Consider the following 57526-nt stretch of genomic DNA (forward strand, 5'->3'; position numbering starts at 1 on the left):
TAATGTGCTGGTGATCTTCATGGCGATTGAGTTGATGCTGAATGCCGTCAATCTCACCTTTGTGGCCTTCTCAAGGTTTCTCCACTCGATGGATGGACAGATCATTGTGTTGTTTGTGATGGCGGTGGCCGCAGCCGAGGTAGCAGTAGGGCTGGCCATCATCATTGCACTGCATAGAAATAAAGAGTCCTTAAATGTGGACGAGATCAATCTCCTTAAAGGCTAGTTGCGAGTTTCGAGCGTCGGGTTTTGAGCTTACAACCCGAAACCCGAAACTCGTAACCCGAAACCCGATATGATGATCTGGCTGATTCCCGTTGTTCCGCTGGTGGGAAGCCTCGTCGTCGGTCTGATGGGCCGCCGGATGCAGAGAGGGCTGGTGACGGGTATCGCCTGCGGCGCCACATCGCTTTCGTTGCTCCTTTCCCTGATGGCCTTTGTCCGTCTCCTTCAGATGCCGGCGGAAGGACGCCTGCTTCGCTCCTCCCTCGGCTCCTGGATCGCCTCCGGCGATTTCTCGGTCTCGTTCGGGTTCCTGTTCGATCCCCTCTCTGCCATCATGGCGCTGGTGGTGTGCGGCGTGGGCTTGCTGATACATATCTACTCGATCGGCTATATGCAGGAGGACCGCGACTATCACCGCTTCTTCTCGCTGCTCAACCTCTTCCTGGCTGAGATGCTGGTCCTGGTCCTGGCCGATAACTACCTCCTGCTCTTTGTGGGATGGGAGGGGGTGGGCCTCTGTTCGTACCTGTTGATCGGCTTCTGGTTCGAACGACCTGCTGCGGCATCCGCCGGGACCAAGGCCTTCCTGGTGAACCGGATCGGCGACGGCGCCGTGGTTGTGGGGCTGATCTGGATGATCCTGCTGTTCGGGTCACTGGACTTCCAGACCGTGTTTACAGAAGCGCCGACCGTGCTTGCGCACGGCTCTGTTACCGCAATGCTTCTCACCCTCCTTCTCTTCATCGGGGCGACCGGTAAGTCGGCGCAACTCCCACTGTATGTCTGGTTGCCTGATGCGATGGAGGGACCTACGCCGGTCTCGGCGCTTATCCATGCTGCTACCATGGTGACGGCAGGCGTCTACCTGGTCGCCCGTTCGGCTCCCCTGTTCCAGCTTGCGCCTGTGAGCCTGGAGATCGTGGCCTGGGTCGGTGGCCTCACGGCCCTCTATGCCGCAAGCATCGCCCTGGTTCAGACCGACATCAAACGGATTATCGCCTACTCGACCATCTCCCAGCTCGGCTACATGTTTTTAGGCCTGGGAGTCGGGGCATACGCCGCAGGGATCTTTCACCTGATGACGCATGCCTTCTTCAAGGCCCTTCTCTTCCTATCGGCCGGGTCGGTGATTCATGCGCTGGCCGGCGAGCAGGATATCAGGAAGATGGGGGGGCTGCGGAAGTCCCTCCGTGTCACTACCGGCAGCTTTCTCGTAGGCGCGCTGGCTAACGCCGGCATCGCTCCCTTCGCCGGCTTCTGGAGCAAGGACGAGATCCTCTTTGCCGCCTATACCTCGGGACATCGGCTGCTCTGGGTCATTGGGGTGCTGACCGCGGCGGGCACTGCCTTGTACATGTTTCGCCTCTATTTCCTTGCCTTCGAGGGGAAGTCGAGGCTTGACGCGCATACGCTTAAACACCTGCACGAGGCGCCGTGGAGCATGCGCCTGCCGCTGGTGCTGTTGGCGCTCGGGTCGGCGACCGTCGGGTTTGTCGGTTTCCCGCCAGAGTCAGGCCCGTTTCAGCGATTCCTGGGTTCGGTTTTCCCGGTCCCGGTGCATGAGGCCTCGGTCGAGCCGAGCTCCGGGGTCGTGCTTGCGGTTGCGACTCTTGTAATGGCCCTGCTGGGGATCGGCGTGGCCTTTTGGTGCTATCTTCGGGATCCTACCAGACCCGAGGCGCTTGTCGCGCGGTATCCTGCGCTGCATCGCACCCTCTTTCACAAATATTGGGTTGATGAGCTGTACGATAAGGTCGTAATCCACCCGATCGTTACCTCCGCTCGCGCCATATCGGAGTCGTTCGATGCGCGCATAGTCGACGGGTCAGTCAACGGCATCGCGACACTTGCAATACGGGCCGGCAGCATGCTGAGGCGACTTCAAACCGGCTATGTTCCAACCTATATCCTTTCGATCCTGGTGGGTGCCGTGGTCCTCTTGGGATACTTGGCGTTTTATGGATAGCGCACAGGTGAAGGCATGAGTCAGGCGGGAGGACCGATCTTATCGACGCTTATTGTGCTCCCTCTGCTTGGCGTCTTATTGCTTACGATTGTCGACGGAGCGCGTGAGGGGCTCATCAAGAGGCTCGCACTGGCCGTCTCCGGCCTAGACCTTCTGCTCTCTCTCATCGTATATGTGCGCTTTGATCCCGCTCAGGCCGGTATGCAGTTCGTTGAGCGGGCGTCGTGGATCCCTTCGATCGGGAGTAGCTATTTTCTCGGAGTTGATGGGATCAGCCTTCCACTGTTGCTCCTCACGACGTTTCTCACGCCTATCGCTATCCTCGCCTCTTTCTCCGGGATCGCGAGTCGGGTAAAAGCGTATATGATCTGCATGCTGCTGCTCCTAAGCGGCATGATTGGAGTGTTTGTTGCCCTGGATCTGGTGCTTTTCTACGTCTTCTGGGAGGGGATGCTGATCCCGATGTATTTTCTGATCGGCGTCTGGGGCGGCCCGAGGCGAATCTATGCCACCTTGAAGTTCGTCCTCTTTACGATGGCGGGAAGCGTCCTGATGCTGCTGGCGATGATCGCCCTCGCCTTCCTGCATCAGGAGAGTACAGGTCAGTTGACGTTTGACCTCCTGGAGCTGATCGGCGGGTCGATTTCATATGGGACGCAACTGTGGCTCTTCGCCGCCTTTGGCCTCGCCTTTGCCATCAAGGTGCCGATGTTCCCGTTTCACACATGGCTTCCGGATGCCCACGTAGAGGCGCCTACGGCGGGAAGCGTCCTATTGGCCGGGGTTCTCTTGAAGATGGGGACCTATGGTTTCCTCCGATTCGCGCTCCCGCTCTTTCCGGAAGCGGCCGTCGCCTTTACTCCTTTGATCTCTGCGCTTGCCGTGATCGGTATCCTGTACGGCGCGCTGGTTGCCATGGTTCAGGATGATCTCAAGCGGCTGATCGCCTATAGCTCAGTAAGTCACCTGGGGTTCGTGATGCTGGGCATCTTTGCCATGAACGTGCAGGCCGTGGAAGGGTCAATCCTCCAAATGGTCAATCATGGCCTCTCCACTGGCGCTCTCTTCCTGCTGATTGGGATGATCTATGAGAGGCGCCACACAAGGATGATAGAGGAGTTCGGTGGACTCTCCCGGACACTCCCTCGCTTTGCCCTCTGCTTCCTGGTTGTGACCATGTCGTCCATTGGCCTGCCAGGCCTGAATGGGTTTGTGGGCGAGTTCCTGATCCTGACGGGGACATTCCGCGTCCATAAAGGATTTGCGGTGATCGCTACCCTTGGGGTCATTCTGGCAGCGGTCTATATGCTCTGGATGTGGCAACGCGTGATGTGGGGGAAAAGCCGACGGGCTGAGAATCTCACGCTCAACGATATCGGCTGTCGTGAGATGGCGATACTGGTCCCGATCATCCTGCTCATTCTATGGATTGGCCTGAACCCAAATCCCCTCCTCAGAAGGATGGATGCGTCGGTCATTCATCTCCTGGATGGGATGCGGATCGCGGCAACGTCCGAGGTGCAAATCCCTCCGTCCCCCCCTTTCGTAAAGGGGGGTTGGGGGGATTTGGTGCGGAGCGCGAATTGATGGAGCTTGTACTGCCTCAGATTGACTGGGCTCCCTTTGCGCCGCTCATACCGGTGGCCATTGGCGGTCTCACAACGTTGGTGACAGATCTCTTTCTGCCGCCGGGACGGAAATATCTCATCGCCATCCTAAGCCTGATGGCGATCGCTGCATCGATCCTTATCTCGATCGGCTTATGGGGGCCCATCCTCGGCTCAGATCTGGAAATGGTTCGCTACGGGATTCATGACGCGGTCGTGTTGGACCGATTTTCGCTCTTCTTTTATCTTGTGCTTGGCCTGGTCTCGATGCTCACCATCCTGCTGTCGATGGGCCACCTTGACACAGCAGCCGCTGACCAGGGAGAGTATTACAGCCTGGTGCTCTTCTCGACGTTGGGGATGATGCTGATGGCTGCAGGCGGGGATTTGATCGTAATTTTTCTGGGGCTGGAAACCTTCTCGCTCGCCCTGTACACGCTCGCTGGATTTTGGAGGACAGATCTTCGCTCCAACGAGTCGGCGCTGAAGTACCTCCTGCTTGGCGCCTTTGCCAGCGCCTTTTTCCTCTATGGTATTGCCCTGATCTATGGGGCGACCGGCACGACCATGCTTCGGCAGATTGCGGCCTTTCTTGCCGATGGGCATCCTCCCGCACCCCTGTTCATGATCGGAGGAGGATTGCTTCTGGTTGGGTTCGGCTTCAAGATCGCCTCCGTCCCGTTCCATATGTGGGCCCCTGACGTGTATGAGGGGGCGCCCACCTCGGTCACAGCGTTCATGATCGCCGGGACCAAGGCTGCGGCTTTTGCCGCCTTCCTGCGGGTATTTCTTCTGGCTTTGCCTGCCCTTCACGTGCAGTGGTCGATGGCGATATGGGTTCTAGCGGTCCTCACCATGACCGTGGGGAATCTGGTTGCCCTGGTCCAAGACAACATCAAGCGGATGCTCGCCTATAGCTCGATCGCGCATGCCGGGTATCTGTTGGTAGCGTTGGTCGCTGGCGGATCATCCGGGGTCGCCAGCATCCTCTTCTACCTTGTCGCCTATGCCCTCATGAACCTTGGCGCCTTCGCCGTCATCATCGCGTTGCAAGGTAATGAGCAAGAGCGGCTCTTGCTCACCGACTACGCCGGTCTTGGTTGGCAGCGGCCGGTCCTGGCCGCCTGCATGGCTATCTTTATGTTCTCGCTAGCCGGGATCCCTCCCACAGCCGGTTTCATGGGCAAGCTGTACATCTTCAGCGCCGCCCTTGAAGGCCACTATCTTGGCCTGGCGGTGATCGGTGTTCTGAACAGCGTGATCTCGGTCTACTTTTATCTCCGCGTCATCGTCATCATGTACATGAGTGAGGCAGCGTCCCCGCGGCCGCTCGTTCCGGCATCCGTAGCGGCCGTCCTGGCCGTAGTAATGTCCGTACTGGGGACCCTTCACCTTGGCCTGTTCCCGGCAGGGTTGCTGGATCTGGCCCGGCAGTCGATCGCAGCCGTCGCAGGATGAGAGAGCCACTGTCCATGAAAGCGATTAAGATTCCCGAGAAGACCGTGACCCGGATTTCGATCTACCTGAGATGCTTAGAGGAGCTGGAGCACGAAGGGACGGCGAGCGTCTCGTCCACGCAACTGGCCGATCGTTTCGGCCTGAATTCCGCCCAGGTGCGAAAGGACTTGGCATGCTTTGGCCAGTTCGGCATCAGGGGTTTGGGGTACTACATTACCCCCCTTCGGCATAGCCTGGAGGAGATTCTCGGACTCAAGCGGGCTTGGGATGTAGCCTTGGTCGGGTTGGGGAACCTGGGCTCTGCGTTAATGACCTACAAGGGGTTCCATGAGAAAGGATTCAAGATCTCTGCCGTGTTCGATCGCGACCCGGCCAAGATCGATCGGAGGGTTGAAGGGGTCCAGGTGATGGATATCGGGGCGATCGTCCCGGTTATCCGCAAGCGGAAGATCAAGATGGGCATCCTGGCTGTTCGTGCCGCTGGTGCCCAGGCTGTCCTCGACGCTCTAGTAGAGGGCGGGGTCATCGCAGTCTTGAATTTCGCCCCCACCCAACTGACAGCCCCCGATTCGGTCAAGATCCAGAATGTTGACCTATCGGCTCTGCTGAAGACACTGAGCTATCATATCGCCCAGACGGAGCGGCCGAACTCCCGCACGCCTTGACACCCTTGCCTCTTACTTCCCTTTCTGATTGAGAAGGACATCGATAGACTTTTGAAACTCCTCCTCCGTCATTGCCCCGACCGAGCGTCCATATAAGCTCCCGTCTTTATTGACCATAATGGTGGTCGGCGTACCCTCGATTTGATAACGCCGGCCGATATCACCGGTGCTGTCGCGTCCTACGGGATAAGGAACCTTGTACTCTTCAACAAATTTCCGCGCGCTGGCTTCGTTATCCCAGGCGACGTTCACGCCCAGCATCACGAGGCCCTTGCCCTTATACTGCTGGTAGATCTTTGCCAGAACGGGAGCCTCCCGTTGACAGTGTGATCATGTGGAGTGGAAGAAATTGATCAGGACCGGCTTGCCGCGAAAGTCTTTTAGTGCGATGGACTTTCCATCCAGGAGCGGAAGCGTAAAGTCCGGGACAGGCGCAGCGTGGGCCGCCTGGGCAACTAATAGTGTGCCAATCAAGAGGGCTGCGTACATTGCTCGTCGTAGGGGATTGTTCATGTCTGATTCCTCCTAAATGTAGGGGCGCTGCTTGCTGCGCCCTCTTTGGGCAGGGCATACCCTGCCCCTACGCCAATAGCTGATCTCTGCCAGCTTCTCATCAACCCAACCCATACTCTTTCCATCGTTGGTCTACGAGGGCCTTGGTCTCGCGATCCATGACCTGTTCCTCCGGCCACTCGCGCGTGAATCCCTCCTCTTTCCACTTGCGTGTTCCGTCGATCCCCATCTTTGAGCCATACCGGGGCAGCCGACTGGCGTGATCCAGGGTTTCGACCGGGCCCATGACAAACTCGATATCGCGCTCCGGGTCGATATGGTTCAGGACCTTCCAGGTCACTTCGGCCGGATCGCGGACGTTCACATCCTTGTCCACGACGACGATCACCTTCGAAAACATCGCCTGGCCGAGGCCCCAGATCGCGTGCATGATCTTGCGCGCGTGGCCCGGGTAGGCTTTATCGATACTGACGATGACGAGGTTATGAAAGACCCCGGCGAACGGCATGTGAAAGTCCACGATTTCCGGTAACTGTTTTCTCAGGAGGGGGAGGGACATCCGTTCCACGGCAGTCCCCATGTGACAGTCTTCCATGGGTGGGCGGCCGACGATGGTGGTCTGATAAATCGGATCCCGGCGGTGGGTGACGGCCGTCAGGTGAAAGACGGGATAGTGGTCAGCAAGGGAGTAAAAGCCGGTGTGGTCGCCGAATGGCCCCTCCAGGCGCAGCTCATCCGGTTCGACGTACCCTTCCAGCACAATCTCGGCGTTGGCGGGAACCTCCAGATCGACGGTCTCGCACTGAACAAGCTCGACGGACCGCTTCCGCAGAAAGCCGGCGATGAGCATCTCATCAATCCCGTCGGGCGCCGGTATGACTGCCGACAGGGTGGTGGCCGGATCAGGCCCCAGGGCAACGGCGACCTCGGTACGGCGACCCAGCCGCCGGTTTTTCTCGTAGTGTCTGGCCCCGCCGTGATGGATGTGCCAGTGCATGCCTGCGGTCCGTTCGTCGAAGATCTGCATTCGATACATGCCGCAATTGCGCGTGCCGGTTTCGGGATCTTTGGTGAAGACCAAGGGCATTGTCACGAATCGGCCGCCATCCAGCGGCCAGCACTTGAGGGTCGGCAACGGGTCGAATGAGGGCTCTTTCGTGATGCGTACCTCCTTGCACGGGCCATCCTTCACCCGTTTGGGCAGGTAGCGGGCCATCTCCGCGAGCTTGGGCAACATCCGGAGCTTCTCAAAGAACCCTTCCGGGGGCTTGATCTCGGTGACGCTGTCCAGCTCACTGGCCAGATCGTCCAGCGAGGCGCGCTGCAACGCCAGGCACATCTGCTCCTCGGAGCCGAAGGCGTTGATCAGGACCGGCATCGATGAATCCTTGACCCGTTCGAAGAGCAGGGCCGGTCCGAACCGCTTGCTGACTCGATCAGTGATTTCGGTAATCTCGAGAATCGGATCGACCTGGGTCTTGATCCGCTTCAGCAGTCCCCGCTGCTCCAGCGCCGCGATAAAGGCCCGCAGATCCTCGTATGCCATCATAACTCCAAGCGGTGAGCTGTCAGCGCTCAGCAATTGGTGTAGGGGCAGGGCTTGCCCTGCCCAAAGAGGGCGCAGCAAGCAGCGCCCATACGCGGCTGATAGCTGCACTATTGAACGCTGCCACTATAGCGGAGGGAGGTGAGGTCGGCAAGCAAAAATGGGTCAACAGAAAAGGCAATCGCCGCAGACCGATGGCGCCTCCTCGCGCATCTTAGAATGGTGGGTACGGTATGGAGTCGAGGTGTGAGTAAATCTGTCCCTTTTTCGATAGATTCCACTTGACCGATCAGATTGTACTGTAGATGATGATGTATATTCGAGAAAGGCAGAGTCATGCCCCGTAAAGTGCGAAAACAAATCTATCTTGATCCCCACCATGCGCAGCTCTTGAAGCAGTTGGCGCGTGATCTCGGGGTGTCGGAAGCGGCGCTCATTCGGCAGGCCGTGGACCAACAGGCGGCCCACCTTACACCCCTCCGCCGCGACCCAGCCGCCTGGCAGCAAGAGCGGGCCTTTATTGAACGCCTCATCCAGGATGGCACCGTCCCTGGCAGACGGACCTGGAAACGGGATGATCTCCATGAGCGGTGAGGTCTTGGTCGATCGAACGTACTTGCCTACGCCTACGACCGACCCTCGGAGCGCGCCAAGCAGCGCCTAGCCCTAGCCGTGCTGGACCTCTTGGCGGGTACGCAGCGCGGGGTCCTGACGACTCAGGTCTTCGAAGGGGTGTGAGCAGTTAATCCGGCCGCGTTCCGTAAAGCGCTCACAACGCTTTTCTTCCTTGACACTTCCTGGCGCTTTCCGATACAAGACAACGGTCACACGTGAATGCAGAGTTCTGGGAGAAGCGCGATGAAGCTCATGATCAGTGTGCGGGACGAGCAAGAGGCGGTAGCCGCTTTGGCCGGTGGAGCCGATATCATCGATGTCAAGAATCCGGCCGAGGGATCGCTGGGCGCCGGGCGACCGGAGACCATCGCAGCGATCGTAAGGGCGGTCCAGGCCGCCGCCCCTGTCAGCGCATCGATCGGCGACGTCCCGAATCTTCCAGGAACCGTGGCGCTAGCCGGCCTGGGGGCGGCCACCTGCGGTGTTCGACTCGTCAAGGTGGGATTGCTGGGGACCAGGACAGGAGCAGAGGCGGCCAACCTGCTCGATGCCGTCAGTGGCGCATTGCGGATGGCGAACGGTACAGTGGGTCTGGTAGCTTGCGCCTACGCCGATGCCGCCCTTGTTGGTTCGCTCGATCCGCTTGAGCTTCCTGAGGCCGCCGCCCCCTTTGCCGAAGGGTGCCTCATCGATACCGCCATCAAAGATGGGCGAACCCTTTTCCAGTGCCTTCCGGAGGCGACCATCACCCGCTTCATTCAGCAGTGCCACGATCGGGGGCTCTTCTGCGCCCTGGCGGGCTCCCTGCAGCAGGCAGATATCCTCAGAGCCCTAGCGCTCGGCGCCGACATCGTCGGCGTACGAACCGCAGCCTGCGAGGGAGGACAGCGAAGCGGCTCTATTTCCACGAAGTTGGTGGAACGCCTGAAAGCGAGTCTCTCTTCGCACCTCAAATCCCCCTGTGTCCCCCTTTTGTAAAGGGGGGGTGGGGGGATTTCGTACCTCGCGTAACCACGCACGTTCCCACTGTCCTCCTGCATTCCAGCCACTCCTTGACACGAGTAGGTCGCGCCCCATTGATGATCCAGCAACAGCCAATCCCGTTCAGCCACCTGGCAAACTCGCGATCCACGCCGCTGTAACGCGGGAGGCGTGAGCGCGCGACGCGCGGAAGCAGGGGGGCGAACGGGTCGACCTTCGGATCCCGCGCAAAGATCCCATCCACATGCTTCAGCAGCAGCAAGGCATCCGCCCCAACACGTCCGGCGATATAGGCGGCGATCGAATCCGAGGTGACACCCCAAGAATGCGCAAAGGGATCGTGGCGAGCAAGGGATCGGGAGGGGAGGTAGACCGGAAGTTGGCCGCACCGGATCACCTCCATGACCTGGTTCAGGCTGGAGGCCGGAGCAGCCTGTGAGGCGAGGTCACAAAGCTCAAGACCATACTGATCCATCGCCAGGATAGCCATCCGGTGCGCGGCGCTTTCAGTGAGCCGTAATCGGCGATACTCTGCCCGCACCAGATCGGCAAATACCCCGCCACCCGGAATCACCAACACGTTGGTAGCGCCCTTCCACCGCGCAATGGAATCGAGCAGCTTCCCCAGACCGCGCGACCGGCCGAGACTCCCGCCCACCTTGATGACGACGTCGATCTTCATGATTCAGCTCTCAGCCCTTCAGCCGTGGCTGACCGCTGATGGTTGATGACCGTTAGGAGCACTCGGTCGAGGTGAGAATACCTGACATGCATCAGAAATCCAACGGGCGAGATATACCGGAGCCACTTCCTGTAATCGGCGCGGAGAGAGAAAGGACCCGCCTTTTTTCCAGGTCGGTGTCAAAGTGTTTTAAAATATTTGGCGGAATACTCAGCATATGACAGCGAACCAACAGTGACTAATCCGCGGACCGCATAGTAGGCGTTTCATATTGGATATTCCGTGCATTGCCTATTAATCATGTGCTAAATGTAATGAAACCTTATCGTTTACGTCAAGTTGTTGTTTCGTCTTGACCGTGTAGAATCATCTGTGCTGTACTTATCCGTCCATCTAATAATTGGTTCTCCCTTCGCGTCGCTCAGGGAGAACGCGGAGCTGAGCCGGTACCTCTTCCCGCCGCTCCGCTCCAGGAGAACCAGAGGCACGAAACCGACCACTACGCGGCGGCTCAGCCCCGCGTTAAATAATAGTCCGGCGTGGTGCAACATGGATGAGCTTCTTATTATACTTGGGTCTGGCGCTACTGCTGCCATAAGCGAGGGAACTTTGCCTGTCGGTAAAGATTTCTTTTCGTCTCGCAATTCTACTTGGTCTTCTAACAGTGCAGACTATCCTCACCTGGCTGCAGCTTGTCAAGAAGTCGCAGCCCTCAAGAGCTATTTTGGGGATCTGAATCCTGTATCCCTCACCGACGTATGGTTGTTCTTGGACACCGTGCTCAAGTATCACTCAGCAACAAGACAGAACAAGGACTATGACTATGACTTACTCAGGATCCGCTATGACAAAATGGGCAAGGATGTTCCCATCTATCTCCAACTGGGCCATCTCAATGCCGCCTATTCTAGGCTCAGTGCTGGCATGCATCCTCTATTCTCACCGTTGCGTAAGAGGATATACGACACGCTCCCACAGGATGACGCAGTTGTCTACTTCCTCGTCGTTGCTGGCTGGGAGTTGAAGCACTTACTCTACAGAACTTACGATCCAAGAGAAGCACCGTCAGGGATAGAACTGTATCGGCGCCTACTGGCGGAATTACAGGACTTGAAGGGTCACGCGGTTATCAGCTTCAACTACGATATATTCTTCGAAATGTCATGCAGTAAGCCATTGCATCTTCTCGCGGAGGATCAAACTGCGGAAGGCGAAGGTGCAATAGACTTCTGTAAACCTCACGGGGGCTGGAACATCCGACATGTCGACAACTGCATTATGCCCTTCTGTAGCTTAACCAGGTTCGTCGAGGACACATCTTTTGACAAGCTACCAGACCGTGAGGAGAGACCAGCTATGATACCCTATTTTTCTTATCCTGACGAGATCGAGATACAGCACCGTGACCAATATCCACAGGTTGGGCAGTTCTTTCGTGACCAGCATCACAAAATGAAGAAACTGTTTCAGAACGCGAAGAATGTGGTCTCCATAGGCTATTCATTCTCAAAAGATGACAGACACGTGAGAAGTATCGTGGAGAAAGATCTACCGAGTAGCTTTGGCCGAGGCAAGAGAATGTTCTGCGCATTGAGAGGGAGTTCCTATAGAAAAGATATCATGGATCTCTGGAAGTTTGACGAGGAGGACGGCAAGACATTCAGTTACTATGGAAGCGGTTTCGAAAATACATGCATTGATAAGATCAAGACCTTCCTCAAGTATTAGGATTTGCCGGAGTGCATATCTAGCCAGTCGTTCCAGACCGAATTTGACTCGCAGGCTCGCCAAATCGGCTGAACTTGGTCATTAGGCGGCAGTAGGCCGATGGGTATGTGATTCGGAGCGTTGCCCCCGTCAGGGAAGCAGGCCAGGATCCCGTTGAGTTCGGCGCCGAAGCGACCATCTGGAGGCTCCCTGGAAGCCGCACGTGAGGCGCCAGAGTGTAGGACGGTGGGTCTAGCCATGTATCCAGTACCGGGACATCATCGTGGGAGACATTATTAAAATGAAAGGCAATTCGCCTCTCCGCCTTTTGGTCTCTCTCGTAGTTCTGGTGATCGGCGGTTGCAGCACGGTTTCCGTTCAACCGCCGTTAGGATCATCTACCGAACAAAAGCAGCACAAAGAGCGGTCCAACAATTACGAGATTGGCCGCGAGCAAGTGGCAAGCATCGGTGAGGCAGTCATCAGAGTTAAGGAATTCGAAGTCTTTGAAACCAGAGCTATCGATAGTGATCGCGTTGCCCCCGACAGAAATTTCGATGGCGTGTGTGAGCTTCCCGGACCCGACCTCAGGTTTCGCGGTACCAAAGACAAGCCGTTTCCGATTGCCGGTACGACACAAGCTAACAATGCGACGTATCGAATTATTGTGGTTGCAAGGAACCTGTCAGGTGAGTCTATCGGGGTGGCGTTGAACGCTGATTCTGGCGTGGCAGCCGGTCCGTGTGCCCATCGAACTCTTCTCGGGTGGCGATTAGTAGGCACAGCAAAGTTTTTATCGGCTGGTGGCCCACCGATTTTCTCGACCCCTACAAGGATTACACGCATCGTCGGGCAAATGGCTGGGCCGGACAACTTTGAATTGGTTTACTTAGGCATTACGAGACAATCGATGTCCCTTCTGTATCGAGAGTATACCGATCAGGATTTCGCACGACCGGCGTTTTCGCAGACGCTAAACTATGACCTATCGGACTCTGATGTGATTGCGTTTCGTAAGCTTCGTATCCGAGTAATTAAAGCTGGCAATCAAGACATCCGGTATGTTGTTACAGCGAACTAGTGACCCTAAAACAGCGATAGGAATAACGCAAAAACCTTATGGGCCGCTCTGGGAGCGGATATAAAGGGGTGTGCTCGACACAGTCCCTTTAACCCACAAGGTGAGACCCATGATACGACAGACGGTGTTCCCTTTCAAGCTGCAACGGAGCGACGAGACCTTGACCGCCCACGGAGGTTTGGCCCTGCTGGCCGAGTATAACCACAGTCTGGGGCTGCGGACCCTGGCTGATCGGCATCTGCCCAGTCCTAGAGAAAAATAGGGACAGACACTATTTATCGTGGTGATTCGTGGCGTGTACGGTCATGATCGTGCATTCCACGGATTACTCGAATCGTTGTACCCGGCCACCCGTATCATGTGACGCGAAAATAGGGACAGACACTATTATCGTGACGATTCGTGGTGTTCGCGGTCATGATCGTGCAGGCCACGGATTGCTCGAATCGTTGCACATGGCCACCCGTATCATGTGACGCAACGAGGGAATTATCGCTAGGCGGCCTTTCGGCACGACAGCGATTCGAAAAATAGGGACAGACACTATTATCGTGACAATTCGTGGTGCTCGTGGTCATTATCGTACATGTCATGGATTGCTGGAATGGTTGCACCAAGCCACCCGTATCATGTGACGCAACGAGGGAATTATCACCAGACGGTTTTTCGGAACGACAGCGATTCGTAGGCACACGATGACAGAGCGACCACTGGGAAGAGATGGGTTCATCTGGGAGGTGCGCAGGAAACTGGGACGAGTAATACGCGTGTTGCAGAGGGGAAGGCCAAGACAGGACCTCAACGAATAGTGTCTGTCCTTATACCCTACCCATCCGGCGAGGTGTCAGACTGCGTGTCCGGCATCTGGGATGAACTCGCGGCTGGCGCGCCAGGAGAAGACGCTCCGGCCGGGGTGCGCCTACCACCCTGACTGAATCTGCCGAACCGCCGTATACGTGATCCGTATGTACGGTGGCGTGGGAGGGGGGAGGCCGTGAGGCCCCTCCCTATCCCGATTGGTTTTTACGCAGATTGACAACGATTGAAGATTCAGGCCATATTTGGTACCACTAATGGACTGGAGGTTATCATAATGAAAATTAAAGAAGACATTAAACCCATTTCTTATTTGAAGTCTCGGTCTGCTGATTTAATATCCCAAATTAACGAAACTCGTAGGCCAGTGATAATTACTCAGAATGGTGAACCTCGTGCAGTTATTCAGGACGCGGAGTCCTATGAAAAAACAATCAATTCTCTAAACTTAATGAGAATATTGGCGCATGGAGAGAAAGCCATCCAAAAAGGGGACACCATCAAACAAGAAGACCTTTTTAAGCGAATTGATGAAACCTTAATGAAAAGGAAGACACATCAATAGACCATGAAAAGATTCGGGGTTGAGTGGGCTCAGCCAGCGAGTAATATAGAAATAGGCAAGGGAAATAGGGACAGACACTATTATTGTGCATGAATCGGTGTTCCAGAGGGCCGTCAAAGAGGCAAGGCTCAGGGCTGGCATAGAAAATATGGACAGCGACTATTTGTTTGGATTTGCCTGCATCGGCTGATAACCAGGGCATCAACTCGGACACGGCTTCGCCGCGTCGGTTATGCCCGCCGTTCTCCCTTCGCTTCGCTCATGGAGAACGCGGGGCTGAGCCGGTGCCCCTTCCCTCCGCTCCGCTACGGGAGAACCAGGGGCACGAAACCGACCGCTTCGCGGCGGCTCAGCCCCGCGTTAGCTGACTTGTGCGATTGCTTCGCGATCACAGTTCGTTCTGGTTAGACAAAGTGATTCAGAAAATGGAATGTTTCATTCCACGCAGCCGTAGAGTTCAAGGACACAGGAAAGGGAGGCAAACATGAAAAGGAAGGTCAGAGACGAGAGCGCGGGCAAGTGCCCGTTCAACCACATCGCCGGCGTCGGCCGGACGAACCGCGACTGGTGGCCGAACCAGCTGCGGCTGGAGCTGCTGCACCAGCATTCCGCGAAGTCCGACCCGATGGGCAAGGGTCTCAACTACGCGAAGGAATTCAAGAGCCTCGACTACAAGGCGCTGAAGAAGGACTTGGTCAAGCTGATGACCGACTCGCAGGACTGGTGGCCGGCGGACTTCGGCCATTACGGTCCGCAATTCATCCGCATGTCCTGGCACGCCGCCGGGACTTACCGCATCACCGACGGCCGCGGCGGCGGCGGCCGGGGCCAACAGCGCTTCGCCCCGCTCAACAGCTGGCCCGACAACGTCAACATCGACAAGTCGCGCCGCCTGCTGTGGTCGATCAAGCAGAAGTACGGCAGGAAGATCTCCTGGGCCGACCTGATCATCCTCGCCGGCAATGTCGCGCTGGAGTCGATGGGCTTCAGGACCTTCGGCTTCGGCGGCGGCCGTGCGGACGTATGGGAGCCGGACGCGGACGTGAACTGGGGTGAGGAGATCGCGTGGCTGGGCGCCGACAAGCGCTTCAGCGGCGACCGCCAGCTGGATCAGCCGTTCGGCGCCACCCACATGGGCCTGATCTACGTCAACCCGGAAGGCCCGAACGCGAGCGGCGACTACATGGCCGCCGCCAAGGACATCCGCGCCACCTTCGGCCGCATGGCGATGAACGACGAGGAGACCGTCGCCCTGATCGCCGGCGGCCACACCTTCGGCAAGGCCCATGGCGCCGCCCCGGAATCCCATAAGGGTCCGGATCCGGAAGGCGCGCCGCTGGAAGCGCAGGGCCTGGGCTGGATGAGCGACTACTGCATGGGGCATGGCGCCGACACGATTTCGAGCGGCATCGAAGTGACCTGGACCAAGACCCCGGCGCTGTGGAGCAACAACTTCTTCGAGAACCTGTTCAAGTACGAATGGGAGCTGACCAAGTCGCCGGCCGGCGCCAAGCAGTGGGTGGCCAAGAACGCCCCGGAGATCATTCCCGACGCGCACATCCCGGGCAAGTTCCACAAGCCGACCATGCTGACCACGGACCTGACGCTGCGCTTCGATCCGGAATTCGGCGAGATCTCGCGCCGGTTCTACGAGGACCCGCAGGCCTTCGCCGATGCCTTCGCGCGCGCCTGGTTCAAGCTGACGCACCGCGACATGGGCTCGCGCGCCCGCTACCTCGGGCCGGAAGTGCCGAAGGAAGAGCTGATCTGGCAGGACCCGATCCCCGCGGTCAACCACAAGCTGATCGGCGAGAAGGAGATCGCCGACCTCAAGAAGAAGATCCTCGCCTCGAAGCTGTCGGTGTCGCAGCTCGTGTCGACGGCCTGGGCGTCGGCGTCCACCTTCCGCGGCTCCGACAAGCGCGGCGGCGCCAATGGCGCGCGCATCCGGCTCGCCCCGCAGAAGGACTGGGCCGTGAACCAGCCGGCGCAACTGGCGAAGGTGCTGAAGGCGCACGAGGGCATCCAGGCCGACTTCAACAAGAAGGCGAAGGGCGGCAAGAAAGTGTCGCTCGCCGACCTGATCGTGCTCGCGGGCTGCGCGGGCGTCGAGCAGGCCGCGAAGAAGGTCGGCGTCTCCGTGAAGGTGCCCTTCAAGCCCGGACGCATGGACGCGAGGCAGGACCAGACGGACGCCGAGTCCTTCGCCGTGCTCGAGCCGATCGCCGACGGCTTCCGCAACTACCTGAAGGGCAAGTTCGAGGTCTCCGCCGAGCAGCTGCTGGTCGACAGGGCGCAGCTCCTGACGCTCACGGCGCCCGAGATGACGGTCCTCGTCGGCGGCATGCGCATGCTGGGGACCAACGTCGGTGGCGCGAAGCACGGGGTTTTCACCTCCAAGCCCGAGACGCTGACCAACGACTTCTTCATCAACCTGCTCGACATGGGCACCGAATGGAAGCCGGTCTCTGGCGCCGAGGACGTGTTCGAAGGGCGCGACCGCAAGACGGGCAAGGTGAAGTGGACCGGCACGCGCATTGATCTCGTCTTCGGTTCGAACTCGCAGCTGCGGGCCCTCGCCGAGGTCTATGCAAGCGACGACGCGAAGGAGAAGTTCGTGCAGGACTTCGTGGCTGCGTGGACCAAGGTGATGAATCTGGACCGCTTAGACCTCGCGTGAGCGTGGTATGAGCGTTTTCGAGGGCTTCACAGGACGGCAGAAGCGGTCAGCTAACAGCCGGTTCCAGCGGACGGCGCTGCGCGCCGCCGCTGAACCGGAACGTTGGGCGGCGTGCGGGCATCTGCCTGAGCCGAATGGGAGAACCGTCATCCCGACACTCCACCTGATGTGTGGCCTTCCGTGCTCGGGGAAGACAACGCTTGCAAGGCAACTGGCGTCCACGCATCGTGCGGTCCGGCTAACGCCAGACGAGTGGCACACGCGCCTGTTTGGCCAAGATGCGGATTCACCCGAGCACGATGTTCGGCACAGCGTCGTAGAGTCGCTCCAGTGGGAGGTCGCCGTCCAGGTGCTTTACCAGAACGTAGACGTGATTCTGGACTTCGGATTCTGGAGCAAGAGCGAGAGGGAAGACTACCGATCGAGAGGGGATGAGATCGGAGCAGAGATGCGCATTCACTACCTGAATGTGCCCGAGAAAAATAGGGACAGACACTATTTATCGTGACAATTCGTGGTGTTGACGGTCATGATCGTGCATGCCACGGATTACCCGAACCGTTGCATCCGGCCACCCGTAGTCTGTGAGGCAACGGGTGAATGATCGCCAGGCGATCTTTCGAAACGATAGCGATTCGAATGCGTAAGATGACATAGCGGCCACTGCAAATAGACGGGGTCATCTGGGAGGTGCGCAGGAAACTGGATGAGTAATACACGTGTTGCAGAGGGGAGCACCAAGAAAGGATTTCAATAAATAGTGTCTGCCCCTATATCCGAACGGTGGCGTTGCCGCTCCGCTGCGGCGGAATGGCAACGCCGAGCGGATCAAGGATCCGCTGGCTGGCCTCCACTTCGCTACGGTCAACCAGCGGATCTAGTGGACTACAGCTCAGCCGAGCAAGCTCGGCTCCGCTTCCGCCGCTCATCCGCGCGGTATTAGGCCGATTTTTAGTTGAAAGGAGCGATCCATGAACCGTCAGTTCCCAATTCTTTCCGCCCTCTCGGTTGTTCCTCGAGCCCTTGGATGGCTCGTGCTCGCCGGTGGGGTTGAGTGGGGTTGGAAGTTCCTCTCTCCCCCTTGCCGGCGTCTCCGTAGTCATCGCCGCGGATGAAATCGCCTATGGTTAGAACCATCGAATGTTCGCGCCGATTCCTCTGGCACGGTGCCTGCTTCTTCTCGGGCATGGACCGAATCGCGCTCACCATCGCAATCGTCGTCGCTGCTCTCGGATCGGCGCACGCGACACCGCCCGTCGTCCCCGAGCCCGCGCCGATGTGCGTCGAGAACCCGCTCGAAGGCATGGAGCGGCCGCTCCGCGATACCTCCGAGTGCCCGAGCTTAGCGGCGACGGTCCGCACGATCCGCGCGGTCGCCGCCGAGTTCTTCAAGGACTGCTCGCTCGATCGCCCCGAGGTCGGGAGGAAATACTCGGAGATCGCCTCGCGCTACGTCGGCATGCCGCCGCAGACGGGTCTGCCAATGATGGTCGCCGAGTTCGCCTCCGAGGTCGGCAGTGACGGAACGCGCTGCGCGATCCGCGCCGTCGTCAAGGAGGGGTTGCCGGTCAGCAGCGAGACGCGGGAGCAGCTCGTATCGGTCGTCAACGGGTTCTTCGAGGCGCAGGACGTCAAGGATCTCTTCGAAGACATCGCCGAGAGCGCGCCGCTGACCGCGGCCGCCAACTTAAAGCGCGACGAGCTCTCCAGGAAGTTCGCCAACGAGCTGAACGACCGGGTCGCGGCGTCCGAGGAGCTCCGCGGGAACGCCAACGATTTTCAGTCGCTGAGAGCGAAGGTCATCTGGGCTATCACGGACGATTCGGCCCGGGCGCGTGCCGCACTCGGCGCGGTCGAGGAGTCGCTCGTTACGTGCAGGGTCGTGGAGGCGGCCAAGAGCCTCTCCGAAGCCGTAGCGGCCGGCCAGCGCGCCTTGCAAGGCGCGCGGCGCGAGATCCGTGCTTCCGAGAGGGCCGCGGAATGCGCGGAGATCAACCTTCGACTACAGTACGGCGAGGCCTGGAACCTACAACAAGCGGTCATCGCCGGACCGACGCTCGACCAGTATCGGAGCGTCGTGGCTGCGATCCAGAGGTTGAAGCAGGACGAAAAGGCGCTCGACGCGTTGCTGCGGCGAGCGGGCGAGAGCTGTCTGCGATTGAAGCAGCAGGTCGGGGTCCGCGACCGGCTGGTCGCCCACCATACCGCCGCGAAGGCCCGCGCCATGGCTGCGATCGACGGACGCGCCTGCGACGGCTCGGGGATCGAGGAGGCCGCCGCCACGTTGCGCACTCTGGAAGGCGCCACCTGCGGCAACCAGGCGAAGCCCGCGGCCAACGAGGTTCTGACCAGGCGCGCGGTGCTCCGCGACGAGCTGCGGCAGAGCGGCGAGTGCAGCGCGGCGGCGGGCGTGGGTGCGGGCGAGTTCCAGGGCCCGTGGCAATGCCCGCAGCGAGGCACGCTCATGCTCCAGGGAAGCGCAACCGGGGTCAGCGGGTCGGTGAGCGGCCGCCCAGGCGAGCACTGGGGGACGGGCCAACGTGAGGGAGGGCGGATCGGCGGAACCGTGGAGGGCCGCACGCTTCGCTTGACGATGGAATCTGGCGACGGGACCACGAGCCGCATGACGGCGACGTTGTCAATGGACGGGCGCACGATGTCCGGCCCTTGGGAGTGGTTCCGCGGCCCCGCCCGATTGGACGGTGGCACGTGGAGCTGTCAGCGGCCGGCGGGTTACGCCGGCGGAGGGACTGCTGCGGGGAGAGAGACGGCTTCGCGCAGGACCGCTCGGGTGCCCGATATGGTCATTCCCGTCGCGGGGCACGTTGCCAGAACCGGCGGCGGAACCGATCCGTATCAGACGCTCACCGTGCGCGCCCACATCGAGCCCGAGCGGATCTCGTGGATCGCATGGAATGACCGACGCGACGTCTCGCTCGTCGTCGCGTCGCGGCCGAACCAGAAGCTGCTAGGTCCAGGGGGCTTCGGAACCGACGACTACATCGATCTGACCGTCACGGACCCGTTGGGACGCTCGATGACCGTCAAGATGGATCAGAACGACAAGTACGGCGCATCCTACGGGCCACAGAATCTCATCCTCGGATCTCGCGCCAACGCGCCCGCCGCCTACCGCAAGATCCCGTTCGGCCCGACGGCGGGCCAGGAGCTGTTCTTCGACCAGGACGGGGCCTTCAACTCGCTGTTCACGAAGGCGGGTCAGTACACGTTCACGTTCGCGTTTCGAGACAACGAGGGGGGCAGGACGGGGTATGGGCACACGAGCATCTTCCTCATCATCGCCGCCAGGCAGTCGGCACTCGAAGGCACCGCGGCGAGCGGCGCTCCGGTCGCGCCGGGTTCGAAGAGTCTCTCGTTTGGCGGACGCGTGCTCGACGTGAGGTACGAGCGCCAGACCGATGAGCGAGGCGTACCGATCGATCTCTACTTCTACCGCACGGCAGCGCCCCCGGGCGTTCCCGCACCCGCCGGCGAGGCCCAGTGGAGCCGCTTCGTGCGCGTTCCGGCGGACGGGGGCGACTCGAGCGAGCCGGCGGTCTGGTGGCACTCGCGCTGGGAATTCGGTCCAAACGGCTGGACGTCGATGGGCGAGAAGGACGTCGCGCCGCCGCAAGCGGTGACGCCGTAAACAGCGTAAAAATAAAAATAAAATAGGAAAAATAGGAATAATAGGGACAGACACTATTTATCGTGAATGACTCGATGATCCAGAAGGCCGTCAAGGAGGCAAGGCTCAGGGCTGGCATGGAAAATAGGGACAGCGACTATTTGTTTAGATTTGCCTGCATCGGCTGATAACCAGGACATCAACTCGGACACGGCTTCGCCACGCCGGTTATGCCCGCCGTTATGCGCCTTAAAAATAAATCCTTCAAATAATCCAATGAATGTGTATGATATAGTTATATATACACATAGGAGGTAAGGTATGAGAACGAATGTAGTCATAGATGACGATCTGATGGAATCCGCCCTCAAGGTGTCCGGCCTCAGAACAAAAAAGGATGCCATAGAAGAGGGGTTGAAACTGTTGGTGCAAGTCAAACGCCAGAAAGAAATTAAGCGGTTTCGAGGAAAACTCAAATGGTCTGGTAATCTCGACGAGATGAGGTTAGACAAATGATTCTCGTTGATTCGTCCGTCTGGATCGACTACTTCAACGGCAATAAAACGTCTCAGACGGACTGGCTGGACTCTTCACTTGGAAATACACCCATCATCATAGGTGATCTTATCCTAACCGAAGTTCTTCAGGGATTTCAGAACGATAAAGACTTTAAGACAGCCAGGGATATTCTCTTAGGTATCCCATTTATGTCGATGGGAGGACAGGTATTAGCCCTAGAGAGCGCCATGAACTATAGATTGTTGAGGAGAAAAGGCGTGACGGTAAGGAAGACCATAGACGTCATGATTGGAACTTTCTGTATCCACCACCAGCAAACATTGTTGCATGATGACAGGGATTTCGATCCGATAGTTAAGTTCTTAGGCCTGAAGACAATAGTCACATAACCAATCAAACCACCGGACCCTCGTTCCTCGTGCCGGTGATCTTTTCGTTGGCTCGTAAAATGAATACTGTGGAGAAAAACAAATATGCAGGCACAAAACGAAACATTATCTGAGAGTGCCGCTGAAGGGCGCGTCTCTCAGCGTCGTACTCCAGAACCGTAACTAACGGAGGTGACACTTGAAAAATAGGGTTTATATCGAAACTTCGGTTATTAGTTATCTCACGGCACGCCCAAGCAACGACATCCGTGCAATAGCCAATCAGAATGTCACCATCGAGTGGTGGGAGACGCAGCGGCTCAATTTCGATTTATTCATATCGGAGTTTGTCGTTGCTGAAGTAAGTCTTGGGCATCCTGACGCCGTAAAGCGACGTCTTGAGGCAATCGCCGACATTATGGAGCTGGAAGCAACAGAAGAGGTCCGGGTGCCGGGCCAGGAACTTATCCGGCGCAACGTTTTGCCCGCAAATGCCGAAATTGACGCTTATCATGTGGCTATTGCTACCGTGAACGGCATCGAATATCTTCTGACCTGGAATTGCACTCATATTGCTAATGCTCATACACGGCCAAAGATTGAGGCCACCTGTCGGGCGCTTGGTTACGAGCCGCCCATCATCTGCACACCGCAAGAACTAACGGAGGAGGTTTAGCTATGTGGCAAGACCCTATCGTCAAGGAGACGCGTACACTTAGAGAAGAATACGCCAATCAGTTCGATCACAATGCTGACGCGATATTTCAAGACATTTTGCGAAGGCAAGCCGCATCTGGTAAAAAACTGGTTTCTTTCAAGCATCGCAAACCTGTGCCATCGAAAATTGCAGCAAAACAGGAAAGACCAGTTTCAAGCTTACACACTTCAACGGCTGCAATAAAACAGAGCAAATGAGCGAACGTCCAACCAGCGGCTCGACACCGACCGGGCTTCGCCCGGGCAGCTCAGCCCGCCGTGTGTGCCGGGCATGGCACAGAACTGACGGGGTGCAAGTCCCCGTGCCAGGTTTAAGCAGAGCCGAAGGCTAGGAGAAGGGCAAGAGCCTGCCCCGGACTCGATCCGGGGGCGTCATCGTGAGGTGGGAAAATAGGGACAGACGCTATATATTGTGACGAGTCGTGGTGTTTACCGTCATGACCCGCGCCTTGCTACGGATTACCTGAACCGTTGTACCCGGCCACCCGTATCATGTGATGCAACGAGGGAATGATCACCAGGCGGTCTTTCGGCACGACAGCGATTCGAAGGCACACGATGACAGAGCGGCCACTACGAAGAGACGGGTTCATCTGGGATGTGCGCAGGAAACTGGACGAGTAATACACATGTTGCAGAGGGGAACACTAAGAAAGGATCTCAATAAAGAGTGTCTGTCCCTATACCCAGCCGGCGAGGTACCAGACTGCGTGCCCGGCATCTGGGATGAACTCGCGGCTGGCGCGCCAGGAGAAGACGCTCCGGTTGTGATGCGCATACCACCCTGACGGAATCTGCCAAGCCGCCGTATACGTGATCCGTATGTACGGTGGTGTGGGAGGGGAGAGGCCGTGAGGACTCCCCCTGTCCCGATTCTCCCTTCCCTCCGCTCCGGGAGAACCATGGGCACGAAACCGACCGCCTTGCGACACATGGGAGCTGAAAGATGCCTTCTCTTTTTCAATGGAACGACACGTTTCTGACCCATATTGACTCCGTTGATGAACAGCATCAGCGACTGGTTGGCCTGATTAACCAGCTTGGCGACATGGTGATGTCTGGCAAGGATTTTGATCCTCAGTCGCTTGCCTCGGTTCGTGACAGCATCCTGAACTATGCGATCGTTCATTTCGGTGACGAAGAGGCATTGATACGCACTGCGGGGCTTGATCCGAGATATCTCCAACGACAGTATTCCGACCATAAGGTCTTCATGCACGAAGCCACTGTTCTGGGAGACAAGGAGAGCACTCTCTCCATAGAAAAGATCATGCGTCTGGAAAACTACCTTGTCTATTGGCTAGTCCGTCATATCCTTGAAGTTGACCATAGCATGGTCCGCCAGATCCATGCTATGCGCGAGGGAAAGACACCAACCGAGGCGTTCGATCTGGAAAACGAGCTGCAGAACTCCAGCGCCGAACCCCTGTTGTCGGCAATGAATGGGCTGTTCCTCGTTGTCTCCGAGCGCAATCGTGAACTCTACGCCTTGAACCGTGATCTGGAACAACGCGTGGAGCAGCGAACGATGGAGCTGGAGCAAGCCAACCGGGAGTTGCAACTGCAGTCCACGCACGATGATCTGACGGGATTGCCCAACCGCCGATTCGCCATGCTCAGCCTCGACCAGCTATGGAAGGAGCGACAACGTTATGGCGAGCCGCTTTCCCTGCTGTTGCTCGACGCCGACCATTTTAAGCAGGTAAACGATAGTTTTGGCCACGCCCAAGGTGACGAACTCCTCCGGATTATCGCCGAGCGTTTGCGCCAGTCCGTGCGTGCCAGCGACATTGTCCACCGCCTCGGCGGCGATGAGTTTCTGGTGATCTGTCCAAGGAGCGACCGAGAGGGTGCCACGGTAGTCGCCAACAAGATCCTGACTGAATCCAGACCATTGCAAACCGCGGAAGGTGTGGAATGCTGGGATGGATCCTTGAGTATTGGCATTGCCGAGTGTAACAGCTCCATGGCCCGGCATGAAGATCTGCTGAAAGCCGCCGATCAGGCCATGTACCTTGCAAAAAGCAAGGGTGGCGGATGCGCAGTCTGAACATCGAAAGTGAGGGCAGGAAATATGAGAATTGGATTGCGTGAAGGTGGAATTGAGAAAATAGGGACAGCGACTATTTGTTTAGAGTTGCCTGCATTGGCTGATAACCAGGACATCAGCTCGGACACGGCTTCTCCGCGCCGATTATGCCCGCCGTTGAGCGCTTATCCATGAGAGAGTGCCTGCCCCAAGAGGTAGGCAGCCGCCGCGCATGGGCTCAATGTTACAGATCCGCTATCGGTTAATACTGGAGGGTCGCACGTCGTAAGATACATCCGCCTTGTGCAGGCCTCCCCCAGGAAGGCGCCGATCCCCACCGACACCACAGGCAGACGGAGGCCGTTCTCGATCCTGGAGAGGACATGAAGCATCCCCTCCGTGATCTGTTGGAGCTGTTTTTCGGCGATGTAGGCGGCCAGGGCGTGAAGCTCTCCGGCCGTGAGATGCTTGCTGTCCTCGCAGGCCACCCTGGCCAGGCGTTCTAGTGCTCCCTCTTTAGTTTTCTCGCGGCCGTCAGGAGTCGCGCAGGTGTAGTCTTCTGGCGTTAGCCTCCCCAATGCCAGATAGACGTCCGCCGAGATGGCGAAGTATTCAGCCGCGATTCGACAGATTACCCCTCGCATGGGGATCTGGGACACGATGGCCGCAACAGGCGTGCGGAGGGCGCCCGTGTAGATCAGCTCCCCGTGCGCTAATCGTTCGATATCCCGCTTGCCCTGTGCGGCGAGCTTTCCGTCCAGGATCGGAATCAGATCGGTGGTGGTGCTGCCGATATCCATCATCAGGCAGTTCGGTTGTCGACTCGCCAATACCCGCGCCTCGGCGATCCAATTCGTTGCCGCAAGGGTTAGGAGATCCGCCTCCCCCCCGTCTAAGCGAACGATCCGGCCCTCGAGATCGATGGCATATAGTGGGATCCCGGGGATCGCCTCTCTCACCGCGTCGATGATGTATGCCACCCCTTCGGCCCTGTCGTGGAACGCATCACAGAGCTCCCCAGTCATGGTCAACACCATCGCATCGGCCGATCCCAGATCGCTGTGGATCTCCTGCAGGAGTGGGTGGAGACCTTCTCTCTTGTTCCACAGCTCAAAATAGCGGCGAACCGTGCGCCCACTCTCGGCGCGCCCGTCAGTGAATAGAAGGCGGGCTGCCTTCACGTTCGCGCCGCCGATGTCCCATCCGATCACCCGGATCACTGCCGGCTCCCCGAGGCTTTCACGTCACAGGGGCGCGTGGTAAACCGCGCAGACCCGACAATGTGGACCGCGGCAGGATCCGGAAGCTTGCCTGCCACCGCGTCAAGAATCAGGGCCGCCAGATTCTGCCGAAGGACCTTTCGGACCCCGACATACGAGGTCGTGAGGCGAGGGTTCACGTCGATGACCACCGCGTCGTGATCGGTCAGGACCATATCGATCCCGACATACCCCTTGAGGCCCGAAATCGCCTGCACCACCTCCTCGGCTCGACGGAACGCCAGGGCGCGGATAGGATGATCAAACGGGACACAGCCCCCGTAATACTTGAGCCTACTCCGCCCTCTGATCTCCTGGAGGTTCAAGGTCAGGGGGAGAGACCGACTCCCGTCGGTGAGGAGCGAGACGCTGACAGCAACGCCGTCGATGTAGGTTTGTGCGAGGAGTGTTTCGCCCCGTACCGTCTGCCTGGCCACCGCGATCGTCCGCTCCAATTCCGATTGTCGCCTTGCGATGAAAACGCTGTGACACCCCACCCCGTCGATCGGTTTCACCACCACAGGGTAGCCAAGCCGGCGGCCTACCGACGCCGGGTCATCAGCAGGCCGAAGGCGGAGAGTCCTGGGGGTAGGGATGCCGCACGCCTTCAGCAGCCGGTATGTCAGCGTCTTGTCGCCGGCCGCTTTGATACCGGCAGTACTGCAACCCAGCACTAACTTGCCGCAGGCCTCGACCATCCCCGTGATCGCTTCAAGCAGGCCGCCTGTCTCTGGGGCTACCAGGAACGCGGCATCCGCCTCCTCGACCATCTGCGCGAAGCAGTGATAGTAGCTGGTCCCGCTGTCAACAACCTGAAGTCCCGGGTGAGCAGGGAGCAGTGGAAGGTACCTCCGATCGACCTGCACTGAAAGCTGGTGCGCTTCCAGCGGAAGCAGATCGGCGAGAAGCGCTTCAAGCATCATTCGCCCCTCTGCCACCAGTGTCGGGGCGACCCGACTTCCGCCCAGCCCTCCTGCTGTGATAGATTCGTGCACAACGATCTTCATCGTGGAGAAGGAGCGATTACTGCCATGCAGATCATACCCGTCATCGATGTTATGCGAGGGGTTGCGGTCCATGCCCGCCGCGGAGAGCGGATGGTGTACAGACCGATCCAGAGCGTTCTGCTGCAAGGAGCCGATCCTGTCGCCCTCCTGCGGGCGTACCGTGAAACCTTCGAGAGTGAAGCGGTGTATGTTGCCGATCTGGATGCCATCATGGGCAGCGGCGACAATCTGACCATCATCGCTGAGATGGCTGTCTCCGAGCCACAGCTCCAAATTATTGTTGATGCCGGCATTCGTAGCGTCGAGCAGGCGAAGTCGCTGCTTGACGCTGGCGCGAGTAAGGTGATCGTCGCCTCGGAATCGCTGGCGAGCCTTGACGCAGCCGCGCGACTCCTCGCCGCGCTAGGAACCGGAAGAGCGCTCTTTAGCCTAGACCTCAAGAATCGAGCCGTCATCTGGCGAAACTCCTCTACCGAAACGCGAGACCCCTACGAGGTGGCAACCGCCCTCATGTCGCTTGGGTTTCGCGAGGCGATCTTTTTGGAAATGGACAGGATCGGCACGGGCGGCGGGGCAGGCGCAGAACTGTTCGGGAGGGTCACAACGGCCGCACCTGGCATGCGATTCATCGTGGGTGGCGGAATTACTTCGGCTGCGGAGCTCGTGCGGCTGAATCGCGCGGGTGCCTCCGGGGTGTTACTGGCCACTGCGCTGCACGACGGAACCATCACACGGCAGGACCTGATCCGCGTACAGGCGGACGACTAGAAGATCTCCTCGTAGGAGGCTTCCTGTCCGAACGATTCCTGTACGCCAACCTTAATCGCGGTCACACCACCGCCCCCAAATTGGCTCTTGATCTCTTCCCGCAACACTCCGCAGATGTATCTGGCCAACAGCTCTGCGCTGGTGTTGTGGATCGGAAGCAGCAGCACATCTTCCGCCGGAAAGCTGTACTGCTTATTGCCATAGATTACCCCGACCACCGAATCGCCTGGATCGATCCTCAAATCCTCATTTTCGGTCGGCAGCATGACCTTGTGATCCAGCCGCTCGCAGACCTGTTTCATGAGCGGCTTGACGACGAGGAAATCGAGGACGTAGTCGCTTGGCTGAAGCGACCCTTCCAGTTCCACCCAGGCCCTGTAGTTGTGGCCGTGAAGGGTCTCGCACTTGCCATTACCGAAGAGCACGAAGTGGGCCGAGCTGAATTTGAGATTCTCATGGTCAACCCTGATGCGAAAAGCAGCCATTTTACCTCCTCACATGTTACCCTTGTGTCGCCAGTTGGAAGCTATCGCACCGACGCACCAGATGTCAAGCCAGATCTGCTATCGTTTTGAAACAACCGCTAGACAGATAGTAGGGGCAAGTGGTAAAATTCCGTCCGCGCGGGTTCGGAAATGCGGTCGTGATACTGCTATCGCCATAACATGAAACGGATGGTGGCGCTTTCAACTTTGAAGTGGCGGCGAGATCATGCTTGACCCGCTCTAACGCCAGAACATTATTCCGTCATCAATGCAAGCTAGGTACATGGAGGTGATTCAGATGGCGAAGATCACCCCGCTCCTGCTCGGTATCGGCGGGGACAGTGGGACCGGGGAGTCCACGTGTGCCGGCGGCATCTACAAAATCTTCGGTTCTGAGAAGATTACCAACATCAATCTTGACGATGACCACACGTTCGACCGCGCTCAACGCAAGACCTATTGTTTCACCGCCCTTCATCCAGCGGCCAACAACATGTCCTTAATGGGTAAGCAGGCCCGGCAGAAAGCCCCGCAAGAAGGGCCCGCAGAAATGGCAGGAGGATAATCGATGGCTGGGATTGCTATCAACGGATTCGGGCGAATCGGTCGGTTGGCGTTTCGGGCCGCGTGGGAGCAGAAGCTGGGCCTCGACCTGGTGGCCATCAACGATCCGGCCGGCGCGAACACTGATGCGCTGTTACTGGAATTCGACTCCAACTACGGGCCCTTCCCCGCAAAGGTGGAGAGCGACGAAGGAAGCATGCGGATAGATGGGAAGCGGGTCTTGGTCTTCCGGGAGCGCGATTGGACCAAACTTCACTGGTCGGATGTAGGGGTCGACATCGTGTTGGAGTGCAGCGGTCGGGGAACGAGCCGCCAGGAGGCTGAAAAGCATCTCGCGGCTGGGGCGAAACGGGTGCTGATTTCAGCCCCTGCAAAGGACGAGGACATCACTATTGTTCTCGGTGTCAACCAGGAACGATACGATCCGGCCCTTCACCGGATTATCTCCAATGGGTCCTGTACGACAAATGGCCTCGCACCGGTGGTGAAGGTTCTCCTTAATACATTCGGGATCCAATGGGGGTTCATGAGTACGGTACACAGCTACACCAATTCGCAATCTATTCACGATCGCGGGACGGAAGACGTTCGAGAATCAAGGGCCGCCGCCCTCAACATCATCCCGACCGACACCGGAGCTGCGCGGGCCCTTGTGAAGGTGATTCCCGAGCTCGCCGGCCGTTTCAACGGGATGGCGTTTCGGGTCCCAACGCCCACGGTCTCCGTGATTGACCTTGTCGCGGAGGTTGATCGTGACGTGACAATCGATACGGTCAATGCTGCCTTCAGAGAAGCAGCTAAGGGGTCGCTTCGCGGGATCCTCGATGTCTGTGACCGGCCACTGGTCTCGATGGACTTCAAGGGAAATCCGCACTCTTCTATCGTGGACGCCCTCATGACGCTGGTCCTGAAGGACCGGATTGTGAAGGTTGTGGCCTGGTATGACAACGAGTGGGGGTATTCGTGCCGGATGGCCGACTTGGCCGCCTACGTTGCCTCTCAAGACCTCAAGCGTGATCAGCAGCGGCTCTGGGGCGTCGCGAAGGACACAAAGTCAGCATAGACAGTGAAAACGGGTGAGGTTACTACGGACGCATAAGGTCGCTCAGACAGTTTCACGACATGGATGCCGGCATGATCAGCGGCGATCTGCAAAACAGGGTGGAGGGTAGAAGGTATATGGGGGAATCAGTGAAAACCGATCAGGAATCGCTCGATCAGTTGTGCATCAATACCATTCGAACGCTGGCAATGGATGGGGTTCAAAAGGCGAACTCGGGGCATCCGGGCCTTCCCATGGGGGCCGCCTCCATGGCGTACGTCCTTTGGGAGCGCCACCTCCGACATAATCCGACTCATCCCGCGTGGCCGAATCGTGATCGGTTTATCCTTTCACCTGGCCATGGTTGTATGCTCCTGTATTGCCTCCTTCACCTGACCGGGTACGATCTCCTCCTCGATGAAATCAAGCAATTCCGCCAATGGGGTAGCCGAACCCCCGGACATTCGGAGCATGGCGTGACACCAGGGGTGGAGACGACGACGGGTCCCCTTGGCCAGGGTTTCGGCAACGGCGTCGGGATGGCGATCACCGAGCGATTTTTGGCCCATCACTTTAACCGGCCAGGACATCTGATCGTTGACCATTTTACTTACGCCATCGTGAGCGACGGGGACCTTATGGAGGGGGTCACCTCCGAAGCGGCCTCTCTTGCCGGACACCTTGGCTTGGGTAAACTCATCTACCTGTACGACGATAACCGGATTACCATCGATGGCAGCACTGACCTGGCCTTCACCGAGAATGTTGGACAGCGCTTTGAAGCCTATGGGTGGCATGTTCAGCGAGTGGATGGGGACGACGTTCACATGATCGATACCGCGATCAGCGCGGCCCAAGCCGAGCAGGGTCGCCCATCGATCATTATTGCCAGAACTCACATCGCCTACGGCAGCCCCAATAAGCAGGACACGTCAGAGGCTCACGGGTCGCCTCTTGGAGAAGAGGAGGTTCGGCTCACAAAGGAGGCTTTGGGCTGGCCGCTGGAACCTGCGTTCTATATCCCAGATGAGGCTCTGACTAACTTTCGAGAGGCCCTGCAGAAGGGTCGTGCTTTGGAAACAGAGTGGCAGGCTCAGTTCGATGTCTATGCTGCTGCGTATCCAGAACTTGCTGAAGAGTGGATCAGGGGGATGAGCGGTCAACTCCCCGAGGGCTGGATCGAGAAGATCCCGATCTTTACCCCTGCCGGGGGGAACCTGGCAACCCGCGAGGCGTCAGGCAAGGTGCTCAATGCTATCGCCCAATCCCTGCCGACCCTCATCGGCGGCTCGGCCGATCTGGCCCCATCGAACAACACCCACCTGAAAGGATATAGCGACTTCCAGGGGTCAAGCCCAGGGGGTCGGAACTTTCACTTTGGTGTTCGAGAGCACGCGATGGGGTCGATCCTCAACGGTATGGCACTGCACGGTGGCGTGACCCCGTATGGTGGAACCTTCCTCGTCTTTTCCGATTACATGCGTCCCGCCATCCGGGTAGCTGCGCTTTCGCACATACATGTGATCTATGTCTTCACCCATGACAGCATCGGTTTGGGCGAAGATGGCCCCACCCACCAGCCGATTGAGCACTTGTCTTCCCTCCGGGCCATGCCTAATCTTACAGTCATCCGCCCGGCAGATGCGACAGAAACTGCCGTCGCCTGGCGCGTTGCTCTGGAACACCGTGACGGGCCCGTGGCGCTGGCCCTCACCAGACAAAAGCTCCCGGTTCTCGACCGGACCAAATTCCCGCCTGCCGAACTCCTCCTGAAGGGCGCGTATGTCCTGGCTGATGCTGACCAGGGTCATCCTCGCGTCATTCTCATAGCCACCGGGTCGGAAGTGCAGGTGGCCCTGGAGGCGTGGGGACGACTGACCGATGAAGGCATCCCCGCGCGTGTCGTCAGCATGCCGAGCTGGGAGTTGTTTGATCGACAGCCGGAGGCGTATCGCAACGAGGTGCTTCCCCCAACAGTGACCGCCCGCCTTGCCATCGAGGCTGGATCTCCGCACGGTTGGCACCGCTACGTTGGCCTCCTCGGAGGGGTGATCGGCATGACACGATTTGGAGCCTCCGCACCGATTCAAGTCCTCATGCAGCAATTCGGCTTTACACCTGAGCATGTGGTGTCCCGAGCTAAGGAGCTCATGGCATGAATCCCGCAGGAGGGGCAACAATAGAAACAGGGTTTAGGGTATAGGGTAGTAGAAAGATCTCAACTCGCGAGCCTATACCCTAACTGTGACGTAACGCTACAGAAAAGAACGCGCCTCAGCGACCATTCCTGGGGCGCGTTCTTTTTATGAGGGCTTACCGCCAGAGGGGCGTACTCCAGCTCATCGATGGTCGGCTCGATATCAGCGCCAGAATTCGCTTGTCCAATGAGGGCTCGTACCCTACATTTCGAGTGAGAGGGAGGTACGTTATGGGTTCAACAAAGGAGGAGGGGTCCATGTCAAAAGGCAAAGAGTGCTCGGTCATTTCGGACGAGGAGGTGGCCAAGCGTCTGGAGCAAGAGCTGCCAGGGTGGTACCTGGAGGGGAGATGGATCAGGAGGAAGTTCAATACCGACGGCTGGCCAACTACGCTCATGCTGGTGGGCGCGATCGCCTACATGGCAGAGGCCGCTTGGCATCACCCGGACCTGGAGGTCACATGGGGAAAGGTCTGGGTAAAGCTGATGACTCATTCCGCCGGGGGGATCACTGAAAAGGATTTTACCCTTGCCAAGCAGATCGAGCAGTCGGTGCTCTGGCGACCAGGCGAGAGCTCTCCTCTTGACGGCACACCAAACAAATGGGTTCGCGGCGGCAGCAAAGAGTAGGGCGTGGGGAAGCGTTCAGCAATCAGCCTTCAGCTTTTCTTGTGTCTTGCTGATAACTGACCGCTGAACCTAAAAGTAATACGAGACCCCCAGCAGATACATGCTCGAATTAACGCCGACGTTGGGGCTTTTGCGGCCTCCGTTCGAGATGTGATGTAAGCCCACTTGTCCGGTAATCGCCAGGTTGTCGTTCACAAAGTAATTCACTCCAGGACCACTCATGATAGTGAAGTTGACCTGGCTGTTGAGGTCCCGTGGGATGTGGAGATTCCAATGTAGGATACCAATACCAGCCTCGAAGAACGGCACCCACCGAGTGCCCGTCACAAAATTGTAGCGGAGGAGGATGCTTGCGCCTTCGCCAAAGGTTTTAGTCGGCTCACTGATAAACATGAAGGTCGGCTCGAAGATGACTTCCAGGCTCCCACGAACCGGAAAAGGGCCATGGACATCGGTGACTGTGTACCCAATCTGGAAAAATAGCGGAGCGAAGTTGACACCGGACTCACGTCCGGCAAAAATTTTGTGAGAGTCACCATAGCCAGACTTGACCCCTAAATGCCACGTTCCCGATTGGAACCCTTCTTCCGGGCTGAATGTCGGTTTTTTCTCCGTCTCAATCTGACGGGAATCCTCCGTGCCGGCAAAGGCAAGGGTGCGGGCGGCAATTAGTTCAGTCTCGCGCCCTAGCGTGACCGTCTGTTGACTTGGGGCTCCCTTATCGGCCGTCAACAGTGGTAGTGAGGTCTCAGCCCATGATATGGCAGGTGGTAGGATCGCGAACATAGCTAGCCAGATACAAACCGGTATACGCCTCAATTTATTGACCATCGATGTCTCCTCTGGAGTGCAAGTGCCTTAGGCGTCACGCCTCATCCACCCCGATCATGTCCTTTCGAGTGGCGCTACACACCGCTTCCAAGATCTCGAACCCACCACCTCGACAGCCGTAGGTTGGGTCGGTCACAGCTTCCACGGTCGAAAAGCGCTGAGTAGTGTTACTCGATTCCTGGTACGACCCATTCGACAGGCTCAGGACAGGCTTCAGTTGGTGCCAGTCTTCATCCGGTGAGACTTCTGTGGGCCAGGCTCCGGTAAAAACTCCTGATTAATCGGGATCCCTCTGCGGCACATCGGGCAGTTCTTCGGGGCGTACGTCGGGAATTCCCGGTCGACCAGCGTAAAAAAGGGGAACGTGAAGTTCACCTTTCGAATCCGTCGCCAGAGTGTCCCGATTCCAACCACCGTCCCGCCTAATGAGTTGACCAGTTTAATAAGCTCCTTGACAGTCTCACCAGTAGTCACAATGTCTTCGACAATCAGCACCTTAGGGTTACCAACAAAGTACTGCCGAAATCCCCTCGGAAGAGCTACATAGCTGACACCGGACTCATCGCGTTGCTTGCCGGCATAGATGAAGCGGGGTCGCAAAGGATGAGCGCGCGCCACGCAATGGCCCAGCAACGAGGCGCCGTAGCCGGTGGTAAGGACCAGGTCGATCGGCTCCTCGGCGAAATGCTTTGCGATCACGTCTCCTAACCCTTCCGTGAAGGCCGGCTCGGTGGTAGCTAACGCCTTCTCCACGTACTCCTGGGCGTGACGCCCCGAGGACAATACGAAGTGATCGTTCGTGAGATACGCTCCGGTCCTGAGGATGATACCCCGGTTGATCCGCTCCAAGATCTCTGCGTCCATCATAATCCTCACGCATTATGGCTGTTCAGCTACCGGCCGTCCCTGTAGGGGTAGGGCTTGCCCTACCCAAAGAGGGCGCAGCAAGCAGCGCCCCTACGCCGGAAGACTTACGAAGCCATAATCTTACTGAAGTTCGCGATCCCGCAAAACAGGTCAGCAACCTCCTTCAGGATGGCCAAACGGTTCTCCTGCAGATCTCGATCCTCCACCATCACCATAACCTCCTCGAAGAACATATCCACAATGGGGCGGATCGCGGCGATGAGTTGCAGAGCTCGAACGTAGTCGCCGGCTTGGACCAGGCGTTCTGTCTCAGTCCGTAGCGTTGTGGCTTCGCTATGGAGCGCTCGCTCGGCGCTGCTCACGAACCGCCTTGGATCAACCGATCCGGAGAAACCCTTGGGAAGGATATTGAGCACCCGTTTGAAGGTCGCCGCCAGCTCCGTAAAATCGGCCTCACGCCTGAAGGCAGCCAATGCCTCGGCGCGTTTGCCGGCATCGGATACCCGCTCTGCATTGACGGAAAGGGCAGCCTCGACGAGATCGCCGGGTACACCCCGTTCTATCAGGATCGCCTGGAGCCTGGCCGCCATAAACCCCATGACCTCTTGTGCTATACGCTCCCTCGGCAGCGGCAAGCGATCACCAAAGAGCTCCAAGCTCTTGCTTATCGGCTGCGAGAGCGGCAGATCGATTCCTGTGCTGAGAAGGATCTGCACGACCCCTTGCGCGAGTCGCCGGAGGGCGTACGGATCTTCTGATCCGCTCGGTATGAGCCCGATGCCGAAGCAGCCACAGATGGTGTCGAGCCGGTCGGCGATGCCTACGAGAGCGCCAACCAGTGATTCCGGGAGCCTGTCGCCTGCAAAGCGGGGGAGATAGTGCTCCTCAATTGCTTGGGCCACAACCGCGGACTCCCCGGAGAGCTGGGCATACTCACGGCCCATAACCCCTTGCAGGCTTGGGAACTCCTTAACCATCGTGGTTACGAGGTCAGCCTTGCACAACTGAGCTGACTGACAGGCGTCATGGACAAGGTGCGGGGCAACCTGCTCAGCCAGGTAGGCGACCAGCTTGGTAAGCCGCTCGACCTTCTCTAGCATTGTGCCAAGGCGCTCCTGAAAGGTAATCCCCTTCAGTTGGGGCACTCGCTCGCGAAGCTGGACCCTGCGATCCTCTTTGAAAAAAAATGCGGCGTCCTTGAGCCGCGCGCTCAGGACCCGTTCGTTGCCTGTACGGATGACCTCCATGTCCTTCGCCTTCATGTTGGAGATCGTCACGAAATACGGGAGGAGCTTGCCGGCATCGTCAGCCACCGGAAAGTAGCGCTGATGCTTCCGCATGGGGGTCATGATCACTTCACGAGGTAAGAGGAGATACTCCTGTTCGAAGCGGCCACAGACCACGGTAGGGTATTCCACTAGGGAGGTCACCATCTCTACCAGCTCATCGTCGAAGATCGGTTTCCCGCCAACCTTGGCCGCGGCCTCTTCGGCCAGCCTTGTCACCAGTTCCCGGCGACGGTGCTGGTTCACGATGACATACCGCTCTTCCAGTTTTTCGATATAATCCTGGAAGCTTCTGATGCGAATCTGGCCACGGCTCAGAAATCGGTGACCGTACGTCTTGTTTCCGCTTTTGACCCCGTCAATTTCAAAGGGGATCACCCGACCACTGTACAGGGCAACGAGCCATCGGATCGGGCGGACAAACCGGAAGGTGCCTTGCCCCCACCGCATCGACTTCGGAAAGGAGAGCGACGTGATCAGGCGGGGTAGGATAACCGGCAGCATCTCCTCCAAGCGCACGACCCGCTCCACGATGACCGCAACGACGTACTCTCCACGGTCAAGCGTCTTGACGCGGAGGTCCTCCACAGAGACGGCTTGTGCCCTCGCGAAGCCAAGCGCGGCCTTGGTCGGAAGGCCCTCCTGATCGAACGCGACCGCCTTGGATGGTCCCACCACCTCACGGACCAGGTCACCCTGGCTCTGATCCAGCCGCTCAACATACAAGGTAAGGCGCCGAGGAGTGCCGAGCGTGCGTACGCCAGAAAAGGTGATGCGCTGCTCTTCGAAAAGGCGGCATGCCTGTACCTCCAGATCCTTCAGAACCGACGGCATGTAGCTGGAGGGCATCTCCTCGGTCCCGATCTCAAACAACAGGTCTTGGGTCATCAGGGGTTGTCCTGCGCTATGTGGTTTATGACTGCCACGCCTTCATGAGTGGAAAGCCCGCCTCCTCACGCTGCTTTAGATAGGCTTCGGCGCAGCGACGCGCGAGGTTTCGCACGCGACCGATGAAGCTGGTCCGCTCAGTGACACCTATCGCCCCCCTGGCGTCCAAGAGGTTAAAGGTGTGAGAAGACTTGAGGCAGTAGTCGTATGCCGGCAGCACTAGTCCCTTCTCGATAAGGCGGAGACCTTCCCGCTCATATTTGTCGAAAAGCTGAAACTGGAGTGCCACATCGGCTTCCTCGAAGTTGTGGACCGACCACTCCACCTCACTCTTGTGATGGATGTCACCGTAGGTCACGCCCTTGACCCACGTCAGGTCGTAGACGCTGTCCACTCCCTGTAGGAACATGGCAATCCGCTCGATCCCATAGGTCAACTCCACAGAGACCGGTTTCAGGTCGATGCCCCCAGCCTGCTGAAAATAGGTGAATTGGGTGATCTCCAAGCCGTCAAGCCAGACCTCCCAGCCTAGCCCCCAGGCGCCAAGGGTTGGCGACTCCCAGTCGTCTTCCACGAAACGGATATCGTGCTTGAGTGGGTCGATACCCAGGCTCCGAAGGCTGTCCAGGTAGATCTCCTGAATGTCGTCTGGGGATGGCTTCATGATGACCTGATACTGGTAGTAGTGCTGGAGGCGATTCGGATTTTCTCCGTACCGTCCATCAGCGGGGCGCCGAGTCGACTCGACATAGGCGACCTTCCACGGCTCAGGGCCCAGGACACGCAGAAATGTGGCAGGGTTCATCGTTCCCGCACCCACTTCAACGTCGTAAGGCTGCTGGATGACACAGCCCTGCTCTGCGAAAAATCGCTGTAATGCGAGGATCAGTTCTTGAAACGTCATCACGTGTCCCGCTGGGCTTTTCATGATCATGTCCGTGCGTTGTAACTACTCAGGTGTTTAGGCTGAAGGCTCTCAACTATCTCGCAAGATACGAATCAAGCCATTCAAGACCTGTTCGGTTCCTACCCCTCAAAGCCTTCAGCCTTCAGTCTATCTACCTGAGTAGTGAGAAAGTGAGAGAGGAAAACCCGTAGCCATACAATATGGCGGATTCCTTGAAAAGCCTAAACGCCATGGAGGCTAGCAACTTAGCCTCCAGTCTGTCAAGGAAAAACCTGGGAAATCACTGGAAACGGACTAGGCATGGTACCACCCTGCAACGAGCTTGGGGGAATGGGTCTGATATCCGTTGGAGGGAAAGCCGGGTAAACCCTTGCTACCCCTTTTAGGCCACCTTTTTCCGCTTGCTGTATCTGTTGTAGAGTATTATGCCGCCTATGAGGACCGACATGCCGAGTAATATGCCGGCTGCATCCTTCCCCACGTTTGAGAAATACGAGGGGAGGCGCGACTGTGTTTCGAGACCTACCGTAAAAGGAACGCTGAACGTCGGATCAACGGCGTGTATTTCTGCCTCTGTTGGGTCACCACTGCCGTGACTATGCGTGACCATGTTCAGTTCCCCGGGCTCGGAAGCGGAATGAGGCTTATGGGCAATCCCAGGCCCGACGCTTTCAAACTTTATAATGGCCATATACTGACCGGCCGTGGCAATGTCGGCATCGAGTCTGACCGCCCCATCACGGTACACTGTAGGCGGAAGGGAGAGGATTTCATGGGAGTGTTGACTGCTGCCCTTGTCTTCGTGGCCTTCGGGGGCCTTAACAATCCGGACGGAGATGGGTAGGGCTCGCATCTCTTCATTGAACAGGTCAAAGGCTATCGAGAATTTTCCCGTCTTCGGGATCCCTTCGCAGTACGACTTAAATTCCTTTTTTACCTTTTCTGACCCTACTTCGTGCAACATGCCGATCTCTGATGCGCCGTATTGTTGCTGATAGGCCGTAAAGTGAACCGTGTAGTGGCCCTTCTGTAGGACGCATGCATCCGCTTCGTCCATGCCACTCATAGACTCACCGCCGTGGGCACGGGCCTGGGATGTCCAGGCAACAAGCAGAAGCGTCGCGAAGCATAACGAGATCAGGCGTTTCATGTTTCAATTCCTCCTTCAGTTGTCACTAAGATTTCCATGTTGCGTGATCCAGTGACGAGCATTGTACACCAAAAACACCTTCCACCTTCCACTTTTTGGGAGCCCTCTTTACGGTCTAGACGCTCCCGGCACCTACCCTGGAACGCCTTCGGCAAGAAACCCGATGCAGAACTTCTCGGTCGATCACCGGGTTCCGGACATATCCGAGGTGTGTGTCGTTTCACGCTCTTGGAGTTGCTGCTCCAGTTCAGCGATTCGCTGGGTCTGCTCCCGTAATCGCATTCGCAGCCGGAAGGTTCCGGGAAGGCTCAAAAAGATCGCCATGATCGCTCCGAGGGCGGTTGAAATCAGGATCACTACCACCAGCGAACCCTGAAACTGCCACCAGATGAAGGTGACGATCGCCTCGCCCGAGTTCTGAATGGAAAAGGTTGCGATGACCACTGCGAGAATCAGGAAGCCTATCAGGGAGAACTGATTCATTCAACGTCTCCTGCTCAATGCGTTGCCGGCAGCTCTTCGACCTTGATTCGGGCGAGCCGTCGGCCGTCCAGGTCCACGATTGTCAGCTTCTTGCCTTGATAGATAATAATGTCGCCGGCCTTGGGCATCCGCTGAAGTTGATCCAGCATAAAGCCCGCTAAGGTCTCGTAGGTAGGCGACTCAGGGAATGGTAACCCGTGCTCGTCCCGCAGGTCCTTGATATTCAGAGAAGCGTCGATGATGAGCGACCCGTCCCTCAGCCGTTCGACGGGCTTCTCGGCAGTCTCGTACTCGTCGTGGATCTCTCCGACAATCTCTTCGAGGAGATCCTCCATAGTGACCAGCCCGTCTACGCCCCCATGCTCATCCACCACGATCGCCATCGAGGTTCGCCGCCGTTGCAGCTCCTTCAGGAGTTGACTGACCTGCATCGTCTCCGGGACGAAGTAGGCGGGGTGCGTGATGGTTTTGAGAGAGGCCTCGCGGCTCTCCAGTTGCAGCCGCAGCAGGTCCTTGTAGTGCAGGACGCCGCAGATGTCATCAAGGCTCTTGTGGTAGACGGGGTAGCGGGAGTAGCCCGTCTCCACTACGAACTTGAGCACCTCTGCCAGCGGGGTCTCCAGCTCGATCGCATCGATCTGAGGGCGAGGGATCATGACCTCCTTGACCGAGGTCTCCGTAAATTCGAAGACGCTGTGGATCAGCTCCTGCTCTGTCTGGTCGAAGATCCCCTTCTCCTTCCCCTCCTGAACCATCAGCTTGATCTCCGCCTCGCTGACAAACCCTGTCGTTCCCTGAGGGGCAGCGCCGAAGAGCGAGAGGATCAGGCGGCTTGAAGCGGTCAGTGGACGACCGATCAACGAGAACCAACGGCCAAAGGCCTCGTGAGGTCTGGCGATCGCGAGGGCGATCCGTTCCGCATAGCGGAGGGCAAGCGATTTGGGGACCAGCTCTCCGAAGACGATAGTGAGATAGGTGATGACAACGACCACTATCCCAAGGGCGGCCAGTTCACCCGCCGATCCCAGTCCGCCGCCTGGAAGGCGATCAAGTAAGGGGCGGATCACCCTTACGGCCAGCGCCCCGCCAATAGCGGAGGCCAGCGTACTGACGAGATTGATTCCGATCTGGATAGTGGCCAGAAATCGGTCGGGGTCATCCTTGAGCCTCTGGACCGTTGATGCCCGGTCATCTCCTGCTTCCACCAACTCCTGTACCCGGCTTCGCCGGAGAGAGATGATCGCTACCTCGGAGCCCGCGAAGAAGCCGTTGATCAGAATCAGCATGAAGATGAACACCGCCTCCAGCACCAGTGTTCCACTGCCTAAGCCTTCCATCAGATTGCTCCTTGTTCAGTTTTCAGTCGTCAGTGTAGGGGCATGGCTTGCCGGGGCATGGCTTACCCTGCCCGATTAGGGCGCAGCAAGCGGCGCCCCTACGTCGCTGACCGCTGATAGCTGCTTTTAGGGCCAGAGGCCGGGATCCGCGGCGAGTCGCTCTTCGATTGGACGAAGGCGCTGCCGAAGCCTTCCGGTCGAAAACCCGAACCGTTCGCCCAGACGAAGAACGGCCGAGACCAGGTTGCACTCATCCCTGGACTCGGCCTGCAGTACCCGCTCGATCAGTGGCGGTACATCGTGCGTGAGGAGTTCATACATCAGGGCAACAGATTCTGGTCGGTCCATGGCGTAGCCCATTCGGTCAGCGAGGTCGACAACCTCCTGCACCCCACGGAGTCCATCCAGGTCCGGACACTCGCATAACCGCCTCACCCGCATCCCGAATGCTCTGGACAGGAGATCCTGCAGGTGCTCCTGCTGCGGAAGGTCGAGTCGCTTCACCTCATCGGCCAGCATGAGCAGGCTGCGGTACAGATCGGTCCCGCCATCGGACAGCCACTGCCGTAGGGACTCCTCCAGGTTGCGGGTCACGGTAAACTCGGCCGGGGCTCTCAGGGCCTCAGGGGGAGAGAGTCCCTCGTCGAAGAAAGCGCGGAGTAAACCCTGGGTTCGTGCCGCCAGCTCATCGTAGCGCTTGCGAAAAACGTCCCACCCTCTGTAGAGCGCCATTAAGATCTCCCGTCGCTCTTCCGGGGAAAGCATCTTCAATGAAATCGGCGTTGCCTGGCTGTAACCCGGCAGCGATAGACCTTTCACCTGCCCCTCAAACGCCTCCAGCCATCGCTTCAGATCCTCCTCACCCCCCCAAGGAAACAGGCAGCCGGACATCCCATCGGCATCCAACCACTTCAGGACAAATCCGAACTCCTTGCGCTCCATGGTGAGGGATGAAGATACCTCTATGCCGCCGACTATCATCGTCCCATTTATAAGGGGAAAGTGCTCAAGACTCAGCCGATGGAGGTCAAAGCTATGCACGTGATAGGGCTCAGGCAGGTTCTCCACCAGCGACCGCATGGCGTAAAGGGCTACGGGGTGAGCGAGATCGACCCGTGCTGTGCCAACTCGGACCTCCCAGATGCGCCGGCCGTCCCGTTCGGAAGAAATGTTGCTCTTCGCGGTCTGAAGCCTGGCCAGAAATTTCGCCTCCAGGCTCACAGTCACAAAGGCAGACGCGAGTTCGAGAGCCCGCGCTGCGTGTTTGAGGTTCTGCGCGGCCTCGATGTCAGAAATATCGCTAAAGAACCAACCGTCACTGGACTGCATCAGGAGGGCATGTCGCTGCATCTCCAGCAGTTGAAGTGCCGCGGCTCTGTCCTGCAGCGAGAGCGATCGGCGGGCGTGCGCCCCAAAGAACTTCTCAACCGAGGGATTGCTCCGATCAAGGATCAGGGCGATGTAATCGTCCCTCGCGGCCCAGACATCGGTGAACAACCGATCTGCCTGTTCCGTGAAGAGGTGCTGCAGATCGTCGCGAAGGCCATTAATGGCTTCCCGGAAGGGGACACGCCAGCGCTGGCGCCAGCCCGGTTGGCCACCGGTGCTGCATCCGCAGTCCTCCTTCCACCGCCCCAGGCCATGGGCACAGCTCCAGGCGCTTCCATCTCGAATGACCACCTCATGCGTGGGGGGCGCGCTCGCGAGGTAGGCCCCGAAGTTAGTAACCGCAAGCTCCTTTGGCGCGGTCTCTTTCGCCAGCAGAACGGCCAACGCGCGTTCTCCGAACTTGCTGTGATGGCCGTACGATTCGCCGTCGGTACAGAGGATATGCAGGCGTGAGGGCGAGCTGTGGGAGACCTCGACGAGTCGGTCGGCGAGGCGATCGGCCCCCTGCAACAGACCATCAAAAGCAATGGCGCGGGACAGAGCTGCATCGTAGAAGAACAGATCGATCGTGCCCCCATGAGGCAGGCGACACGTGTATGGGCGCGAGGGATCGATCCAGTCGGAGCCCAGCTCATGCCACTGCTCTTCTCCTAGCGGACGAACCCGGGTCGCCTGCCAGGGCGCCAAGACGGTGTAACGGATTCCGTAATCACTGAGCAGTTCCAGCGTCGCCAGGTCCACGCCCGTTTCCGGAAGCCACATCCCCTCCGGCTCACGGCCGAAGCGGGACCGGAACTCGACGATCCCCCACTTGACCAGCGTGGCGCGGTCCTTTGAGTCGGCGAGCGGCAGGATTGCATGGACGTACGGGTGGGCCAGGGCATTACCATGGCCGCCACACCGAGCCACACTGTCACGATCGCCCTCGATAATGCGACGAACGGTCTCGGGGGCCTTCCGTTCCAGCCAGCGGAAGAGCGTTGGCCCGACGTCAAAGCTGATGCCGGCATAGTTATTGACCAGCTTGACGATCCGGCCTTCATGGTCCAGGAGTCTGGCCCATCCATTCGGCGCGTAGCACTCCGCAGTAATCCGCTGATTCCAGTCGTGATGGGGGGCGGCGGAAGGCTGCTGCTCGACCTCATCGGTCCAGGGGTTCTCACGCGGCGGCTGGTAGAAGTGGCCGTGGACGATCAGCGACACCGTAGAGGGCGTACTCATTGCGGCCCGGCGGAGGCGCCAGACCGCCGGGTGGACTGGATCAGGCTTTGCAGGATCCGGCTGCGATTCGCTCCCCGCAGGAGGGACGACAGATCCTCGTACAGCGCAGGATCGTCGATGAGCGCTCCAAGCGTTCCCTCTCCTTGAGCCAGGCGGGACGACACCAGCTTGAGATTCTTGGAGGTCTGCTCGAGATCGGCCATGATTGACTCGGCTCGTGGGTCCGCAAACAGGATGTGCGCCAACCCTTTTTGATTCTGGAATTGCTTCATCAAGTTGGACAACTGCTGAATGGCGGCAGTCGTTTCAGACAACTCTTTCAGGATGTTGCCTGAGCGCTTCTCATAGACCAGCGCGTGCAGCAGCCCGGTCCCCTGTTCGATCTCTCCCATAATTCGGTTGAAGGAGGCGATGCTCTCGGCCAGATCCTGCCGCGCCCCCACCCCCGCTCCGCCGCCCACGAGCTGGCTCAAGGCGTCTGAGATCTTCACCACGTTGCCGACGATCTGATCCCCTTTTTGGAGCAGCTTGGCATAGTCCGGTGGATCGGCACTCGCGATCGTCGCCCCTGGGGGCAGGACCGGCTTGTCAAGGCTGCCCACCGTTAGATCGAGCACCTTATCTCCGACTAGCCCGATGGACCCGATACTTGCGATCGAATCCTCACGTATCCGGTTCTGGAGCCCGGCGTCGAGGTTCATGGTCACCCGGATCTTCTTGCTGGCAAGGTCCTTGCTGAAGGTAATGTCATTGACCGAGCCGATGGATGTGCCGGCGAGACGGACCGGCGCCCCGACATTCAGTCCCTCGATAGTGCCGAAGAAGGCGTGCAGATTGTAGCGGCGCTCGAAGATTCGGCTCCGGCTTCCGATGGTCAGGACAAAGACGATGAAAAGACCCAGGAGTCCCAGGACAAAGATTCCCACGCGTAACCGCGTCCAGTATTCACGTTCCGGCATATCGTTGCCTCTTGGTTAGCGCTCAGCGCTCGGCAAGACCCATGTGGGGGCGCTGCTTGCTGCGCCCTTTGGGCAGGGCAAGCCCTGCCCCTACGCTGATCGCTGACCGCTGCGATTTCACGCCACTGTCCCGTTAATGAATTGCCGGACCAGCGGCAGATCAGCGCGTTCGATTTCCCGTGGCGTTCCGACGACGGCAATTTTGCCCATGTCCAGCAGGCCGATCCGATCGGAGATCTTGAACGCGCTCCGCATGTCGTGAGTCACCACTACCGACGTCACCTCTAGCTTCCTGTCCATGTCCACGATCAACTCGTTGATCTTCTCAGTGTTGGCAGGGTCCAGGCCAGTCGTCGGCTCGTCATACAGAATGATCCTTGGCGTGAGCGCGATCGCTCTGGCCAGAGCGACCCGCTTCCTCATCCCGCCCGACAGGTCGGCCGGCTCCTTATCCTCGGCGCCCTCAAGGCCTACAAGACGGAGCGTTTCCATGATCCGCTCTCGGATCTGACGCTCCGACATGGCCGTATGTTCCCGGAGAGGGTAGGCGATGTTCTCCGCAACCGAAAGGGAATCGAAGAGCGCCGAGCCCTGAAAGACCATCCCGATCTTCTTCCGGACCCGAATGAGCTGATCTTCCGTCAGCGGTACGATGTCCTCCCCCTCGATGAGAATCTGGCCCGCCTCCGGCTTGAGTAGGCCGACGATCAGTTTCAAGGTGACGCTCTTGCCGATCCCGCTGCCGCCGATGATGGTCACCGTCTCACCCGACTGGATCGCGAAATCCATCCCGACCAAGATCGGTGTGTGGTTGAACGACTTGTAGACTTGGCGGAACTCGATGGCCGGGGCGCTCACTTCACCAGCCCTCCAGCCACCAGAAGAACTTCGTAAGAAAGAAATCCGAGATAATGATAGCGATGGCCGAGGTGACAACGGTCGTGGTCGTGGCCTTGCCGATGCCTTCTGTGCCACCCCTCGTTTCCAGCCCACTGTAGCAGCCGACGATGGCGATAATGAAGCCGAAGACTACTGTCTTGCCGAGACCGCTCACAATGTCGGCTACCGTCAGGTTGCGTGTCACAGTATTGTAGTAGAGTTGGTAATCGACCTGAAACTCGTACCTGGAGATGACCATGCCCCCCAGTATGCCCAGGATGTCCGCCATGACCGTCAGCAGCGGCAGGACCAGCATCGCGCTCAATACTCTGGGCACCACCAGCTTTTTGATCGGATTCGCCCCCATGGCCCGCATTGCGTCGATCTGCTCCGTGACCTTCATCGATCCCAGCTCGGCGGTGATCCCGGAACCGACCCGCCCTCCCACCAAAAGGGCCGTGAGAACCGGCCCTAGCTCGCGGACTATTGAGAGCGAGACGATAATCCCCACATATGCCTTTGCCCCGAATCGGCTCAGGCCATAAGCGGTTTGTAGGGCTAAGACGAGGCCGGTGAAGACCGCGGCTACACTGGCGATCGAGATCGATTTCACCCCGATATGATCGACCTGCTGGAGGAGTCCACGGGGGTTGTAGGGAGGCGTGAAGGCGCAGCAAGCGGTGTCATAGGTAAGCTTTGAGATCCCACCCAGCAATTCGAGCAATCGAATCGACTGGTCTCCAACTGCTACAACCACATTCCGCATTGTGTGTCCTTATTGCAGTTCTTTACTTCAGCCTGGACCCCGGTACTTGGAATCCGGAACCTTTTTCAGTCAAAACCCAGCCCATGGCAAATCGCTCAAATTCCGGCAGCCGGTCCTGAAAGAGCTCAGGGGGAGCCACGTAGACCAGATCATAGGCGCAATCACCATCCTTGGCGACGTAACTGCTGATCATCACCTCGGTGTTATTCAGGCGCCCCTCCAGTATTGTGTGGATCGCCTCTGTGCCGTTCAGCACAATGGGCCCCTGCGCCATTATCCGCTTTGTGCCGATCCCAAAGAACAAGCGTCTGGACAGGATTCGGAGAGGGATGGGCTGCTCGCCTTCGCAACTGACAAACAATGCGGCGACCTGGCCGCCCGGCTCCGCCCGGAACGCGAGGTCAGTCCCTTCCAACTCGAACTGCCGCCAACCATCGCGCAGTATCGGAATCTTGAAGCCTCGAGTCCCATCCACAAAGAAGCCATCTACGACATAATTGGAAGCACAGGCCGTAAGCATGAGCATGAGCATGAGCAGGACGAGGGTTGCAATACCCTCAAGGCGCCAGGCATTCAGGGAGATACGCCCCCTTTCGACGTATACACTCTCAGGTGAGGCATAACCGCGGATAGCCATATAGATGGTTTGATCATACTGGAAAGACGAGTGAAGCGTCAAGCTGAGCCCTGTGCCCAAAAACGAGAGACAGGCATTGCTGAGATGCAAACGTGTGCTGACCAGGGCGGTTGTGCGACCCTATGGCCAGCATCGTCGGCGAGGGGCGAGGAACTTTGCGGGGGTTTCCCTGCTCTCGCGGTCCATCGAGGACCTGAAACGCGCTGGGTGTGTGCGGTCCCAGTGTGGAAGGGTGCCTTTGTGGCCCCGGATCCGCCGGCCAAGGTCGCCTGCAGGCCGCGCGCCGACTGCCGGAGAAAGAGGCGGTAGAGCGGGACGATGCAGGCTCCGCTTGCAAGTATGGTGTTGTCCTGATAAGGTGGTCTGAGAGCGAGGGGGTTTGAAACAGATACGAGGAGCGTCGTGGTAGGTCGGTGCTGGAAAACGCAACAGGTCCCGGACGGATGTCCGGAGAGGAGCAGAAGCAATGGCAACAGGCACGATTAAGCGGCTGGTCAGGGAACGAGGCTTTGGGTTCATTCAGGGAGACGATGGCGTCGAGATCTTCTTTCACCGGTCCGCCCTCCAGGGGGAGGCGTTCGATACGCTCGCGGATGGGCAAGCCGTCACGTTCGATGTCGAGAAGGGGGACAAGGGACCGAGGGCCGCGAACGTCAAAGTGTAGCCCCCAGCGCCTAAGCGGACGATTGAGGGTGGCCGACGAGGCGCACCTCATCATGCGCGAGGAGGACGGGCTGGGCATCCTGCAGTAACGCCGCCCCAGGGCGGGGCGGTCGAAATCCCCTGTAGTGACCCTAGTGCCGTTCCAACTATCTGGCATCACGATACGATGATGTGTCGGCAACGCAATCGACCTCTGCGTAGCGTCATTGTTCGGTAACTACTCAGGTAGATAGACTGAAGGCTGAAGGCTGAAGGCTTTTGGGGGTAATCAGAGGGAACTGCGCTATCAACTACATCCGTCAAAGCGTTTGGACTTCTTGTCCAATGAGGAGTCCTCTCTGATAGAACCAAAGGTCGTAGAAACCAAGAAGGTCTTGAATGGCTTGATTCGTGCCTTGCGAGATAATTTATAGCCTTCAGCCTTCGGCCTAAACACCTTGTAGTTACATTGTTTGTCTGAAAAAGTTGGAACGGCACTAGAATACCACTGTGCAGCGGGGCACTGGGCGGAGCAATCCGGACGCTGGTCTCTCCGTAGCGCGGTCCCGCTCGTAATCCTGCCCGAGATCATCCCGGCCCAGTGGTGGCAGAACCTCCTCTACAACCCGCAGGCGCTGCTTATCCAGTCTGCGCTCCTCTTCACGCCCAGCGTGATCGTCACGGCTGTTCCGTATTACCTGGCGCGATAGGGAGAGCTCGTCAGATGGTCCACATGCTCCTGAGTCGGGCCCTGATGATTGGCGCGCTCTTCGTCTACGCGAGCTTCTTTGAATGGACCCTGCACCGCTTCGTGATGCACTGGGTTTTGTAGATCTCGTATCCTTGATCCGGGCCCATGCGCTGATCCACCCACCGGGACTTTCGCAGCGATTCCAGTTATCACCTGCGCCCCAACCAGAGCCGTGAAAGTTTAGCGTTCGCCTGGTGAAACGCCCCACTGCTGATTGACTTGCACGTCCCGCTTCGGACGCGCCGTCACTTCGAATGGGAACGCAAGGAAGGGAGTCTCTGTCCCGCCGACGATCCTTCCGGGCACCGCGCCTGAGCATGAAGGGAACCTCACACGTGAAGATAGGTAGTAAGACCATCCGCCGGACCTTGCTCCATTTGAGGGCGTACCTTCGCGGAAATGCCTTGGCACACAAGTACGTCGGCGACGAGCCACCGCTACGATCGGAGCTGTTCAGCAACGACCAGATGGAGCAGCACGGCAAGACCCTGGCGGGCTCGCACACGTTGGGGCTGGGACGCGCTCCGGACCAACTTCTGCCGCGGCTGGCTGAGAATGAAGGCGTCCTGGTTGGAGCCTGCAATCTGCTGACGGCGGCGGTCAAGGAGAACCGCCGGATTGCGCCGGCCGGGGAATGGCTACTCGACAACTTCTATCTGATCGAAGAACAGATTCGTACGGCCAGACGATACTTGCCAAAGGGGTACAGCCGGGACCTGCCTCGCTTGCTGAACGGCCCATCGGCTGGACTTCCGAGGGTCTATGACATCGCGCTGGAGACGATCTCGCACGGCGATGGACGGGTGGACCCGGAAAGTCTCAGCAGTTTCGTCGCAGCCTACCAGACGGTCACCGCCCTGACGTTAGGCGAATTGTGGGCCATCCCGATCATGCTGCGCCTGGCACTGATCGAGAATCTCCGGCGCGTTGGAGCGCGACTCGCCGCCGACAGGACCGACCGAAACCTCGCCGACTATTGGGCGGACCAGATGACGGAAACCGCTGAGAAAGACCCGAAGAGCCTGATTTTGGTGATCGCGGACATGGCGCGGTCGAGCGTGCCGTTGGTGAGTTCGTTTGTCGCGGAATTTGCGCGCCGGTTGCAGGGACAGAGCCCAGCTTTGGCATTGCCGCTCACCTGGATTGAGCAGCGGCTCTCGGAGTCTGGCCTGACGATCGAGCAGTTGGTGCAATCGGAGAACCAACAACAGGCCGCCGATCAGGTCTCCATAAGCAACAGCATCGGCAGCCTCCGATTTCTGGAGGCGATGGACTGGCGCAAGTTCGTCGAAGCCATGAGCGTTGTCGAGCAGACCCTGCGCGAGGATCCCGGCGGCGTCTACGGGCAGATGGATTTTGCCACCCGTGACCGCTACCGTCACGTCGTGGAGCAGATCGCGAAGAGCAGCCGGCTATCCGAAAGCGAGGTCGCCCGCAAAGCGATCCAGTTGGTACACGAGGGCGCGGCCAAGAACGGCAGCGACGATCGAGCGGCACATGTTGGCTTCTACCTCATCGACAAGGGGTTGCCGCAACTCCAACGAATGGCGATGGTGCGTCTCTCTCCCGCTATGGTTCTTCAGAGAATGAGCGGCCGGTTTCCCTTGCTCCTCTATCTCGGCACGATCACGCTGATGACGGCGATCGTCACCGGGAGCTTCTTGGCGACGGCGCATGCCAGTGGGGTGCGTGGTTGGCTCCTCGCGCTGACCGGGATTCTCTCGCTCGTGTGCGCAAGTCAGTTGGCGGTGGCGCTGGTGAACTGGCTGACGACGTTGCTGGCGACACCGCACTTGCTGCCGCGAATGGACTTCTCCAAAGGCATTCCTCCGGAATCGCGCGCACTGGCCGTGATCCCGACTCTGCTCACGAGCGCTCAAGATATTGAGGATCTGGTCGAGGCGCTTGAAGTTCGGTTTTTGGCAAATCGGGACGAGAACCTGCACTTCGCTCTGCTCACTGATTTCCGGGACGCACGCGAGGAAACGATTCCGGAGGATGACCCGCTGTTGCGGCTGACCCAGAAGAGAATCGAAGAACTGAATGAAAAGTACAGGAGCGCAAAAGGCGGCACGTTCTTCCTCTTTCATCGCCCGCGCCGATGGAATCCTCGGGAGCGGATGTGGATGGGTTACGAGCGGAAGCGAGGGAAACTGACCGACTTGAATTCGCTTCTGCGCGGCGGCTCAAGGGATTGTTTCTCACTCGTCGTTGGTGAGACGGCGGATTTCTCGAACGTGAAGTACGTGATCACCCTTGACACGGATACGCAACTCCCGCGCGATTCGGCGTGGCAGTTTGTGGGAACCATGGCGCACCCGCTGAATCGTGCCCGGTACGACGAAGACAAGCAGCGTGTTGTTGCCGGGTACGGTATCCTTCAGCCGCGTATGGCCGTGAGCCTGCCAGCCACGAACCGGTCGCGGTACGCGCGACTGTGTGGGAGTGAGCCGGGCATCGACCCGTATACGCGCGCCGTCTCCGATGTGTACCAGGACCTCTTCCACGAAGGCTCGTTCATTGGCAAGGGGATCTATGACGTTGATGCGTTCGAGCGGGCGCTCAATGGGCGATTTCCAGAGAACCGAATCCTCAGCCACGATCTTCTGGAAGGGTGCTACGCGCGGGCGGGGTTGTTGAGCGATGTGCAGTTGTACGAGGAATATCCATCTTGCTACAGCGCGGACGTAAGCCGTCGGTACCGCTGGATTCGCGGGGATTGGCAGCTTGCACGCTGGCTGCTGCCAGGCGTTCCTGGCCCCAACGCAAGCCGTCAGAAGAATCCGCTCTCTGGACTGTCCCGATGGAAGATCTTCGACAACCTTCGTCGGAGTCTCGTGCCTTCGGCGTTGACACTGCTATTGCTCCTGGGCTGGACGGTCTTGTCGCCGCTCTGGTTTTGGACCTTGGCGGTGATCGGCACTATCCTGATTCCTCCCTTGATTGCCTCCACGATGGATCTGTTTCAGAAACCAGGCGATGTGCTGCTGCGTCAGCATCTCGCCGCCGCGGTGCGCTCGGCTGGCCGGCACTTCGCTCAGGCGGCATTTACGCTCGCGTGTCTCCCCTACGAGGCCTTCTTTAGTCTGGATGCGATTGTGCGCACGGCCGGGCGACTGCTGGTCACACACAAGCGACTTCTGGAGTGGAGTCCGTCGAGCGACCCGGATCGCAAGAGCCGAACGGGCCTCGCCGCCTTCTATCGGATGATGTGGATCGCCCCCGTTATCGCCACTGCCGCGATGATCTCTCTGACGCTTTCGAGGCCGGTCGCGCTCGCAGTGGCTGGACCCGTACTGGGCCTCTGGTTTGCCTCCCCCGCTATCGCCTGGTGGATCAGCCGGCCGCTCGTTCGCCGCGGAGCAAGACTGACGGCTGGCCAGATCATCTTTCTTCAGAAGCTTTCGCGAAAGACGTGGGAGTTTTTCGAGACATTCGTCGGCCCGGAAGATCATTGGCTGCCACCTGATAACTATCAGGAGCATCCCGTTGCTGCGGTCGGGCATCGCACGTCGCCGACCAACATGGGACTTGCGCTCCTCGCGAATTTGTCTGCGTACGACTTCGGCTACATTCCGGCCGGACAACTCATCGAGCGCACGGCGAATGCCCTCCGCACGATGGAAGCCCTGGAACGGCACCGAGGCCACTTCTATAACTGGTACGACACGCAGTCTCTGAAACCGCTGCCGCCGCTCTACATTTCGACGGTGGACAGCGGGAACCTCGCGGGCCATCTGCTGACATTGCGGCCGGGTCTGCTCGCGCTTCCCGATCACAAGATCCTGGGGTCGCGATTGTTTGACGGGCTCAGCGACACACTCAGGATTCTCGTGGACGCTGCGGGAGGCGCCGCTCCGGCCCAACTCGCGGAGCTGCAGAAGGATCTGGCGTCCGCATTCGATTCCCGGCCAACGACGCTCGCGGCGGCGCGGCTGTGCCTGGACCGTCTGGCGACCTCCGCCGCGGAGGTGGTCGGCGGCTTCGATGCTGACCCCGAGAGCCAAGCGAAGCGGTGGGCCCGTGCCCTGGCTCGACAATGCCAGGCCGCCCTCGATGAGCTGACGTTTCTCGCTCCATGGATCTTGCTGCCGGCCTCTCAGAATCGGCTCGGAGAATTTCGCGGTATCGACGAGATCCCAACGCTGCGCGAGCTGGCGAGACTTGAGGAAGAGCTGCTCCCGGCAATCGAGCATCGGCTCGGCTCGGACGCAACCCCCGAGGAGCGTGAATGGTCTGGTGAGCTTCGACGGCTCATCACGGAGGCAAGCCACCGCGCTAGGGCAAGGATTGCGGCCATCGAACGGCTTGCACTGCAATCCAGCGAACTGGCCGGCATGGAGTATGACTTTCTGTTCGATAAGGCGCGTCATCTGCTGGCGATCGGCTACAACGTTGGTGAGCACCGGCGGGACTCGAGTTACTACGATCTGCTGGCTTCGGAAGCGAGATTGTGCAGTTTCGTGGCGATTGCGCAGGGACAACTGCCGCAGGAAAGCTGGTTTGCCCTGGGACGCCTGCTCACTCACGCCGGTGGAGAGCCGATTCTCCTTTCGTGGAGCGGTTCGATGTTCGAGTACCTCATGCCGCTCCTGGTGATGCCGACCTACGAAAACACGCTGCTCGACGAGACCTACAAGGCGGCTGTGAAGAGGCAGATCGAGTATGGAGAGAAGCGCGGAGTGCCATGGGGTAGTTCGGAATCCGGCTACAACATGATTGACGTTCATCTCAACTACCAGTATCGAGCGTTTGGCGTGCCCGGCCTGGGTCTCAAACGCGGACTAGCCGAGGATTTGGTCATTGCACCGTATGCCTCGGCGCTCGCGCTGATGGTGGCGCCCGAGGAGGCGTGCCTGAATCTGCAGCGACTCGCCGCTGAAGGGTTTGAAGGGACATATGGCTTCTATGAAGCAATCGACTACACTCCTTCGCGTCTGCCGCGTGGAAAATCGAACGCCGTGGTTCGGTCCTTCATGGCACATCACGAGGGCATGAGCCTCCTCTCGCTGGCCTATCTGCTCCTGGACCGTCCGATGCAGAAGCGATTTGAGTCGGATCCGTTGGTCCAGGCGACCACGCTGCTGCTCCAGGAGCGGATTCCAAAAGCCACGGCGTTCTATTCGCACGCCGACGCCGCCGAGTCCTCCGACTTACGTACGACTCCCAGTGGCCTGGAGACGCCGGTGCGCGTTTTCAGCAGCCCGAACACGCCGATACCGGAAGTGCAGTTGTTGTCGAACGGCAGATACCACGTGATGATCACGAACGCGGGAGGCGGTTACAGCCGCTGGAAGGACATCGCAGTCACACGCTGGCGCGAAGACAGCACCTGTGACAACTGGGGCACATTCTGTTACATCCGCGACGTGACGAGCGGGGAGTTCTGGTCAACGGCGTATCAGCCGACGCTTAAGCAATCGAAGCATTACGAAGCGATTTTCTCGGACGCGCGAGCGGAGTTTCGCTGCCGCAACCACGACTTCGACATGCACACGGAGATCGCCGTTTCGCCGGAGGATGACATCGAGATGCGCCGAATCACCATCGCCAACCGCTCTCGGACGCGCAGAGCGATCGAAGTAACGAGTTACGCGGAGGTCGTTCTCGCATCGTCTGCCGCGGACGCGCTGCATCCGGCGTTCAGCAATCTCTTTGTTCAGACCGAGATCATCCAGGAGCGGCAGGCGATCCTCTGCACTCGCCGGCCCCGCTCCCCCAACGAACACGCGCCATTGATGTTTCATCTGATGGCCGTGCACGGGGCGGACATCGGAGAAATATCCTATGAGACTGACCGCCTGCGGTTCATCGGCCGCGGAAACACCGCCGCCAATCCGCAAGCGATGAGCGGTTCCGCAGCGCTCTCGGGCAGCCAGGGCTCCGTGCTCGATCCGATTGTCGCGATCCGGTATCGAATCACGCTGGATCCGGAAGAATCGGCGACGATCAATATTGTCTCCGGCATCGGGGACACTCGCGACGTGTGCCTGGGCCTTGTCGAGAAATACCAGGATCGGCGTCTCGCAGATCGCGTCTTCGAACTGGCGTGGACCCATAGCCAGGTAGTCCTGCGGCAGATCAATGCCACTGAGGCCGACGCGCAACTCTATGGACACCTTGCCAGCTCGGTCATCTACGCAAATTCCTCGCTGCGCGCCGACCCGAGCGTCCTCACCAAGAACCGCCACGGGCAGTCCGGTCTGTGGGGCTACTCCATTTCCGGCGACTTGCCGATCGTGCTGCTGCAGATTGCAGACCCAGTCAATATCGATCTGGTACGCCAACTCATCCAGGCTCACGCGTATTGGCGCCTCAAGGGACTGGCTGTGGACCTGGTGATCTGGAACGAAGATCAGACCGGTTACCGGCAACTTTTGCACGACCAGATCATGGGGCTGATTGCCGCAGGCATCGAGGCCAACGTGACCGATCGACCCGGCGGCATCTTTGTAAGACCTGGGGACCAGATATCGAACGAGGACCGTATTCTGCTCCAATCGGTCGCTCGCGCCGTCATCACCGACACTCGTGGAGCGCTGGCGGAGCAGATCAACCGTCGCGGCACTGTGAAAGCATTGGTCCCTCGCTTAGCGCTGACCCGAACCCGCCGCGCCGAACCCCCGGCGGCCGCCGCGTTGCCTCGCCACGATCTGATCTTCTTCAACGGGCTGGGAGGATTCACCCCGGATGGACGCGAGTACGTCATTACGACCGCGCACGGGCAAGTGACGCCGGCACCGTGGGTGAATGTGCTGGCGAACCCGCACTTCGGGACCGTCATCTCAGAGAGCGGCATGGCCTACACCTGGAGCGAGAACGCCCACGAGTTCCGCCTCACTCCCTGGTACAACGACCCCGTGGGCGATTCCAGCGGAGAAGCCTTTTACATCCGTGACGAAGAGAGGGGCCACTTCTGGTCCCCCACGCCGCTACCCAGCCGCGGAGCGATGCCTTACGCCAGCCGGCACGGCTTCGGCTATAGCGTCTTCGAGCACACGGAGCGCGGCATCCGCTCAGAGCTGTGGGTGTACGTGGCCCTCGACGCGCCGATCAAGTTTGCGGTGTTGAAAGTGCGAAACGAGTGTGGCCGATCCCGCCGGCTCTCTGCCACGGGATACGTGGAATGGGTGCTGGGAGATCTGCGGCCGAAATCGACAATGCACGTGGTCACCGAAGTTGACCCCAACAGCGGAGCGCTCTTCGCGCGGAACCCATACAACACGGAGTTCGCCGACCGGGTTGCCTTCTTCGACGTGGACGGTGCGACTCGGACCGTAAGCGGCGACCGGACTGAGTTCCTTGGGCGGAACGGCACGCTTCGGAATCCGGCTGCGATGACTCGGTCGCGGCTTTCCGGCAAAGTGGGGGCCGCTTTGGATCCCTGCGCCGCGATCCAAGTTGCATTCGAGCTAGCCGACGGGCAAGAGCGTGAGTTCATTTTCAGACTCGGCGTGGGGCGAGACGCCGATGACGCCAGCAACCTGGCGCGTCGCTTCCGGGGATCCGCTGCGGCGCGGGACACGCTCGACGCGGTGTGGCAGTACTGGAAGCACACGCTCGACGCGGTGCAGGTGGAAACACCGGACCAGTCCCTCAACGTGCTTACCAACGGATGGCTCGTGTACCAGACGCTCGCATGCCGTCTTTGGGCTCGGAGCGGATACTACCAGTCGGGGGGTGCTTTCGGTTTCCGCGACCAGTTACAGGACGTGATGGCGCTCATCCACGCCCAGCCGCACCTCGTGCGCGAGCACTTACTCCGCTGCGCGGCCCGTCAGTTCCGGGAGGGAGATGTCCAGCATTGGTGGCATCCCCCATCGGGCCGGGGCGTGCGTACACACTGTTCGGATGATTACCTCTGGCTGCCGTTGGCGACGTGCCGCTACGTTCTGAACACAGGGGACACCGGGGTGTTGGACGAACCCATCCACTTCGTTGAGGGCCGCCCGGTAAACGCGGAGGAGGACTCGTATTACGATCTACCCAGCCGGTCCGAAGAAGCGGCCAGTTTATACGAGCACTGTGTGCGAGCCATCCTGAGGGGTCTCAGATATGGTGAGCACGGCCTGCCGCTCATGGGCTCAGGCGACTGGAACGACGGCATGAACGCTGTGGGCGAACACGGCAAAGGTGAAAGTGTCTGGCTGGGATTTTTCCTGTATGACGTGCTTATGCGGTTCATTGAGGTTGCCCGCAGGCATGGTGACGTTTCCTTCGTCGAACGTTGCCAAAGGGAGGCGGCTCAATTGCGCCAGAATATCGAGCTGAATGGCTGGGACGGCGAGTGGTATCGCCGCGCCTACTTCGACGATGGCTCGCCGCTTGGGTCGGCGAGTAACCCCGAATGCCAGATTGATTCGGTTGCGCAAAGCTGGTCTGTGCTCTCCGGGGCGGGCGATGTCGAGCGCTCGCGCATGGCGATGGACGCGGTGGATGAGCGCCTCGTTCGCCGGGACCATGCGCTGATCCAACTCTTGGATCCGCCATTCGACACGTCGACGTTGAATCCTGGCTATATAAAGGGGTACGTCCCAGGCGTGAGAGAGAATGGTGGGCAGTACACGCATGGGGCGATCTGGGCGGTGATGGCGTTCGCTGCATTGGGCGACAGCCGTCGCGCGTGGGAACTGTTGGCCATGATCAACCCCGTGAACCATGCCGGATCTCCGGAGGGAATTGCGACCTATAGGGTAGAACCGTATGTGGTCGCGGCCGACGTCTATGCGCTCCCGCCGCACACCGGCCACGGTGGCTGGACGTGGTACACGGGCTCGGCCGGCTGGATGTACCGGCTGATCGTGGAATCCCTCCTCGGGCTGAGGCTGGAAGCGGAGACACTGCGTATTGCTCCGTGCCTCCCTGCGGATTGGAAGGGGTTCACCGTGCGCTACCGGTACCGGGAGACGGTCTACCACATCGCCGTCCTACAGACGCTAGGCGGGAATGGCGAGACGAGTGTGACCGTGGATGGCGTCGAGCAACACGACCAGGCGATTCCCCTCGTTGACGACCGTCAGGAACACTCCGTCGAGGTGAGCATATCCGCCGCACGCAGTGTGAACACCGTTAACGCAACGTAGTCCCCATTATTGACCGGATAGCATCCCGAACGTCTTGGCTGGCTGCCGGGTCGCGGGTTCACTGTCGAAGGTAAGGAGCGGGTGCGAATGGAGAATATCAGGCAAACCGTGAAGCGCGTGTGGGGCTACGACACGCTCCTCCCGTTGCAGGAAGAGGCCATGAGGGCGGTGCTGGCGCGGCGGGACTCCATCGTCATCCTGCCGACGGGAGGCGGGAAGTCGCTCTGCTTTCAGGCGCCGGCAGCGGCGGCGATGAGGACCTGTTCGAGATGCTCCGTGTCCTCCGTCGGACCATGGCCGCAGAGCGAGGTATCCCACCCTACCTCATCTTCAGCGACGCCAGCCTGCGTGAGATGACACGAGCACGCCCCACCGCGAAGGACGCCTTCCTGCAGATCAAGGGGGTCGGCCTGCGCAAGCTCCAGGAGCTTGGCCCGCGCTTTCTGGCCTGCATCCGCGCACACAGAGACGACTCCACAGGCGACACTTCGCCTGTGCCCTGACCCGCCTAAGCGGCCCCGCGCTACGCCCCCTGAACGCTCCGTGGCTCGGTGGTGGAGCCCGTGCTTCGCCAGCCGGCAGTCCCGTTTACGCGTCCACTCACTGGTCGGCTGAAGGACTTGCCTGTGAACGGCTTTGCAGTCACGCGGTGTGGGCGGACTGCGCGAGGGCTCGTGGGGTGCTGCCCCGCGGTCACGCTTGCGGCGGGACCCGCCGTAATCCCTGACGTAGCACGACGCGCTACATTCGCCTTCGCCCGGACCCGCTCGTCCGCTTTTCGGGTGCGGATAGCCGCAATGCGGTCGGCAAGGGGAACCTCAAAGCGCTCTGTCGGTGTCTTAGCGTAATTGAACTCCGGGACCTTCTGGCGTGGCAGGCGTGTCCCGATGGCGCGCTCGATGGCGCGCAGAGTGTCCTCTTCGTTCGGTGAGACGAGGGTGTAGGCCTCGCCTGTCGCATCCATCCGGCCCGTACGTCCGACCCGGTGGATGTAATCCTCTGAGAGCTGCGGAACGTCGAAATTCACGACGAGGCCTAACCCCTCCACGTCGATGCCGCGAGCGGCGACGTCGGTCGCGACGAGGACGCGACAGCGTCCCCGCTTGAAGCTGGTCAGGGCGTCGGTCCTT

At 58.9% G+C, this 57526-nt stretch carries 49 protein-coding genes (1 of these 49 running past the window's edge); 29 read left to right on the plus strand and 20 right to left on the minus strand.

All coding sequences use genetic code 11. The annotated features are described in order from the left end of the window. From nuoK to CLG94_RS01720, 5 genes are all read left to right on the plus strand, one after another. On the plus strand, positions 1–226 hold the 3' portion of the coding sequence (gene nuoK, locus CLG94_RS01700; protein ID WP_107561167.1) for an NADH-quinone oxidoreductase subunit NuoK. The gene continues 86 nt to the left of window position 1, outside the view; only the last 226 of its 312 coding nucleotides appear in the window; its start codon lies off the left edge, out of view; its stop codon occupies positions 224–226. Between the two features lie 69 nt (positions 227–295). Beyond that, the gene (nuoL, locus tag CLG94_RS01705) at positions 296–2191 is read left to right on the plus strand and encodes an NADH-quinone oxidoreductase subunit L (RefSeq protein WP_320414602.1); all 1896 of its coding nucleotides are present in this window, start codon (positions 296–298) and stop codon (positions 2189–2191) included. A 15-nt stretch (positions 2192–2206) separates the two neighbouring features. Further along, on the plus strand, positions 2207–3778 hold the full coding sequence (locus CLG94_RS01710) for an NADH-quinone oxidoreductase subunit M (protein ID WP_107561168.1): 1572 nt from the start codon (positions 2207–2209) through the stop codon (positions 3776–3778). Continuing rightward, a complete protein-coding gene (locus CLG94_RS01715) occupies positions 3778–5256 on the plus strand; it encodes an NADH-quinone oxidoreductase subunit N (RefSeq protein WP_107561169.1) in 1479 nt (492 codons plus the stop codon). Before CLG94_RS01710 ends, CLG94_RS01715 begins: the two co-directional genes overlap by 1 nt. Positions 5257–5270: 14 nt before the next feature. Then, positions 5271–5921: a redox-sensing transcriptional repressor Rex gene (locus CLG94_RS01720; RefSeq protein ID WP_107561170.1), complete on the plus strand. Its 651-nt coding sequence runs from the start codon at positions 5271–5273 to the stop codon at positions 5919–5921. A 12-nt stretch (positions 5922–5933) separates the two neighbouring features. Here the strand turns inward: CLG94_RS01720 and CLG94_RS13510 are convergent, their stop codons facing one another. After that, positions 5934–6434, minus strand: a complete 501-nt coding sequence (locus CLG94_RS13510) for a TlpA family protein disulfide reductase (RefSeq protein ID WP_320414603.1) — start codon at positions 6432–6434, stop codon at positions 5934–5936. Between the two features lie 100 nt (positions 6435–6534). Beyond that, the gene (locus tag CLG94_RS01735; protein WP_107561215.1) at positions 6535–7980 is read right to left on the minus strand and encodes a menaquinone biosynthesis decarboxylase; all 1446 of its coding nucleotides are present in this window, start codon (positions 7978–7980) and stop codon (positions 6535–6537) included. 336 nt (positions 7981–8316) lie between these two features. Between CLG94_RS01735 and CLG94_RS01740 the strand changes: the two genes are divergently transcribed. Continuing rightward, complete coding sequence (locus tag CLG94_RS01740; RefSeq protein ID WP_107561173.1) at positions 8317–8574, plus strand: ribbon-helix-helix domain-containing protein; 258 nt, start codon at positions 8317–8319, stop codon at positions 8572–8574. A 264-nt stretch (positions 8575–8838) separates the two neighbouring features. Further along, the gene (locus CLG94_RS01745; protein WP_161953964.1) at positions 8839–9573 is read left to right on the plus strand and encodes a (5-formylfuran-3-yl)methyl phosphate synthase; all 735 of its coding nucleotides are present in this window, start codon (positions 8839–8841) and stop codon (positions 9571–9573) included. On the opposite strand, the gene CLG94_RS01750 is transcribed toward CLG94_RS01745, so the two are convergent. After that, on the minus strand, positions 9545–10258 hold the full coding sequence (locus tag CLG94_RS01750) for an amino acid kinase family protein (RefSeq protein ID WP_107561175.1): 714 nt from the start codon (positions 10256–10258) through the stop codon (positions 9545–9547). The genes CLG94_RS01745 and CLG94_RS01750 overlap by 29 nt on opposite strands. A 549-nt stretch (positions 10259–10807) precedes the next feature. Between CLG94_RS01750 and CLG94_RS01760 the strand changes: the two genes are divergently transcribed. From CLG94_RS01760 to CLG94_RS01780, 6 genes are all read left to right on the plus strand, one after another. Continuing rightward, the gene (locus CLG94_RS01760; RefSeq protein ID WP_107561177.1) at positions 10808–11986 is read left to right on the plus strand and encodes a hypothetical protein; all 1179 of its coding nucleotides are present in this window, start codon (positions 10808–10810) and stop codon (positions 11984–11986) included. Between the two features lie 262 nt (positions 11987–12248). Next, positions 12249–13046, plus strand: coding sequence for a hypothetical protein (locus tag CLG94_RS01765; RefSeq protein ID WP_107561178.1), 798 nt, complete (start codon positions 12249–12251; stop codon positions 13044–13046). Between the two features lie 109 nt (positions 13047–13155). Next, positions 13156–13308: a hypothetical protein gene (locus CLG94_RS13195; RefSeq protein WP_161953965.1), complete on the plus strand. Its 153-nt coding sequence runs from the start codon at positions 13156–13158 to the stop codon at positions 13306–13308. Positions 13309–14139: 831 nt separating this feature from the next. Next, positions 14140–14427, plus strand: a complete 288-nt coding sequence (locus CLG94_RS01770) for a type II toxin-antitoxin system Phd/YefM family antitoxin (protein ID WP_107561216.1) — start codon at positions 14140–14142, stop codon at positions 14425–14427. Positions 14428–14911: 484 nt separating this feature from the next. Continuing rightward, entirely contained in the window at positions 14912–17107 is a 2196-nt protein-coding gene (gene katG, locus CLG94_RS01775; RefSeq protein WP_107561179.1) for a catalase/peroxidase HPI, read from the plus strand. Positions 17108–17114: 7 nt separating this feature from the next. Continuing rightward, positions 17115–17615: a P-loop nucleotide/nucleoside kinase family protein gene (locus CLG94_RS01780; RefSeq protein WP_239993067.1), complete on the plus strand. Its 501-nt coding sequence runs from the start codon at positions 17115–17117 to the stop codon at positions 17613–17615. Between the two features lie 262 nt (positions 17616–17877). On the opposite strand, the gene CLG94_RS01785 is transcribed toward CLG94_RS01780, so the two are convergent. Next, positions 17878–18210, minus strand: coding sequence for a hypothetical protein (locus CLG94_RS01785; RefSeq protein ID WP_107561180.1), 333 nt, complete (start codon positions 18208–18210; stop codon positions 17878–17880). Between the two features lie 20 nt (positions 18211–18230). On the opposite strand from CLG94_RS01785, the gene CLG94_RS01790 reads away from it, so the two are divergent. The 6 genes from CLG94_RS01790 to CLG94_RS01815 all read left to right on the plus strand — a co-directional run bounded on the left by CLG94_RS01790 (position 18231) and on the right by CLG94_RS01815 (position 24389). Beyond that, positions 18231–20756 carry a tetratricopeptide repeat protein gene (locus CLG94_RS01790; protein ID WP_107561181.1) on the plus strand — a complete coding sequence of 842 codons (2526 nt, stop codon included), beginning with the start codon at positions 18231–18233 and terminating at the stop codon, positions 20754–20756. Positions 20757–21056: 300 nt separating this feature from the next. After that, complete coding sequence (locus tag CLG94_RS01795) at positions 21057–21251, plus strand: type II toxin-antitoxin system VapB family antitoxin (RefSeq protein ID WP_107561182.1); 195 nt, start codon at positions 21057–21059, stop codon at positions 21249–21251. Further along, complete coding sequence (gene vapC, locus CLG94_RS01800; RefSeq protein WP_107561183.1) at positions 21248–21643, plus strand: type II toxin-antitoxin system VapC family toxin; 396 nt, start codon at positions 21248–21250, stop codon at positions 21641–21643. The genes CLG94_RS01795 and vapC overlap by 4 nt, the downstream gene beginning before the upstream one ends. 178 nt (positions 21644–21821) lie before the next feature. Further along, positions 21822–22298 (plus strand): type II toxin-antitoxin system VapC family toxin, encoded by a 477-nt coding sequence (locus tag CLG94_RS01805; protein WP_107561184.1) that lies wholly within the window; start codon positions 21822–21824, stop codon positions 22296–22298. A gap of 2 nt (positions 22299–22300) precedes the next feature. After that, positions 22301–22537 carry a hypothetical protein gene (locus CLG94_RS13375; protein WP_107561185.1) on the plus strand — a complete coding sequence of 79 codons (237 nt, stop codon included), beginning with the start codon at positions 22301–22303 and terminating at the stop codon, positions 22535–22537. Positions 22538–23285: 748 nt separating this feature from the next. After that, positions 23286–24389 carry a GGDEF domain-containing protein gene (locus CLG94_RS01815; protein ID WP_107561186.1) on the plus strand — a complete coding sequence of 368 codons (1104 nt, stop codon included), beginning with the start codon at positions 23286–23288 and terminating at the stop codon, positions 24387–24389. A 164-nt stretch (positions 24390–24553) separates the two neighbouring features. On the opposite strand, the gene CLG94_RS01820 is transcribed toward CLG94_RS01815, so the two are convergent. Together CLG94_RS01820 and CLG94_RS01825 are read right to left on the minus strand one after the other, a co-directional pair. Continuing rightward, positions 24554–25588: a hydantoinase/oxoprolinase family protein gene (locus CLG94_RS01820; RefSeq protein WP_107561187.1), complete on the minus strand. Its 1035-nt coding sequence runs from the start codon at positions 25586–25588 to the stop codon at positions 24554–24556. Next, on the minus strand, positions 25585–26622 hold the full coding sequence (locus CLG94_RS01825) for an ATP-grasp domain-containing protein (RefSeq protein ID WP_161953966.1): 1038 nt from the start codon (positions 26620–26622) through the stop codon (positions 25585–25587). The genes CLG94_RS01820 and CLG94_RS01825 overlap by 4 nt, the downstream gene beginning before the upstream one ends. A gap of 36 nt (positions 26623–26658) precedes the next feature. On the opposite strand from CLG94_RS01825, the gene CLG94_RS01830 reads away from it, so the two are divergent. Further along, complete coding sequence (locus CLG94_RS01830) at positions 26659–27402, plus strand: HisA/HisF-related TIM barrel protein (RefSeq protein WP_107561189.1); 744 nt, start codon at positions 26659–26661, stop codon at positions 27400–27402. Here CLG94_RS01830 and CLG94_RS01835 read toward each other — a convergent pair. Further along, positions 27399–27887: a 6-pyruvoyl trahydropterin synthase family protein gene (locus CLG94_RS01835; protein ID WP_107561190.1), complete on the minus strand. Its 489-nt coding sequence runs from the start codon at positions 27885–27887 to the stop codon at positions 27399–27401. The two genes, CLG94_RS01830 and CLG94_RS01835, sit on opposite strands and share 4 nt — an antisense overlap. Before the next feature lie 298 nt (positions 27888–28185). Here CLG94_RS01835 and CLG94_RS01840 point away from each other — a divergent pair, with 298 nt between their 5' ends. The 4 genes from CLG94_RS01840 (at position 28186) to CLG94_RS01855 (ending at position 32320) form a co-directional block, all read left to right on the plus strand. Continuing rightward, entirely contained in the window at positions 28186–28452 is a 267-nt protein-coding gene (locus CLG94_RS01840; RefSeq protein WP_161953967.1) for a hypothetical protein, read from the plus strand. A gap of 3 nt (positions 28453–28455) precedes the next feature. After that, positions 28456–29514: a type I glyceraldehyde-3-phosphate dehydrogenase gene (gene gap / locus CLG94_RS01845; RefSeq protein WP_107561192.1), complete on the plus strand. Its 1059-nt coding sequence runs from the start codon at positions 28456–28458 to the stop codon at positions 29512–29514. A 116-nt stretch (positions 29515–29630) separates the two neighbouring features. After that, positions 29631–31652 (plus strand): transketolase, encoded by a 2022-nt coding sequence (gene tkt / locus CLG94_RS01850; protein WP_107561218.1) that lies wholly within the window; start codon positions 29631–29633, stop codon positions 31650–31652. 296 nt (positions 31653–31948) lie between these two features. Continuing rightward, positions 31949–32320, plus strand: coding sequence for a 4a-hydroxytetrahydrobiopterin dehydratase (locus CLG94_RS01855; protein WP_107561193.1), 372 nt, complete (start codon positions 31949–31951; stop codon positions 32318–32320). A 69-nt stretch (positions 32321–32389) separates the two neighbouring features. Here the strand turns inward: CLG94_RS01855 and CLG94_RS01860 are convergent, their stop codons facing one another. The 12 genes from CLG94_RS01860 to CLG94_RS01915 form a co-directional block, all read right to left on the minus strand. Next, positions 32390–33151, minus strand: coding sequence for an acyloxyacyl hydrolase (locus CLG94_RS01860; protein ID WP_107561194.1), 762 nt, complete (start codon positions 33149–33151; stop codon positions 32390–32392). Between the two features lie 213 nt (positions 33152–33364). Beyond that, entirely contained in the window at positions 33365–34018 is a 654-nt protein-coding gene (locus CLG94_RS01865) for a phosphoribosyltransferase family protein (protein ID WP_107561195.1), read from the minus strand. A gap of 104 nt (positions 34019–34122) precedes the next feature. Next, a complete protein-coding gene (gene glyS / locus CLG94_RS01870; RefSeq protein WP_107561196.1) occupies positions 34123–36192 on the minus strand; it encodes a glycine--tRNA ligase subunit beta in 2070 nt (689 codons plus the stop codon). 25 nt (positions 36193–36217) lie between these two features. After that, complete coding sequence (gene glyQ, locus CLG94_RS01875; RefSeq protein WP_107561219.1) at positions 36218–37096, minus strand: glycine--tRNA ligase subunit alpha; 879 nt, start codon at positions 37094–37096, stop codon at positions 36218–36220. Between the two features lie 385 nt (positions 37097–37481). After that, complete coding sequence (locus tag CLG94_RS01880) at positions 37482–38249, minus strand: hypothetical protein (RefSeq protein ID WP_107561197.1); 768 nt, start codon at positions 38247–38249, stop codon at positions 37482–37484. 183 nt (positions 38250–38432) lie between these two features. Continuing rightward, positions 38433–38732, minus strand: a complete 300-nt coding sequence (locus CLG94_RS01885; RefSeq protein ID WP_107561198.1) for a LapA family protein — start codon at positions 38730–38732, stop codon at positions 38433–38435. Between the two features lie 14 nt (positions 38733–38746). Beyond that, positions 38747–40069 (minus strand): hemolysin family protein, encoded by a 1323-nt coding sequence (locus CLG94_RS01890; RefSeq protein ID WP_107561199.1) that lies wholly within the window; start codon positions 40067–40069, stop codon positions 38747–38749. Between the two features lie 126 nt (positions 40070–40195). Continuing rightward, the gene (locus CLG94_RS01895) at positions 40196–42679 is read right to left on the minus strand and encodes a DUF3536 domain-containing protein (RefSeq protein WP_107561200.1); all 2484 of its coding nucleotides are present in this window, start codon (positions 42677–42679) and stop codon (positions 40196–40198) included. Continuing rightward, entirely contained in the window at positions 42676–43638 is a 963-nt protein-coding gene (locus CLG94_RS01900; RefSeq protein WP_107561201.1) for an MlaD family protein, read from the minus strand. The genes CLG94_RS01895 and CLG94_RS01900 overlap by 4 nt, the downstream gene beginning before the upstream one ends. 117 nt (positions 43639–43755) lie before the next feature. Next, positions 43756–44496 (minus strand): ABC transporter ATP-binding protein, encoded by a 741-nt coding sequence (locus CLG94_RS01905; RefSeq protein WP_107561202.1) that lies wholly within the window; start codon positions 44494–44496, stop codon positions 43756–43758. A gap of 1 nt (position 44497) precedes the next feature. After that, positions 44498–45283 (minus strand): MlaE family ABC transporter permease, encoded by a 786-nt coding sequence (locus tag CLG94_RS01910; protein WP_239993068.1) that lies wholly within the window; start codon positions 45281–45283, stop codon positions 44498–44500. Positions 45284–45305: 22 nt separating this feature from the next. Further along, positions 45306–45920: a hypothetical protein gene (locus CLG94_RS01915; protein ID WP_107561203.1), complete on the minus strand. Its 615-nt coding sequence runs from the start codon at positions 45918–45920 to the stop codon at positions 45306–45308. 466 nt (positions 45921–46386) lie between these two features. Here CLG94_RS01915 and CLG94_RS01920 point away from each other — a divergent pair, with 466 nt between their 5' ends. From CLG94_RS01920 to CLG94_RS13865, 5 genes are all read left to right on the plus strand, one after another. After that, entirely contained in the window at positions 46387–46584 is a 198-nt protein-coding gene (locus tag CLG94_RS01920) for a cold-shock protein (protein ID WP_107561204.1), read from the plus strand. 451 nt (positions 46585–47035) lie between these two features. Further along, positions 47036–47272, plus strand: coding sequence for a hypothetical protein (locus tag CLG94_RS12935; RefSeq protein WP_133174598.1), 237 nt, complete (start codon positions 47036–47038; stop codon positions 47270–47272). A gap of 358 nt (positions 47273–47630) precedes the next feature. Continuing rightward, positions 47631–56396, plus strand: a complete 8766-nt coding sequence (locus CLG94_RS01925) for a glycoside hydrolase family 94 protein (RefSeq protein WP_107561205.1) — start codon at positions 47631–47633, stop codon at positions 56394–56396. Positions 56397–56483: 87 nt separating this feature from the next. Next, the gene (locus CLG94_RS13860; protein ID WP_432264748.1) at positions 56484–56753 is read left to right on the plus strand and encodes a DEAD/DEAH box helicase; all 270 of its coding nucleotides are present in this window, start codon (positions 56484–56486) and stop codon (positions 56751–56753) included. Further along, positions 56657–56899, plus strand: coding sequence for an HRDC domain-containing protein (locus CLG94_RS13865; protein WP_432264751.1), 243 nt, complete (start codon positions 56657–56659; stop codon positions 56897–56899). The genes CLG94_RS13860 and CLG94_RS13865 overlap by 97 nt, the downstream gene beginning before the upstream one ends. Before the next feature lie 20 nt (positions 56900–56919). Here the strand turns inward: CLG94_RS13865 and CLG94_RS01935 are convergent. Further along, the coding region (locus CLG94_RS01935; protein ID WP_133174599.1) for a helicase-related protein at positions 56920–57526 on the minus strand (607 nt) is incomplete at its 5' end.

It is taken from the genome of Candidatus Methylomirabilis limnetica, from assembly GCF_003044035.1.
GTDB lineage: Bacteria > Methylomirabilota > Methylomirabilia > Methylomirabilales > Methylomirabilaceae > Methylomirabilis > Methylomirabilis limnetica.

Excerpts from the sequence above, each read along its gene's own strand:
- nuoL (WP_320414602.1), top strand. The coding sequence starts at position 296 with ATGATGATCTGGCTGATTCCCGTTGTTCCGCTGGTGGGAAGCCTCGTC.
- CLG94_RS01710 (WP_107561168.1), top strand. The coding sequence starts at position 2,207 with ATGAGTCAGGCGGGAGGACCGATCTTATCGACGCTTATTGTGCTCCCT.
- CLG94_RS01715 (WP_107561169.1), top strand. The coding sequence starts at position 3,778 with ATGGAGCTTGTACTGCCTCAGATTGACTGGGCTCCCTTTGCGCCGCTC.
- CLG94_RS01720 (WP_107561170.1), top strand. The coding sequence starts at position 5,271 with ATGAAAGCGATTAAGATTCCCGAGAAGACCGTGACCCGGATTTCGATC.
- CLG94_RS01735 (WP_107561215.1), bottom strand. The coding sequence starts at position 7,980 with ATGGCATACGAGGATCTGCGGGCCTTTATCGCGGCGCTGGAGCAGCGG.
- CLG94_RS01740 (WP_107561173.1), top strand. The coding sequence starts at position 8,317 with ATGCCCCGTAAAGTGCGAAAACAAATCTATCTTGATCCCCACCATGCG.
- CLG94_RS01745 (WP_161953964.1), top strand. The coding sequence starts at position 8,839 with ATGAAGCTCATGATCAGTGTGCGGGACGAGCAAGAGGCGGTAGCCGCT.
- CLG94_RS01750 (WP_107561175.1), bottom strand. The coding sequence starts at position 10,258 with ATGAAGATCGACGTCGTCATCAAGGTGGGCGGGAGTCTCGGCCGGTCG.
- CLG94_RS01760 (WP_107561177.1), top strand. The coding sequence starts at position 10,808 with ATGGATGAGCTTCTTATTATACTTGGGTCTGGCGCTACTGCTGCCATA.
- CLG94_RS13195 (WP_161953965.1), top strand. The coding sequence starts at position 13,156 with ATGATACGACAGACGGTGTTCCCTTTCAAGCTGCAACGGAGCGACGAG.
- CLG94_RS01770 (WP_107561216.1), top strand. The coding sequence starts at position 14,140 with ATGAAAATTAAAGAAGACATTAAACCCATTTCTTATTTGAAGTCTCGG.
- katG (WP_107561179.1), top strand. The coding sequence starts at position 14,912 with ATGAAAAGGAAGGTCAGAGACGAGAGCGCGGGCAAGTGCCCGTTCAAC.
- CLG94_RS01780 (WP_239993067.1), top strand. The coding sequence starts at position 17,115 with ATGAGCGTTTTCGAGGGCTTCACAGGACGGCAGAAGCGGTCAGCTAAC.
- CLG94_RS01785 (WP_107561180.1), bottom strand. The coding sequence starts at position 18,210 with ATGACTACGGAGACGCCGGCAAGGGGGAGAGAGGAACTTCCAACCCCA.
- CLG94_RS01790 (WP_107561181.1), top strand. The coding sequence starts at position 18,231 with ATGGTTAGAACCATCGAATGTTCGCGCCGATTCCTCTGGCACGGTGCC.
- CLG94_RS01795 (WP_107561182.1), top strand. The coding sequence starts at position 21,057 with ATGAGAACGAATGTAGTCATAGATGACGATCTGATGGAATCCGCCCTC.
- vapC (WP_107561183.1), top strand. The coding sequence starts at position 21,248 with ATGATTCTCGTTGATTCGTCCGTCTGGATCGACTACTTCAACGGCAAT.
- CLG94_RS13375 (WP_107561185.1), top strand. The coding sequence starts at position 22,301 with ATGTGGCAAGACCCTATCGTCAAGGAGACGCGTACACTTAGAGAAGAA.
- CLG94_RS01815 (WP_107561186.1), top strand. The coding sequence starts at position 23,286 with ATGCCTTCTCTTTTTCAATGGAACGACACGTTTCTGACCCATATTGAC.
- CLG94_RS01830 (WP_107561189.1), top strand. The coding sequence starts at position 26,659 with ATGCAGATCATACCCGTCATCGATGTTATGCGAGGGGTTGCGGTCCAT.
- CLG94_RS01835 (WP_107561190.1), bottom strand. The coding sequence starts at position 27,887 with ATGGCTGCTTTTCGCATCAGGGTTGACCATGAGAATCTCAAATTCAGC.
- CLG94_RS01840 (WP_161953967.1), top strand. The coding sequence starts at position 28,186 with ATGGCGAAGATCACCCCGCTCCTGCTCGGTATCGGCGGGGACAGTGGG.
- gap (WP_107561192.1), top strand. The coding sequence starts at position 28,456 with ATGGCTGGGATTGCTATCAACGGATTCGGGCGAATCGGTCGGTTGGCG.
- tkt (WP_107561218.1), top strand. The coding sequence starts at position 29,631 with ATGGGGGAATCAGTGAAAACCGATCAGGAATCGCTCGATCAGTTGTGC.
- CLG94_RS01855 (WP_107561193.1), top strand. The coding sequence starts at position 31,949 with ATGTCAAAAGGCAAAGAGTGCTCGGTCATTTCGGACGAGGAGGTGGCC.
- CLG94_RS01860 (WP_107561194.1), bottom strand. The coding sequence starts at position 33,151 with ATGGTCAATAAATTGAGGCGTATACCGGTTTGTATCTGGCTAGCTATG.
- CLG94_RS01865 (WP_107561195.1), bottom strand. The coding sequence starts at position 34,018 with ATGATGGACGCAGAGATCTTGGAGCGGATCAACCGGGGTATCATCCTC.
- glyS (WP_107561196.1), bottom strand. The coding sequence starts at position 36,192 with ATGACCCAAGACCTGTTGTTTGAGATCGGGACCGAGGAGATGCCCTCC.
- glyQ (WP_107561219.1), bottom strand. The coding sequence starts at position 37,096 with ATGACGTTTCAAGAACTGATCCTCGCATTACAGCGATTTTTCGCAGAG.
- CLG94_RS01880 (WP_107561197.1), bottom strand. The coding sequence starts at position 38,249 with ATGAAACGCCTGATCTCGTTATGCTTCGCGACGCTTCTGCTTGTTGCC.
- CLG94_RS01885 (WP_107561198.1), bottom strand. The coding sequence starts at position 38,732 with ATGAATCAGTTCTCCCTGATAGGCTTCCTGATTCTCGCAGTGGTCATC.
- CLG94_RS01890 (WP_107561199.1), bottom strand. The coding sequence starts at position 40,069 with ATGGAAGGCTTAGGCAGTGGAACACTGGTGCTGGAGGCGGTGTTCATC.
- CLG94_RS01895 (WP_107561200.1), bottom strand. The coding sequence starts at position 42,679 with ATGAGTACGCCCTCTACGGTGTCGCTGATCGTCCACGGCCACTTCTAC.
- CLG94_RS01900 (WP_107561201.1), bottom strand. The coding sequence starts at position 43,638 with ATGCCGGAACGTGAATACTGGACGCGGTTACGCGTGGGAATCTTTGTC.
- CLG94_RS01910 (WP_239993068.1), bottom strand. The coding sequence starts at position 45,283 with ATGCGGAATGTGGTTGTAGCAGTTGGAGACCAGTCGATTCGATTGCTC.
- CLG94_RS01915 (WP_107561203.1), bottom strand. The coding sequence starts at position 45,920 with ATGGCTATCCGCGGTTATGCCTCACCTGAGAGTGTATACGTCGAAAGG.
- CLG94_RS01920 (WP_107561204.1), top strand. The coding sequence starts at position 46,387 with ATGGCAACAGGCACGATTAAGCGGCTGGTCAGGGAACGAGGCTTTGGG.
- CLG94_RS01925 (WP_107561205.1), top strand. The coding sequence starts at position 47,631 with ATGAAGGGAACCTCACACGTGAAGATAGGTAGTAAGACCATCCGCCGG.
- CLG94_RS13860 (WP_432264748.1), top strand. The coding sequence starts at position 56,484 with ATGGAGAATATCAGGCAAACCGTGAAGCGCGTGTGGGGCTACGACACG.